59 protein-coding genes (1 of these 59 cut by a window edge) are annotated in these 54358 nt (G+C 63.7%); 32 read left to right on the plus strand and 27 right to left on the minus strand.

Annotation, left to right across the window (positions count from 1 at the left end):
• The 6 genes from AB0N65_RS10215 to AB0N65_RS10240 all read left to right on the plus strand — a co-directional run.
• A partial coding sequence (locus AB0N65_RS10215) for an ATP-binding cassette domain-containing protein (RefSeq protein WP_364160737.1) occupies positions 1-303 on the plus strand: 303 nt, incomplete at its 5' end.
• 364 nt (positions 304-667) lie between these two features.
• Positions 668-2836: a glycogen debranching N-terminal domain-containing protein gene (locus tag AB0N65_RS10220; protein ID WP_364160739.1), complete on the plus strand. Its 2169-nt coding sequence runs from the start codon at positions 668-670 to the stop codon at positions 2834-2836.
• 46 nt (positions 2837-2882) lie between these two features.
• Positions 2883-3557 carry a GntR family transcriptional regulator gene (locus AB0N65_RS10225; protein ID WP_364160741.1) on the plus strand — a complete coding sequence of 225 codons (675 nt, stop codon included), beginning with the start codon at positions 2883-2885 and terminating at the stop codon, positions 3555-3557.
• 96 nt (positions 3558-3653) lie between these two features.
• Positions 3654-4712, plus strand: coding sequence for a phosphotransferase (locus tag AB0N65_RS10230; RefSeq protein WP_364160743.1), 1059 nt, complete (start codon positions 3654-3656; stop codon positions 4710-4712).
• A gap of 26 nt (positions 4713-4738) precedes the next feature.
• Complete coding sequence (locus AB0N65_RS10235) at positions 4739-6100, plus strand: aspartate aminotransferase family protein (protein ID WP_364160745.1); 1362 nt, start codon at positions 4739-4741, stop codon at positions 6098-6100.
• Between the two features lie 214 nt (positions 6101-6314).
• Entirely contained in the window at positions 6315-7655 is a 1341-nt protein-coding gene (locus AB0N65_RS10240; protein ID WP_364161037.1) for an MFS transporter, read from the plus strand.
• Positions 7656-7668: 13 nt separating this feature from the next.
• Here the strand turns inward: AB0N65_RS10240 and AB0N65_RS10245 are convergent, their stop codons facing one another.
• Positions 7669-8124, minus strand: coding sequence for an SRPBCC family protein (locus AB0N65_RS10245; RefSeq protein WP_364160747.1), 456 nt, complete (start codon positions 8122-8124; stop codon positions 7669-7671).
• A 201-nt stretch (positions 8125-8325) separates the two neighbouring features.
• Here AB0N65_RS10245 and AB0N65_RS10250 point away from each other — a divergent pair, with 201 nt between their 5' ends.
• Entirely contained in the window at positions 8326-9255 is a 930-nt protein-coding gene (locus tag AB0N65_RS10250) for an ABC transporter substrate-binding protein (protein ID WP_364160749.1), read from the plus strand.
• Between the two features lie 218 nt (positions 9256-9473).
• Positions 9474-10919 carry an amino acid permease gene (locus AB0N65_RS10255; protein WP_364160751.1) on the plus strand — a complete coding sequence of 482 codons (1446 nt, stop codon included), beginning with the start codon at positions 9474-9476 and terminating at the stop codon, positions 10917-10919.
• 59 nt (positions 10920-10978) lie between these two features.
• Here AB0N65_RS10255 and AB0N65_RS10260 read toward each other — a convergent pair whose 3' ends face one another.
• Positions 10979-11842 carry an SDR family oxidoreductase gene (locus tag AB0N65_RS10260; RefSeq protein WP_364160753.1) on the minus strand — a complete coding sequence of 288 codons (864 nt, stop codon included), beginning with the start codon at positions 11840-11842 and terminating at the stop codon, positions 10979-10981.
• Between the two features lie 105 nt (positions 11843-11947).
• Here AB0N65_RS10260 and AB0N65_RS10265 point away from each other — a divergent pair, with 105 nt between their 5' ends.
• Positions 11948-12334 carry a helix-turn-helix domain-containing protein gene (locus AB0N65_RS10265; RefSeq protein WP_364160755.1) on the plus strand — a complete coding sequence of 129 codons (387 nt, stop codon included), beginning with the start codon at positions 11948-11950 and terminating at the stop codon, positions 12332-12334.
• 58 nt (positions 12335-12392) lie between these two features.
• Here AB0N65_RS10265 and AB0N65_RS10270 read toward each other — a convergent pair whose 3' ends face one another.
• Positions 12393-13142, minus strand: a complete 750-nt coding sequence (locus AB0N65_RS10270) for a 3-hydroxybutyrate dehydrogenase (RefSeq protein ID WP_364160757.1) — start codon at positions 13140-13142, stop codon at positions 12393-12395.
• A 3-nt stretch (positions 13143-13145) separates the two neighbouring features.
• Positions 13146-14537, minus strand: coding sequence for an MFS transporter (locus tag AB0N65_RS10275; protein WP_364160759.1), 1392 nt, complete (start codon positions 14535-14537; stop codon positions 13146-13148).
• Between the two features lie 158 nt (positions 14538-14695).
• Here AB0N65_RS10275 and AB0N65_RS10280 point away from each other — a divergent pair, with 158 nt between their 5' ends.
• Positions 14696-15586 (plus strand): LysR family transcriptional regulator, encoded by an 891-nt coding sequence (locus AB0N65_RS10280; RefSeq protein WP_364160761.1) that lies wholly within the window; start codon positions 14696-14698, stop codon positions 15584-15586.
• Between the two features lie 73 nt (positions 15587-15659).
• Here AB0N65_RS10280 and AB0N65_RS10285 read toward each other — a convergent pair whose 3' ends face one another.
• A complete protein-coding gene (locus AB0N65_RS10285; protein WP_364160763.1) occupies positions 15660-16544 on the minus strand; it encodes a fused MFS/spermidine synthase in 885 nt (294 codons plus the stop codon).
• 125 nt (positions 16545-16669) lie between these two features.
• Here AB0N65_RS10285 and AB0N65_RS10290 point away from each other — a divergent pair, with 125 nt between their 5' ends.
• Entirely contained in the window at positions 16670-16855 is a 186-nt protein-coding gene (locus tag AB0N65_RS10290; RefSeq protein WP_364160765.1) for a hypothetical protein, read from the plus strand.
• Here the strand turns inward: AB0N65_RS10290 and AB0N65_RS10295 are convergent.
• From AB0N65_RS10295 to AB0N65_RS10305, 3 genes are read right to left on the minus strand one after another with little or no spacing between them, the layout of a single operon-like run.
• Positions 16852-17355, minus strand: a complete 504-nt coding sequence (locus AB0N65_RS10295; RefSeq protein WP_364160767.1) for a GNAT family N-acetyltransferase — start codon at positions 17353-17355, stop codon at positions 16852-16854. The two genes, AB0N65_RS10290 and AB0N65_RS10295, sit on opposite strands and share 4 nt — an antisense overlap.
• Complete coding sequence (locus AB0N65_RS10300) at positions 17355-18026, minus strand: O-methyltransferase (RefSeq protein ID WP_364160769.1); 672 nt, start codon at positions 18024-18026, stop codon at positions 17355-17357. The genes AB0N65_RS10295 and AB0N65_RS10300 overlap by 1 nt, the downstream gene beginning before the upstream one ends.
• 59 nt (positions 18027-18085) lie before the next feature.
• On the minus strand, positions 18086-18418 hold the full coding sequence (locus AB0N65_RS10305) for a thiamine-binding protein (RefSeq protein ID WP_364160771.1): 333 nt from the start codon (positions 18416-18418) through the stop codon (positions 18086-18088).
• A 92-nt stretch (positions 18419-18510) separates the two neighbouring features.
• Between AB0N65_RS10305 and AB0N65_RS10310 the strand changes: the two genes are divergently transcribed.
• Entirely contained in the window at positions 18511-19140 is a 630-nt protein-coding gene (locus AB0N65_RS10310; protein ID WP_364160773.1) for a helix-turn-helix domain-containing protein, read from the plus strand.
• A 51-nt stretch (positions 19141-19191) separates the two neighbouring features.
• Here the strand turns inward: AB0N65_RS10310 and AB0N65_RS10315 are convergent, their stop codons facing one another.
• The 3 genes from AB0N65_RS10315 to AB0N65_RS10325 all read right to left on the minus strand — a co-directional run bounded on the left by AB0N65_RS10315 (position 19192) and on the right by AB0N65_RS10325 (position 21287).
• Positions 19192-19503, minus strand: coding sequence for an AzlD domain-containing protein (locus AB0N65_RS10315; RefSeq protein ID WP_364160775.1), 312 nt, complete (start codon positions 19501-19503; stop codon positions 19192-19194).
• Positions 19500-20297, minus strand: a complete 798-nt coding sequence (locus tag AB0N65_RS10320; RefSeq protein ID WP_364160777.1) for an AzlC family ABC transporter permease — start codon at positions 20295-20297, stop codon at positions 19500-19502. Before AB0N65_RS10320 ends, AB0N65_RS10315 begins: the two co-directional genes overlap by 4 nt.
• A gap of 99 nt (positions 20298-20396) precedes the next feature.
• Positions 20397-21287 carry a glycerophosphodiester phosphodiesterase family protein gene (locus AB0N65_RS10325; RefSeq protein WP_364160779.1) on the minus strand — a complete coding sequence of 297 codons (891 nt, stop codon included), beginning with the start codon at positions 21285-21287 and terminating at the stop codon, positions 20397-20399.
• 49 nt (positions 21288-21336) lie between these two features.
• Here AB0N65_RS10325 and AB0N65_RS10330 point away from each other — a divergent pair, with 49 nt between their 5' ends.
• On the plus strand, positions 21337-22692 hold the full coding sequence (locus AB0N65_RS10330) for a DUF445 family protein (RefSeq protein WP_364160781.1): 1356 nt from the start codon (positions 21337-21339) through the stop codon (positions 22690-22692).
• Between the two features lie 11 nt (positions 22693-22703).
• Here AB0N65_RS10330 and AB0N65_RS10335 read toward each other — a convergent pair whose 3' ends face one another.
• From AB0N65_RS10335 to AB0N65_RS10350, 4 genes are read right to left on the minus strand one after another with little or no spacing between them, the layout of a single operon-like run.
• On the minus strand, positions 22704-22826 hold the full coding sequence (locus tag AB0N65_RS10335; protein ID WP_364160783.1) for a hypothetical protein: 123 nt from the start codon (positions 22824-22826) through the stop codon (positions 22704-22706).
• A gap of 18 nt (positions 22827-22844) precedes the next feature.
• Positions 22845-23639 (minus strand): biotin-dependent carboxyltransferase family protein, encoded by a 795-nt coding sequence (locus tag AB0N65_RS10340; protein WP_364160785.1) that lies wholly within the window; start codon positions 23637-23639, stop codon positions 22845-22847.
• Between the two features lie 20 nt (positions 23640-23659).
• Positions 23660-24409 carry a 5-oxoprolinase subunit PxpA gene (locus tag AB0N65_RS10345; RefSeq protein ID WP_364160787.1) on the minus strand — a complete coding sequence of 250 codons (750 nt, stop codon included), beginning with the start codon at positions 24407-24409 and terminating at the stop codon, positions 23660-23662.
• Positions 24393-25202, minus strand: coding sequence for a hypothetical protein (locus AB0N65_RS10350; RefSeq protein ID WP_364160789.1), 810 nt, complete (start codon positions 25200-25202; stop codon positions 24393-24395). Before AB0N65_RS10350 ends, AB0N65_RS10345 begins: the two co-directional genes overlap by 17 nt.
• Positions 25203-25321: 119 nt before the next feature.
• On the opposite strand from AB0N65_RS10350, the gene AB0N65_RS10355 reads away from it, so the two are divergent.
• Positions 25322-25489, plus strand: coding sequence for a hypothetical protein (locus AB0N65_RS10355; protein ID WP_364160791.1), 168 nt, complete (start codon positions 25322-25324; stop codon positions 25487-25489).
• Positions 25490-25608: 119 nt separating this feature from the next.
• A complete protein-coding gene (locus AB0N65_RS10360) occupies positions 25609-26913 on the plus strand; it encodes an MFS transporter (protein ID WP_364160793.1) in 1305 nt (434 codons plus the stop codon).
• Here the strand turns inward: AB0N65_RS10360 and AB0N65_RS10365 are convergent.
• The gene (locus AB0N65_RS10365; RefSeq protein WP_364160795.1) at positions 26910-27899 is read right to left on the minus strand and encodes a LacI family DNA-binding transcriptional regulator; all 990 of its coding nucleotides are present in this window, start codon (positions 27897-27899) and stop codon (positions 26910-26912) included. The two genes, AB0N65_RS10360 and AB0N65_RS10365, sit on opposite strands and share 4 nt — an antisense overlap.
• A 409-nt stretch (positions 27900-28308) precedes the next feature.
• On the opposite strand from AB0N65_RS10365, the gene AB0N65_RS10370 reads away from it, so the two are divergent.
• The 3 genes from AB0N65_RS10370 to AB0N65_RS10380 all read left to right on the plus strand — a co-directional run bounded on the left by AB0N65_RS10370 (position 28309) and on the right by AB0N65_RS10380 (position 30679).
• Positions 28309-28626, plus strand: a complete 318-nt coding sequence (locus tag AB0N65_RS10370; RefSeq protein WP_364160797.1) for a hypothetical protein — start codon at positions 28309-28311, stop codon at positions 28624-28626.
• Between the two features lie 116 nt (positions 28627-28742).
• On the plus strand, positions 28743-29888 hold the full coding sequence (locus AB0N65_RS10375; protein ID WP_364160799.1) for a Gfo/Idh/MocA family oxidoreductase: 1146 nt from the start codon (positions 28743-28745) through the stop codon (positions 29886-29888).
• On the plus strand, positions 29885-30679 hold the full coding sequence (locus AB0N65_RS10380) for a TIM barrel protein (protein ID WP_364160800.1): 795 nt from the start codon (positions 29885-29887) through the stop codon (positions 30677-30679). Before AB0N65_RS10375 ends, AB0N65_RS10380 begins: the two co-directional genes overlap by 4 nt.
• 58 nt (positions 30680-30737) lie before the next feature.
• Here the strand turns inward: AB0N65_RS10380 and AB0N65_RS10385 are convergent, their stop codons facing one another.
• Together AB0N65_RS10385 and AB0N65_RS10390 are read right to left on the minus strand one after the other, a co-directional pair.
• Positions 30738-31733, minus strand: coding sequence for a Gfo/Idh/MocA family oxidoreductase (locus AB0N65_RS10385; RefSeq protein ID WP_364160802.1), 996 nt, complete (start codon positions 31731-31733; stop codon positions 30738-30740).
• 1 nt (position 31734) lies between these two features.
• On the minus strand, positions 31735-32919 hold the full coding sequence (locus AB0N65_RS10390; protein WP_364160803.1) for a Gfo/Idh/MocA family oxidoreductase: 1185 nt from the start codon (positions 32917-32919) through the stop codon (positions 31735-31737).
• Between the two features lie 115 nt (positions 32920-33034).
• Between AB0N65_RS10390 and AB0N65_RS10395 the strand changes: the two genes are divergently transcribed.
• On the plus strand, positions 33035-34033 hold the full coding sequence (locus AB0N65_RS10395; RefSeq protein WP_364160805.1) for a LacI family DNA-binding transcriptional regulator: 999 nt from the start codon (positions 33035-33037) through the stop codon (positions 34031-34033).
• 1 nt (position 34034) lies between these two features.
• On the opposite strand, the gene AB0N65_RS10400 is transcribed toward AB0N65_RS10395, so the two are convergent.
• The gene (locus AB0N65_RS10400) at positions 34035-34883 is read right to left on the minus strand and encodes an EamA family transporter (protein WP_364160807.1); all 849 of its coding nucleotides are present in this window, start codon (positions 34881-34883) and stop codon (positions 34035-34037) included.
• An 86-nt stretch (positions 34884-34969) separates the two neighbouring features.
• Between AB0N65_RS10400 and AB0N65_RS10405 the strand changes: the two genes are divergently transcribed.
• The 3 genes from AB0N65_RS10405 (at position 34970) to AB0N65_RS10415 (ending at position 37205) form a co-directional block, all read left to right on the plus strand.
• Positions 34970-35827, plus strand: a complete 858-nt coding sequence (locus AB0N65_RS10405) for a LysR family transcriptional regulator (protein ID WP_364160809.1) — start codon at positions 34970-34972, stop codon at positions 35825-35827.
• Between the two features lie 71 nt (positions 35828-35898).
• Positions 35899-36618 carry a FadR/GntR family transcriptional regulator gene (locus tag AB0N65_RS10410; RefSeq protein ID WP_364160811.1) on the plus strand — a complete coding sequence of 240 codons (720 nt, stop codon included), beginning with the start codon at positions 35899-35901 and terminating at the stop codon, positions 36616-36618.
• 134 nt (positions 36619-36752) lie between these two features.
• Positions 36753-37205, plus strand: a complete 453-nt coding sequence (locus tag AB0N65_RS10415; protein ID WP_364160813.1) for a helix-turn-helix transcriptional regulator — start codon at positions 36753-36755, stop codon at positions 37203-37205.
• A 136-nt stretch (positions 37206-37341) separates the two neighbouring features.
• Here AB0N65_RS10415 and AB0N65_RS10420 read toward each other — a convergent pair whose 3' ends face one another.
• The gene (locus tag AB0N65_RS10420; RefSeq protein WP_364160815.1) at positions 37342-38097 is read right to left on the minus strand and encodes a ZIP family zinc transporter; all 756 of its coding nucleotides are present in this window, start codon (positions 38095-38097) and stop codon (positions 37342-37344) included.
• 25 nt (positions 38098-38122) lie between these two features.
• A complete protein-coding gene (locus tag AB0N65_RS10425) occupies positions 38123-39226 on the minus strand; it encodes an EAL domain-containing protein (protein ID WP_364160817.1) in 1104 nt (367 codons plus the stop codon).
• Positions 39227-39395: 169 nt separating this feature from the next.
• Here AB0N65_RS10425 and AB0N65_RS10430 point away from each other — a divergent pair, with 169 nt between their 5' ends.
• Positions 39396-40214, plus strand: coding sequence for a CPBP family intramembrane glutamic endopeptidase (locus AB0N65_RS10430; protein ID WP_364160819.1), 819 nt, complete (start codon positions 39396-39398; stop codon positions 40212-40214).
• A gap of 98 nt (positions 40215-40312) precedes the next feature.
• Here the strand turns inward: AB0N65_RS10430 and AB0N65_RS10435 are convergent, their stop codons facing one another.
• Positions 40313-40879 (minus strand): MarR family transcriptional regulator, encoded by a 567-nt coding sequence (locus AB0N65_RS10435; RefSeq protein ID WP_364160821.1) that lies wholly within the window; start codon positions 40877-40879, stop codon positions 40313-40315.
• Positions 40880-40989: 110 nt separating this feature from the next.
• Here AB0N65_RS10435 and idi point away from each other — a divergent pair, with 110 nt between their 5' ends.
• Genes idi through AB0N65_RS10465 form a run of 6 tightly spaced genes read left to right on the plus strand, consistent with a single transcriptional unit; the run spans position 40990 to position 46867 of the window.
• Entirely contained in the window at positions 40990-41538 is a 549-nt protein-coding gene (gene idi, locus AB0N65_RS10440; RefSeq protein ID WP_364160823.1) for an isopentenyl-diphosphate Delta-isomerase, read from the plus strand.
• Positions 41535-42662 (plus strand): polyprenyl synthetase family protein, encoded by a 1128-nt coding sequence (locus AB0N65_RS10445; RefSeq protein WP_364160825.1) that lies wholly within the window; start codon positions 41535-41537, stop codon positions 42660-42662. Before idi ends, AB0N65_RS10445 begins: the two co-directional genes overlap by 4 nt.
• Positions 42659-43561 (plus strand): squalene/phytoene synthase family protein, encoded by a 903-nt coding sequence (locus tag AB0N65_RS10450; protein ID WP_364160827.1) that lies wholly within the window; start codon positions 42659-42661, stop codon positions 43559-43561. Before AB0N65_RS10445 ends, AB0N65_RS10450 begins: the two co-directional genes overlap by 4 nt.
• On the plus strand, positions 43561-45219 hold the full coding sequence (crtI, locus tag AB0N65_RS10455; RefSeq protein WP_364160829.1) for a phytoene desaturase family protein: 1659 nt from the start codon (positions 43561-43563) through the stop codon (positions 45217-45219). The genes AB0N65_RS10450 and crtI overlap by 1 nt, the downstream gene beginning before the upstream one ends.
• On the plus strand, positions 45219-45611 hold the full coding sequence (locus tag AB0N65_RS10460; RefSeq protein ID WP_364160831.1) for a lycopene cyclase domain-containing protein: 393 nt from the start codon (positions 45219-45221) through the stop codon (positions 45609-45611). The genes crtI and AB0N65_RS10460 overlap by 1 nt, the downstream gene beginning before the upstream one ends.
• The gene (locus AB0N65_RS10465) at positions 45608-46867 is read left to right on the plus strand and encodes a prenyltransferase (protein ID WP_364160833.1); all 1260 of its coding nucleotides are present in this window, start codon (positions 45608-45610) and stop codon (positions 46865-46867) included. Before AB0N65_RS10460 ends, AB0N65_RS10465 begins: the two co-directional genes overlap by 4 nt.
• Here the strand turns inward: AB0N65_RS10465 and AB0N65_RS10470 are convergent.
• Positions 46862-47404, minus strand: coding sequence for a MarR family transcriptional regulator (locus AB0N65_RS10470; RefSeq protein ID WP_364160835.1), 543 nt, complete (start codon positions 47402-47404; stop codon positions 46862-46864). The two genes, AB0N65_RS10465 and AB0N65_RS10470, sit on opposite strands and share 6 nt — an antisense overlap.
• Before the next feature lie 111 nt (positions 47405-47515).
• Between AB0N65_RS10470 and AB0N65_RS10475 the strand changes: the two genes are divergently transcribed.
• The gene (locus AB0N65_RS10475; RefSeq protein ID WP_364160837.1) at positions 47516-48322 is read left to right on the plus strand and encodes a TspO/MBR family protein; all 807 of its coding nucleotides are present in this window, start codon (positions 47516-47518) and stop codon (positions 48320-48322) included.
• Here the strand turns inward: AB0N65_RS10475 and AB0N65_RS10480 are convergent, their stop codons facing one another.
• On the minus strand, positions 48323-49573 hold the full coding sequence (locus tag AB0N65_RS10480; protein WP_364160839.1) for an NAD(P)/FAD-dependent oxidoreductase: 1251 nt from the start codon (positions 49571-49573) through the stop codon (positions 48323-48325). It abuts the gene before it with no gap.
• A 156-nt stretch (positions 49574-49729) separates the two neighbouring features.
• Here AB0N65_RS10480 and AB0N65_RS10485 point away from each other — a divergent pair, with 156 nt between their 5' ends.
• Entirely contained in the window at positions 49730-50155 is a 426-nt protein-coding gene (locus tag AB0N65_RS10485; RefSeq protein ID WP_364160841.1) for a hypothetical protein, read from the plus strand.
• On the plus strand, positions 50155-50346 hold the full coding sequence (locus tag AB0N65_RS10490) for a hypothetical protein (protein WP_364160843.1): 192 nt from the start codon (positions 50155-50157) through the stop codon (positions 50344-50346). The genes AB0N65_RS10485 and AB0N65_RS10490 overlap by 1 nt, the downstream gene beginning before the upstream one ends.
• 27 nt (positions 50347-50373) lie before the next feature.
• Here AB0N65_RS10490 and AB0N65_RS10495 read toward each other — a convergent pair whose 3' ends face one another.
• The 3 genes in view from AB0N65_RS10495 to AB0N65_RS10505 are tightly spaced (at most 31 nt apart) and all read right to left on the minus strand, a layout consistent with a single transcriptional unit that may run on beyond the window.
• A complete protein-coding gene (locus AB0N65_RS10495) occupies positions 50374-52731 on the minus strand; it encodes a glycosyl hydrolase family 65 protein (RefSeq protein ID WP_364160845.1) in 2358 nt (785 codons plus the stop codon).
• A 31-nt stretch (positions 52732-52762) separates the two neighbouring features.
• Positions 52763-53494 carry a beta-phosphoglucomutase family hydrolase gene (locus AB0N65_RS10500; RefSeq protein WP_364160847.1) on the minus strand — a complete coding sequence of 244 codons (732 nt, stop codon included), beginning with the start codon at positions 53492-53494 and terminating at the stop codon, positions 52763-52765.
• Positions 53495-53502: 8 nt separating this feature from the next.
• Positions 53503-54358, minus strand: the 3' portion of a protein-coding gene (locus tag AB0N65_RS10505) for a LacI family DNA-binding transcriptional regulator (RefSeq protein ID WP_364160849.1). It continues 164 nt past the right edge of the window; 856 of the gene's 1020 nt are visible here — the last part of the coding sequence; its start codon lies beyond the right edge, outside the window — the gene reads right to left on this strand; the stop codon is at positions 53503-53505.

Below are 54358 nucleotides of genomic sequence, written 5' to 3' on the forward strand. Positions count from 1 at the left end.
CAACAACAACGCGTCGCGATCGCCCGCTCCCTGGCCATGGACCCCGACATCATCCTCTTCGACGAACCCACCTCAGCCCTGGACCCCGAAAAAGTCGGCGAAGTCCTGGCCGTCATGCAAGACCTCGCCAAAAAAGGCATGACCATGGTCGTCGTCACCCACGAAATGGGCTTCGCCCGCGAAGTCGCCAACACCCTGCTCTTCATGGACGAAGGAGTAGTCGTCGAACGCGGCGACGCACGACAAATCCTCACCAACCCCCAAGAACCCCGCACCCAAGCCTTCCTGAAGCAGGTCCTCTAAACCATGGACGCGACCTGCACGAAATGCAGGAAGTGTCCATGAAGAGATGATGCTTAGCCTGATAACGCTCATCGCCGCCGGACTCCTCACCAGTGCACTCAGCTTCGTGCAGGCGCCGCGGCGGTCGGTGCGAAGGGGCCATCGGAGAAGCTCCCATGGCTCCTCGCTACTCCAACTCTCTGCCGGGTTGCTTGCCTTGGCCTCCGTTCTGGTTGTCGTCAACCTGCAGCTCGGGATACGCCACTGACGCGGGAGGCGCGCTGGCCTGTGGAATCCCGAAGCAAGCAAGAGTAGCGTCGAGGGAACATGACCGCAGCGCGCAAGTGATCCGCGGGGTGGTTTGGTTTTCTTCGAGGAGGCCGGCATGGCTGGGTGGAACGCAGACACGGCGGCCGGGCCGCTTGGACCTGGAACCGTCACCTTGGTGGAGGGCTCGTCGTTCTGCATCTCCCTGCCGAATGGAGACATGCATGCGGAATTGCCGCATGGAACCTTCTATCAAGACACCCGTATCCTGTCGCGCTGGAGCCTCACGGTGGACGACCAGCCGCTTGAGCCACTCGCCGCGGAAATCAAAGAACCGTACCGTGCACTGTTTGCGGGGCGGGTCATCAGATCGGACGGCTACGCCGACAGCCCGCTGATCGTGGAACGGCTACGAGAAGTCGGTGCCGGCATCCAGGAACAAATCACCGTTCGAAACTTTTCTTTGGAACCGGCCGAATGCGTGATCTCAATACGGCCCGAAGCGGATTTTGCCGATCTCTTCGAGGTCAAGGAGGCTCGCATCCAGCGTCGCTGGGAGCAAACGCGCAGCGTCGACGGCGATTCGCTGGCGATCAACGGGACATGGCAGGACATCAGGAAGGGCATCGTGGTGCAGGCTCCGGGCGCCGACGTCACGCAGGACGCTTTGTCGTACCGCGTGTCCGTGGGAGCACGCAGCCAGTGGAGTACGATTCTCACGGTCGTCCCCAGCAGTGACGCCGCAAGTCCCCCGCCGCCGTCGTTCATGCACCCGACCGAAAAGGGGAGCCTTTCACCGCGCGACCGCCGGCACCTCGAGTGGGTGGCAAAGATCCCCAGGATTCATATGGGAAACCACTCCATCGAACGGACACTCCGGCGAAGCTATGACGACCTTGGCGCCCTTCGAATCGAGGATCCCAACCACCCCGAGCGTGTGGTCGTAGCCGCCGGGGCACCCTGGTTCATGACGCTGTTCGGCCGCGACTCATTGTGGGCCTCAGAAATGGCCGTGGTGGTGGACCCCTCCCTTGCCCTTGGCACTCTTCAGACCCTCGCAGACCGTCAAGGCAGCGTGGTGGACCCCATCAGTGAGGAGGAACCCGGCAAAATCCTCCATGAGGTCAGGCTCGATGTCTCCAGCGGCCTGTCACTTGGCGGTAAGCACATCTACTATGGCAGCGTCGATGCCACCCCGTTGTTCGTGACCATCCTTGGAACCGTTAGCCGGTGGGGCTTTGCAAAAGACACCATCGCTGCCCTGCTCCCCCACGCCGACCGCGCACTCGACTGGATCCGCAACTACGGCGACCGGGACGGCGACGGATTCGTGGAATACGAACGCCTCAATCCGAGAGGCCTCCTCAACCAAGGCTGGAAGGACTCCTGGGACGGCATCAATTTCGCTGACGGCACTATGGCAGAAGGCCCGATCGCCCTCTGTGAGGTCCAGGCTTATGTCTACGACGCCTTCATGGCGCGTTCCTGGATAGCCTACGACGCCGGTGACACGGCTTTGGGTGCAAGGCTCGCCGATGAAGCGGCTCAACTTAAGAAGCGTTTTAACGAACAGTTCTGGATCCCGGAACGCGGTTACTTCGCCATCGCACTGGACGGAAAGAAGCGGCAGGTCGACGCGAAGGCATCGAACATGGGCCATTGCCTGTGGACGGGTCTCGTGGACGAGGACAAAGCTGCCGATGTAGCCGAACATCTCATGTCTCCGGAAATGTTCAGCGGTTGGGGCATCCGCACCCTCGCCACCGACATGGGCGCCTACAACCCTGCCAGTTACCACAATGGATCGGTCTGGCCGCATGACAATGCCGTAATTGTGGCCGGCCTGCTCCGCTACGGATTCGTGGAGCAAGCACAACGGATCTCCACTGCTTTGCTTGAGGCTGCCGACTTCTCGGGGGGCCGCCTTCCGGAGTTGTTTTGCGGCTTCAGCCGTGAACAGTTCGCCGAGCCTGTGGCTTACCCAACGGCATGCTCTCCCCAGGCATGGGCAGCAACCACACCCTTGCAGCTCATAACAAGCCTGATGCGGTATGACACCCACGTTTCACGTGGGGGATTCTGGATGGATCCCGTTCTACCGGAATCCTACGGCGACCTGCACATCAGCAACGCCCCCATGGCTGGCGGTCGGATCACCATCGATATCGCCGACTCCGTTCCAATCGTCCAGGGTCTTCCTGAAGGCATGGTGTTTCACAAAGGGCAGAGGCCGTATCTGGCTGAACTCGTGAAGCAGGCTGGTGAGCATGGAAAAGGCGCCGGCTAATTATGGTCAACTGCCCTACAGTCGACGATCTGTGTAGGATTGGGGCATGGTCCAGCAGATTGAGATAGTTCATTCGTCCACCGTCCAGCAGGTGGCGGACGGTCTCACTGCCATGATCCTCAACGGGAGACTGAAGCCGGGCGAAAGACTCCGGGAAAGCGTCCTGGCGGATAACCTTCAACTTTCCCGCAATACGGTCCGCGAAGCTGTCCGTATTGTCCAGGCGGGGGGGCTCATCCGCCACCGCGCGAATCACGGCGCCATGGTGTGGGACCCCACCGACGCCGAAATCATGGACGTCTACAACGCCCGCTATTACTTGGAAACCACTGCCGCCCGCAGCATTACCGAAAGCACGTCCCTTACCGAGGTCCATGAAGCCATGGAGGAATTCCGGGCAGTCCTGAGAAGCGGGGATCCCTTCAAGATCGTAGAGAAGGACCTTGCGATCCACACGGCCATTGTTGGCCTGCTCGGCAGCCAGAAGTTAATAACCTTCTACCAACAGCTGGTTACGGAGCTCCGTTACTTCATGTACGTGCTCTCCACTGCGAAACACGAGTATGAAGATCCGGACGCCCTGGAGGCGGAACACGAGAACATCATCGCGGCCCTGGAGTCCCGGGATCCGGTTCTGGCCGAAAAGGTAGTGTCGGAAACCATCATTGAATACCGCGATGTCATCCGGCAGATCATCGCCAAGAGGCACTCGACGAGCTGACGTCTCCGCTGGCGCCCTGGTTCATTGCCAGACTCTAGCGAAGCTGTCATACTGTTTACTGTTGAACAGTAGAACAAACTGAGTGGAGCCTGTGACATGGACGTCAGAACTGACTCTGAATTTATCGACGCCGTTGCCAATGAAAGCGGGCTTCTCGCCGAACAGATTCAGCTCCCCGACCCGGCGGTGCTGCAGCTTCTCGAATCGTTCTACGGCCTGAGGGGAACCCTTTCCCGGATTCCCACGGAGAAGGACGAAACGTTCCGCCTGCACAGCGGAGACGAGATCTACCTCGTCAAAATCTCCTCCCCCGACGAAGACCCGGCCATCGTGCACCTCCAAACCGCATGCATGGAGCACGTCGAACGCGCTGCGCCCGAGCTACCCGTGCAACGACTCGTCAAGAGCCTCGAAGGACGCCCCGAAGTTCACCTCCCGACATTCACGGGGCCTTATGACCGGGTCCTTCGGGTAATGCGTTTCATGCCTGGAAACCTTCTCGCCAACCACGCGGCATCACCTGGCCAACTTCAACTCTGTGGATCGGCGCTCGCGCACCTGGGTTACGCCCTGCAGGACTTCGATCATCCACGCGCTGACCGGATGCTTCTCTGGGACCTGAAGCATTTTCACCGGATGCGCCCTCTTCTGGAGCATGTCGAGGAGAAACAAAAGCGCGATCTGGCCGAAAGCATTTTCGACCAGTTCGACACCACGGTGGTTCCGCTTCTGGACACCCTGACATCCCAGGTCGTGCACGGAGACTTCAGCCCGTTCAACGTACTCGTCAATCCCCAGGATCCAGGCTTCGTGACCGGGGTTATCGATTTCGGTGACGTCGTCCGCACTCCGGTGATCTTCGACATCAGTGTTGCCATGGCCAACCATTTGGGCACAGATCCCAACCACCCATGGGAGCACGCACTCGGCATCATGGACGGCTACCGGACCGCCCGACCCCTGCCTGTCCACGAGCTTGAGGCCCTGGCTGTGACAGCGCCGGCCCGGCTTCTCCTGCGGGCCTTGATTTCGCAATGGCGCGCAATCCTACGCCCCGAGACACGCGATTACCTCCTCTCCCATTCCAAGACGGACTGGGACCGGCTCGCCGCCACAGCAGCATCGCCTGCGCCACGTATCCCCTTTACACTCTGAACCCGCTACCTAGCCCAGGAGTCACCATGGCCATCTCTTCGGAGACCATCCGCAAGCCGTCCAAACCCATGGTCAACGGCTTTGATCCCGATCGCGTCGGGGAACTGCCGGATGAAGTCCAGAAAAGCATTCGACGGCGGGAAAAGAGTCTCGGACCCGGTTACCGCCTTTTTTACAATGAGCCGGTGGAAGTGGTTCGCGGCAAAGGCGTCACACTGTTTGACCGCGACGGAAACGAGTATTTGGACGTTTACAACAATGTCCCCTGCGTGGGCCATGCCCACCCCCGCGTCGTTGCCGCGGTCCACGAGCAGATGCAGACCCTGAACACCAATACGCGCTACATCCAGGAGTCGATCCTCGATTACTCCGAGCAACTCCTTTCCACCTTCCCCTCGCCGCTCGGCCATGTCATGTACACCTGCACGGGTTCCGAGGCGAATGACCTTGCCATGCGCGTGGCCAAGTATGCGACAGGCCACCAAGGCATCATCGTCACGTCCGGGGCTTACCACGGCCTGACCGCAGAAGTAGCATCCTTCTCCCCCTCGTTGGGCGTTGGCGTGCCCTTGGGCGCCAATGTCAGGGTCATCGACGCCCCCGATGCTCTCCGCTACTCCTCAGACAACGAAACCCTGGAGGAGCACCTGCGGACACAAGTTCGCAGCGCCATCGCAGACCTGCACCGTCACGGAATTGGCCTGGCCGCCTTTATTGCGGACAGCATTTTCTCGTCGGATGGCATCTTCGCCGGCCCCACGGGCTTCCTGCGCCCCATTGTGGAAGAAGTCCATGCAGCAGGCGGGCTTTACATCGCCGACGAAGTCCAGCCGGGCTTCGGCCGGACAGGTGAAGAATGGTGGGGCTTCCAACGCCACGGAATCGTTCCCGATATCGTCACCATGGGCAAGCCCATGGGTAACGGAATCCCCATCGCCGCAGCTGTCTTCAAGCCGGAGTTGCTCCAGGAGTTCGGCAAGAACATCCGCTACTTCAACACGTTCGGCGGAAACTCCGTTGCCATCGCGGCAGCACAGGCAGTCCTGGATGTGCTCCGCGAAGAGTCTTTGATGGAAAACTCGCTCAAAGTAGGCGGGAAGATCCTTACCGAGTTGAAGCAGGTCACCCAGGGCTTGGAGCAAGTTGCGGAAGTCCGGGGAAGCGGACTGTTCGTGGGCGTTGACCTTGTCACCGACCGTGCGACGCTGACACCCGATGGAGACACGGCATCTGCCATCGTGAACAGGCTTCGGCAGGAGCGCATCCTCATTTCAGCATCGGGCGCCCAAGGCAATGTCCTGAAACTGCGTCCCCCGATGCCATTCTCCATGTCTGATGCAGACCGCCTGATCGACGCCTTGGAGCGGGCCTTCAAGGTCCTGCGCTGAGTTCATCCGTCCCAGCTGACGGCTGGCAAAAGCCGCAAAGGGAGTGCCTTCTTCCCAGAGAAGGCACTCCCTTTCCGCATACCTCCATAGACGTCTCACATGATGGTCACCCACTCTTTAATGCGAATGATTCTTGATAAAATTGACCTCATTCAGCAACCCGAGAGGACCAGCCCGTGCACCACTTCGTGAGCCTTAGGTGAGAGTGACAACAATGCGGCGGCCTACGGCAAAGCGCGCCCGGGGTCGCGAGGGGAACGCTGAACCGGCGGCGCAGTTGCTGCTGTCCAGCCAACTCATCTTCAACATCGGCTTTTACGCGGTAGTGCCCTTTCTCGCGGTTGCCATGCGGGATGACTTCGGCATGGGCGCCATGGCAATCGGAATCGTCCTGGGCGCACGTACTTTCGCCCAACAGGGCCTGTTCCTCTTCGGCGGTGCGCTTTCCGACAAATGGGGCGCCCGGCAGTCGATGATCATGGGATGCCTGGTACGTATCGCCGGGTTTCTCACTCTGGCCTGGGCAACGGATTTTCCGATGTTTCTCATCGGGGCCGTAGTCACGGGGATTGGCGGAGCACTCTTTTCCCCAGCGCTCCAAAGCCTCGTGGGCGCGGCCGCTGCCCGGGATTCCACCACGAACAACACTGCGGACGGCCCCGGCGACCAGGACACGGGCAAAAAGAACAAAGGATCCTCGCTCTTTGCCCTGGTGGTGGTCTGCGGTGAGGTCGGCGCCGTTGTCGGCCCCCTGCTGGGTTCCCTTCTGCTCCATACCGGATTCGACACCTCCCTCCTGACAGGAGCCGCAGTCTTTGCGCTGATGGCCGGAGTCTTCTGGCTCTTCCTGCCCAAGACCCCCGCCCAGGCGTCCGCAACCGCCGCCAAACCGCCCAACTCTGTTCCGCCGTCGGGCCTTTGGTCCTGCCTGCGGGAGAAAAGATTCATCGGGTTCGCCGCCTTCTACAGCGTGAATCTCCTGGCCGCCAACCAGCTGTACTTTGGCCTTCCGGTGGAACTGGAACGCAGCGGTGCCGGCACCAGCAATCTGGCTGTCGTCTTTGCGTACGCTTCCCTCCTCACCATCACCCTCCAGTGGCCGATTGCACGGCTCATGCGCAAGGCAGGACCGGAAACAGCGCTACCCCTTGGGTTTTCCCTTCAAGCCTTGGGCTTCGCATCCCTCACGGCACTGGCTGTCTTCCCGCCGCCGGGTCTCCTTCCGGTCCTTCCCGCGATGCTGCTGGTGACAGGGCTTGCGCTCGGAAACATGTGCGTGATGCCCATGGCCATGGGATTGGTGCTGGAGTTCTCTGCCGGGCGTCCCACCGGCGCCTACTACGGGATGCTGGCCAGCGCCGGAGGGCTTGCCGTCGTCACAGGCAACGCGGCTTTGGCGCCCCTGTACGAATACGCCACCACACCGTCCATCACGGCAGCTGCTCCTTGGCTCCTAATGACCCTGCTGGGGGTGGTGTCCGCAGTGTTTATTGGCAAATTTATCCCTGGATCTTCCGCCAGGGCTGCAGCCCGGCGAAAGCTCCACACGGTATAGGGACGGCGTCGGGCTAGCGCATCGAAGGCCGGCCCCCTGGCCCCGACGCTTCGCGCTCGACCAACTGCCGGAAAGCCTCCAGTTCACCCCGGAAGCTCCCGCGGTAAGACCCCGTGGCGAAGATCCTCGCGAAAATTGCCGCCACGAACCCGCGGGTTACGAACGTCTGGCGGATGCGGGTGCCCTCTCCTTCGGCTGTGAACGTCACGTCGGATTCGCCCTTCAGGATCGCGTTGCCGAACCGTGTTCGAAGGTGCCAGGGCCGCTCGACCGCGAGGATCTCCGTGGGGCTGGCCATCCGCCCAAACCACACCGTGTAGCGGCTACCGGGCTTGTCGATCGGACCGGAACGGTCGGTCACACGGGTGACTCCACCGATCCACTCATGGAAGCGGTCAAGGTCGGTCCAGGTTGCGAAGACCCGCTCCGGCGGGGCCGCGACAAACGTCGAAACGCGGTGCGTTGCCATAGGTCCAGCATGGACTCATCGCTGCGTGAAAGCGAGGCCGCAAAAAAATCTTCTGCTCAATTGTTGACAGTTGAGCAGTTGAGGAGTTTTATATGAGTAGAGGTCATGAGATCCAGATCACAGCGCTCCTGACCGCGGAAATCTCCCCATACTCGCATCCATTCGGCACTACCCATGCCGGACCATTTGAAGGGAAGCACCATGAAGACCCTAGGTAAAATCCAGACCGCGGCCGCAGGGCTTGCCGTTCTGCTGGCCCTTAGCGCCTGTGGCGGTACGGCGACCGGCAGCCAGGGAACGGCCACGGAAGCATCAAAGACCAACAACACCACGGACATCTCCGAGGGCATCCAGCCTGATGCTGCTGCAGTGGCGCTGCTGCCGGAGTCCTTCAAGGCCAAGGGCGAGCTCACGGTCGCGATGGACCTGCACTACCCACCCACCACCTTCCTCGCCGAGGACAACACCACCCCGATCGGCCTGAACCCGGACGTCGCCCGCCTCATCGCCAAGAAACTGGACCTGAAGCTGAAGTTCGTGGACACGAAGTTCGACACGATCATCCCCGGCCTGGACGGCGGCCGCTATGACTTCACCGCCACCACGATGTCCAAGACCGAGGAACGCCTCAAGGTGCTGGACATGATCGACTACTTCAAGGCCGGCTCCTCCGTTGTTGCCGCTGCGGGCAACCCGCAGAAACTCACCGTTGAGACCCTGTGCGGGAAGAACATCGCCGTCACCCAGGGCTCCACCGGACAGCTCAAGCGCCTCCCGGCCCTGAACGAGCAGACCTGCACCTCCAAGGGACAGCCGGCCATCAACGCCGTGACGCTTCCCAACATCCAGGAAGCCCTCACCCAGCTGCACTCCAAGCGGATCGACGGCATCCTCTACGACACCACCTCGCTTGGCTGGGCAGCCAAGCAGCAGCCCAACTCCTTCACGATGCTCGGCCGCGTCAACGTCGGCTCCAGCGACCTGACCGCCGTCGGCCTGAAGAAGGGCTCCCCCCTGACCCCGGCCATGCAGAAGGCCATCCAGTCAGTCCTCGAAACCCCGGAATACAAGAAGTCCCTGGAGACCTGGGGTCTCGAATCCGGAGCCATCACCGACGCCAAACTCAACTGACACACGAGGAGTCATCGAGAGGAGGCCAGGTCCATTTGGATCTGGCCTCCTTTGTCATCTCGCCGGCCGACAGGATCTACATAAGACGCATCGGCACCTCGGGGAGCACCCGATTGTCTGCGATCGAAGACAGCAACCATCCGTGAGACCGATCACAAGGTCGCCAAAAGTGATCTGCTGGATAGCGATCCCCTCCCAAAGACGAGAAGGTTTTACCCATGCAACAAACCACGCTGGCTCCAAAGGACTCTGTCCTCCAAGCCGCCGGTACGGCGCTCAACCGCGGCCTCAACGTCCGTCATATCCGATTCATGGCGCTCGGATCCGCCATCGGCACGGGGCTCTTCTACGGCTCAGCCTCCGCAATTCAAAAAGCCGGCCCAGCCGTCCTGCTCGCCTACATCATCGGCGGCGCGGCCGTGTTCATGGTGATGCGCGCGCTCGGTGAGATGGCCGTTCGGCACCCCGTCTCCGGCTCGTTCGGCCAGTACGCAAGCCGTTATCTGGGTCCGTTCGCCGGCTTCGTGACCGGTTGGACCTACGTCTTCGAGATGGCCATCGTGGCTATCGCCGACGTCACTGCCTTCAGCATCTACATGGGCTTCTGGTTCCCGCAGGTGGACAGATGGATTTGGGTCCTCGCGATCATCCTGTTCCTCGGAGCCATGAACCTGTTAAGCGTGAAAGTCTTCGGCGAACTCGAGTTCTGGTTCTCCCTCATCAAAGTGGTGGCGATTATCGCCATGATCGTCGGAGGCGCGGCGATCGTCGTTTTCGGCTTCCAAACCGGGAACGACGGCGGCGGCGTGGCACCCGGACTGGGGAACCTCGTCGACCACGGCGGTTTGTTCCCGAACGGTTTCGAAGGGCTCTTGGCCGCGTTCGCCGTCGTGATGTTTGCGTTCGGCGGGATCGAGACGATCGGCATCACAGCGGGCGAAGCCGCCGACCCCAGGAAGGTCATTCCGCAGGCCGTCAACACCGTGCCGGTCCGCGTCCTGCTGTTCTATGTACTGACTTTGGGCGTGCTGATGAGCATCTTCCCTTGGAACGAGATCGGCAGCAACGGGAGTCCCTTTGTGCAGATCTTCGATGGCCTGGGCATCCCCGCCGCTCCGCACATTCTCAACGCCGTGGTGATCACGGCAGCCCTGAGCGCAATCAACAGCGACATCTTCGGTGCCGGCCGCATCCTGTTCGGCCTGGCCCAGCAGGGTCACGCACCCAAGAGCTTCGGCAAGATCTCCCGCCACGGCGTGCCGTGGATGACCGTGGTGATGATGGGCTGCATCCTCCTGGTAGGTGTGGTGCTGAATGCCGTCATTCCCGAGGATGTCTTTGTCCTGATTGCGTCGATCGCAACCTTCGCCACAGTGTGGGTGTGGGTCATGATTCTTGCCTCGCACGTGGCCATGAAACGCGAGATCAAACTGAAGGGCCTCCCGGCGTCGGAGTTCGGTTCCCCGTTGTGGCCTGCAGCGTCGATCCTCACCATGGGATTCATGGCAATGGTGATCGTGATCCTCGGCGTCTTCGAGGACACCCGCGTGGCGCTCTACGTGGGCGCAACCTGGCTTGGGCTCTTGTTCGTGGCCTACAAGCTCTGGGTCCGCGGCGGGGGTCTCCGTCGGGCTGAACTGGTTGACGAGACTGCGCCCAGATGACAGTTAATGCCAATGTTCGACGCGAACATTGGCATTAACTGTCATCTCGCGAGGGTTTCCTAGACTGATGCCGCAGCTGTTCGCACTGCTTCTGCCAGGGAGGTCGCCGGGCGCCCGATCAGTTTGCGCAGGTCCCCGCCGGTTACCAGGAGGTCACCGCGGGCGACGCCGAGGTCGGTATCAGCGAGGATCTCGGCGAAGGGTTGAGGCACACCCGCTCCTACCAACACTCCCGCGTAATCGCCGGCAGGAAGGTTGTTGTAGGTGATGGTCCGGCCGGTTGCCGCACTGATTTCAGCTGCGAGTTCGGCCATCGTGAAGGGGTCATCCCCACCCAGCTCATAGACCTTTCCCGCTTGGTCCTCGGCCACCAGCACGGCTGCTGCGGCGTGGGCATAGTCGGCGCGGGCGGCTCCACTGACTCTGCCATCTCCTGCGCTACCGGCAAGCGCCCCCTGAGCCAGGGTGCCGGGCAGCTGCTCGGTGTAGTTCTCCAGGTACCAGCCGTTGCGCAGGAGCACGAAGGGGACACCGGACTCCTTGAGGATGGCCTCGGTGGCCTGGTGCTCGGCCGCCAGTTTCATCCCTGTGGTTCCGGCGTTGGCGACGCTTGTGTAGGCGAGCAGTTCGACACCTTCGGCCTTGGCTGCCTGGATCACGGTGCGGTGCTGCTCGACACGCTGCCCGATAGCGTTGCCCGAGATCAGCAGGACCTTGGTCGCTCCTCTCAATGCCTCGGCTACAGAGGCAGCGTCCTCGTAGTCCATGGTCCTGACGTGAACACCGCTGGCGGCGAACCCGGCCAGCTTCTCGACGGACCGGCCTGTGGCAATGATGTCCCGGGCAGGAACCTCCCTCTCCAAGAGGGCCTCCACGACGTGACGGCCCAACTGTCCGGTGGCTCCGGTGATGACGATGCTCATGGGTGTTTCCTTTCACGGTTTTATTGCTGCGGTCACCGTGGACAACGAGCCGCTATTGCAAAAACTTCCCAAAAGAGAGTACGCACTTTGAGGTAAGGTACTGACATGAAAGTAAGTACCCTACCCGCTCCGCTTCCCATCAGCGTGGCCGACGGAGTCTTTCCCGCGGGCTGCCCGAGCCGCATTGTCCTGGACCACATCACCAGCAAGTGGGGAGTCCTGATCCTGTTGTCGCTCTCCGAAGGCCAGCAGCGATGGAGCGAACTCCGCCGCCGGGCCGACGGAATCAGCGAGAAAATGCTGGCACAAACGCTCAAGACCCTCGAGAAGGACGGCTTGATCCGCCGCGACGCCCAGCCTGTCATCCCACCCCGCGTGGACTACAGTCTGACCGAACGCGGAGTTGAGCTCACAGAGTTGCTTATCCCCCTGGTCACGTGGGCCTACGAAAACGCGGAGCAGGTCCTGAGCGGGCAACGAGATGACAGTTAATGCCAATGTTCGCGTCGAACATTGGCATTAACTGTCATCTCGGGGGGAGCGGGGCTGGTTACCTCGCTGACCAACCGCCATCCATGGTGTAGCTCGCACCGGTAACCATGCCGGCGTCGTCGGAAGCCATCCACGCCGCCAACGACGCAACTTCCTCCACCTCAACAAGGCGCTTCACCGCGGACTCGGTCAGCATCACCTTGGCCAATACCTCTGATTCGGGAATGCCGTGGAGGCGGGCTTGGTCGGCGATCTGGCGCTCCACCAACGGTGTGCGGACGTAGCCGGGGTTGATGCAGTTGGAGGTGACCCCGTGCTCGCCGCCTTCCAAAGCAGTGACCTTGCTCAGCCCTTCAAGCCCATGCTTGGCGGATACGTATGCACTCTTGTAGGCGGACGCCCGGAGGCCGTGGACGGAGGAAATGTTGATGATCCGCCCAAACCCGTTGGCGTACATGTGCGGAAGTGCGGCCCGGATGAGAAGGAACGGGGCCTCCAACATCAAGGAAAGGATCCGCCTGAATTCCAAAGGATCGAACTCCTCGATCGGCGCAACCTTTTGGATTCCGGCGTTGTTGACCAGGATGTCGCAGTCCAGGTTCAGTGCGGCCAAGGAGTCCGTGTCCATCAGGTCCACCGTCCACGCAGTGCCGCCCAGCTCATCGGCAAGGGCCGCAGCTCCGGAGGCATCGACGTCGGCCACTACCACTTTGGCGCCCCGCGCAGCGAGCGCTCGGGCACAGGCGGCCCCGATTCCGCTGGCCCCACCGGTTACGAGGGCTATTCGGCCGTTCAAGGAGTTGTCCATGGATCAGCCTTTCGTGGTTGCAGAGGAAACTGCGAGTCCGTGCTTTTCGGCGTCGGCCTTATCGACGTCCTCCAGTGCGATGCCCTTGGTCTCACGCAACGACAGCACCGCAGCAGCCGTGACAGCGCAGGCGACCACCAGGTAGATGGCGGTGGGAACCCAGGAGCCGGTGTCCTTGAGCCACTGGGTGGCCAGCAGCGGCGCGAGTGAACCGGCAAAGATCGAGGTGACCTGGGAACCGAGTGAAACGCCGGAGTACCGCATACGGGTTGGGAAGAGTTCGGACATGATGGCCGGCTGCCCTGCGTACATGAACGCGTGGAGACAGAGCCCGATGGTCACGGCGAGCACGATAATGACGGCGTTCTTGGTATCGAACATGGGGAAAGCGAAGAACGGCCAGACTGCTCCGGTGATTGCACCCACGAGGTACACGGGCTTGCGACCCCACGAATCCACGAGCCGCCCGACCTGCGGGATGACCAGGAAGTGGATGACGTGGGCGATCAGGAGTGCCAGGAGGAGCGAGGAGGTGTCGTACTTGTGGACGCTCTTGAGGTAGACGATCGCGAAGCTCACCACGAGGTAGTACATGATGTTTTCCGCGAAGCGGAGGCCCATGGCCTGCAGGATGCCTTTGGGGTACTTGCGGATGACTTCACCCACGCCGTAGCTGATGGCCTTGGATTCCTCCACCTGCGCCTTGGCTTCAAGGAAGATCGGTGCCTCGGTGACGTGGGTGCGGATGTAGTAGCCGACGAACACGATCACCGCGGACAACCAGAAAGCTACGCGCCAGCCCCAGCCAAGGAAGGCTTCACTGCTGAGGACGCTGGACATGACGAACAGGACAGTGGTTGCCAGGAGGTTGCCCACGGGCACCGCTGCCTGCGGCCATGATGACCAGAAGCCTCGGGACTTATTGGGGCTGTGCTCAGCCACCAGCAGCACGGCGCCGCCCCACTCGCCACCAAGCGCGAAGCCTTGGATGAACCGGAGCGCCACCAGCATGGCCGGTGCCCAGTACCCGATCTCCACGAAGCCCGGGAGGCAGCCCATGAGGAACGTGGAAACACCCACGATCACGATCGTCAGCTGCAGCGTAGGCTTGCGGCCAAGCTTGTCGCCGATCTGGCCGAACACGATGCCACCGAGCGGGCGGGCGACAAAGCCCACGGCGTAGGTGATGAACGCCTGGATGATGCCGTCCAGTTCGTTGCCGGTGCTGGGGAAGAAGTACTTGCCGAAAACCAGCGTGGCGGCGGTGGCGTACAGGAAGAACTCGTACCACTCCACCACGGTTCCCACCATGGATGCGGCGACGATCTTCTTCAGGCCGGAACCCTTGCCGGAGTCTTTCCCGGCCTTTGATGCGGAGCGCTGCTCTACGCTCATATCCATCTCCTCAGTGTCCTCTTTGACAGTGCCCTTTGGTGTGTGGCCCTCTTGATGCGTGTTGTGATCCACAACACGAAATGCTCCACTGAGTATTGCTGCAGATTTATCGCGCCTCAATGACCAATCAAGCACCCAGCATGTGCAGAATTGCAGATATGAATCCGAACCCGGACGACCTCCTCATCCTCCTTGCCGTCTCGCGCTCAGGAAAATTCACGACGGCGGCCCAGGCCTTGGGGTTGAACCACACCACTGTTTCGCGCAGGATAGCGGCGCTGGAAAAGGCGCTGGGCGGCCGGGTGCTCGCGCGGGCGGCAGGCGGCTGGGAGGTGACCGAGTTGGGCGCCGAGGCCGTGCTCGTCGCCGAGCGGGTCGAAGCTGCGGTGGGCACGCTGGGACCCAGCGACCGTGCGCCCGATCCGATTGCCGGCGTCGTACGCATGACCGCCACCGATGGCTTCAGCGCGTATATCGCGGCACCTGCCGTGGCGCGATTGAGAAAGAAGCATCCCGGGTTGAGCGTGGAGATCGTGACTGTCACGCGGCGGGCGCTGCAGCAGCGCTCCGGCCTGGATATCGAAGTGGTGGTGGGGACGCCGCAGGTGCACCGTGCGGAAGCCATCAGGCTGGGTGAATACCGGCTGGGCATGTACGCGTCGCGCACTTATTTGGCCGACAACGGAAGACCGACGAGCATCGAGGAACTCACCCGGCACCAACTGGTGTACTTTGTGGACTCGATGCTCCAAGTGGACGATCTCGATGCGCCGCGCAGGCTGGTGCCCACGATGCGCGACGGCCTGAGCTCAACCAACGTCTTTGTGCACGTGGAGGCTACCCGGGCGGGGGCAGGCGTGGGATTCCTGCCATGCTTCATGGCCGATCGGCACAAGGACCTGGTGCGACTCCTTCCCTCCGACTTTGCCGAGCTGCTCCCCTACTGGATGGTCCTGCGCCCCGACTCGATGCGCCGACCCGCAGTGGCGGCCGTCGTCCACGCACTGCGGGAGGAAACGGAAAGCCGTCGGGAGGAGCTACTGGGCTGAGTTGCGGGCGCCGAGATGGCACTTAATGACAATCATCGGCGCGGGTACTGTCATTAAATGCCAACTCGGTGGACTAAGCAGAGTCATGACGCACAGGCGTACCTGCAGCGAAGGCCCGCACCTGGGCGTCGTCCCAAATGTGCGCGGGAACGGCGCCGCCCAGGAGCCTGCGGGCCAGGGTGGGGTCATCGCCGAAGGGTACGTGGCTTCCTGCCATGATCATGTTGCCGTAGCGGCGGCCTTTCAGCATGGGCGGGTCGGCGATGATCATGGTGTGCTCGAACGTGTCAGCAATGGTGGCGGCGTCGGCCCGCGCGTTCTTGAGGTCCGGCGCATCTCCGGAGTTGACCACGTAAAGGCCATCCGGGGCGAGGACCGAGTCAGCGTGTGCCGCGAACTCCCGCGTGGTCAACGCGCGTGGGGTGAACGCCCCGGCAAACACATCCCTGATGATGAGGTCGCGGGTGCCGGGCGTGAGGGATTCCGTGACCTGGCGGGCCTCGCCGACGCGGATCCGCATCAACGGCGCTTTGGGCAGCTCGAACCAGCCGCGAACGTACTCTGCGAGCTTCCCGTCCAACTCCACCACCACCTGGCGGGCATCCGGATACGCGGCGTGGAAATACCGCGCCATGGAGCACGCTCCCCCGCCAAGATGCAGCGCCCGAAGCTTGGGCTTGGCTTCCCGCGGCCATCGCGATTCCACGAGTGCCGCGATCCAGCGCATGTATTCGAAGTCCAGGAACAGGGGATCCTCGAGGTCGATGTGGGAGCTCAGCACGCCGTTGATCTTCAGGAGCCAGCCGTTGGTGTTGTCGGGATCAGGAACCAGTTCGCAGTCCCCGGTATCGATGTAGTAGATGCCCGCTACCGGACCGTCAGGCCGGGCGCCGCCGGGCACTTCGATGACTCCCGCCGTCGATCTTTGTGACCTGCTTGCTTTGGTGCGCTTCGCCACTAAATCCGCCCTGCCTGAGTCATGCTCCAAGCCTAGTGGAGGCTTGCAGTGCGCAATTCCGGCCGCAGCCACCTTGAATAATAAGGCTACTTACGAATTTGGTAATTGCACCATAAACTCTCCTCATGGAACCTGGAGCGTCGGTGTGGATGGTGGTGTTATCTGTCGCGGCTGCGTGGTTGACCGTGGTCTGCCTCATCCTTGCCCGGGTACCCCGGCTCCCCAACATTTTGGACGACGTGGATGAAGAGCCCGAGGTCCCTGTTCCAACCCGCCGCCGGTTCCTGCGGCGTCGCAGGACCCGCAGTTAAAGCCCGACGGCGGTACGCACCATCCGGTGTTCCGGCAGCGAGTGCCATGAAGGGTCGCAGAGCTGCCGTTTACCGTCGGGAATGAAGCCGTTGCGCCGGTAGAACGCCTGGGCGCGCGGGTTGTCGTCAAGGACCCACAAATAGGCAGGCCCGTCACTGAGGAGTGCATCCACGAGCGCCTGGCCTACGCCCCGGCCGTGGACGCGCTGGAGGGTGTAAAGCATGAAGAGCTCCACATCGCAGGGACTGTCCTCATCCCGCCCGGGCCCGGACGCGGCGATACCCACCACCCCACCGTCGGGATCCTGGGCCAGCATCCGGGAATGGCCGGTGGCGATGGAGGAGCGATACCGCTCGATCCTGTCAGGCAAGGCAGCCTCCTGCCCGGAGAAGAACTCCGGCGGAAGCAGATGCCCGTAGCTCTCGCGCCACGACTGCAGGTGCATGATGGCCATGGCTTCGGCATCCTCCACCAACGCAGGACGAATCATGAAATCCATCAGCGGACCCGTGCCATCGCGAAGCCATCCCAGCCCTTCGCCCCCACGGTCTGGATGGCCGTGGCGTCCAGGCGTTGATCCTCCCCAAGCATCTCCAAGGCCTTGACGATGCCGGGCGCGTTCACATCGTCCCGCGCAGGTTCAAGGATGGAGCCGTCCCAGATCACGTTGTCGATGACGATGACCGTGCCCGGGCGGCCGAGCCTGATGGCCCAATCAAGATAGTTGGCGTCGTTTTCCTTGTCCGCATCGATGAAGACGAAGTCGAAAGGCTCCTCGCCCACCAGCATCGGAAGCGTGTCCAGGGCAGCCCCCACCCGGATGTCGACTTTGTGCCCCACACCCGCAGCGTCCACGTTCGCCCTGGCCACATCAGCGTGTTTCCGGAGGTATTCGCACGTGACCAGCCGGCCGTCGTCGGGAAGTCCTTGCGCCATCCAGATGCTGCTGAAGCCAGCCAGCGTGCCGATCTCCAGGACACGCCGTGCCCCCGACAACTGCACGAGCATCTTCAGCAACTTGCCGGCGTTCGGCGCCACCTCGATGGGCGGCATGCCCGCCTCCGTTGCCGACGTGATGGCACGCTGGAGTACGGGATCAGGACGCACGACGACGTCAGTCAGGTAACGCTCGACGTCAACCCAGCCGGGTTCGGCCACGTGTTCAATCATGGGCCCCAGTCTTGCACCCCCTCCGCCGTGTTGAAAGGGATATGCGGGGAGGAAGGAGCCTACTCGGGCTTGGCGATCGCGCTTTCCAGTCGCTCCACCTTGCCCGTGAGTTCTCCGGTGTAACCGGGACGGATATCCGCCTTGATCACCAGGCTCACCCTGCTGCCGTACCGGCCGACGGCTTCGGTGGCGCGCTTGACGACGTCAAAGACCTCGTCCCATTCGCCTTCGATTGTGGTGAACATGGAGTCTGTTTGATTGGGCAGGCCGGACTCGCGGACGATCTTGACGGCCGCAGCAACGGCGTCGTGCACCGAAGCGTCGGGGGTGGGTCCGCCGTCGATGGCGGATGCGGGCTGGCCGGAAGGGGCAACTGAGAATGCAAGCAACATGAAATCCAGTGTTTCACGTGCCGGTTTGTCATATAACGGTCTACTGCTGCGTAACAACAGGCAAGCACGGCTCCGTTGCTACGCTGACAACCATGGAACAGCCCCATGAACGCAAACCCCTTAGGGCAGACGCAGCCCGAAACATGGACAAAATCATCACAGCGGCCAGGCAGTGCTTCCGGGAACACGGTCCCGAAGTTCCGCTGCAGACCATTGCCACCACGGCAGGCGTGGGCCCGGCAACGCTGTTCCGAAACTTCTCGGACAAAGAACAATTGGTGCTCGCTGCCTTGTCACGGCAGCTCCGCCAACATGTAGACCCCGTTGCCACCGCCGCGCTTGAAGGCATGGACGCGGCAGAAGGCCTCATCAACGTCATTGATGCCGTGATGCAAGTGGCGAGCGAAGACGCGAACCTGCTTGACGCCGTCGCCGGCCGACGCGGACTGCTCATGGGCATTACCGGCGGCCTGATCGGTTCGATGGCCACGCTCCTCGAACGCGGGCAAGGCCAAGGTTCGCTGCGGCGCGACATCACCATCGAGGACATGGTCCGGCTGTTGGCCATGCTGATTGGCGCCGTGGACACCATGGAGCCCGGGTCCAAGGCATGGAAGCGTCCGGTGGCCCTGATTGAAGACGCGATCCGCACCGAGCGCCCGTCGCGGCCGCTGCCGGAACAAACGGACATCCCGGGAGTTACCCTCACGGACGTGGTCTAGGAACTTCCCCCGCTGTGCGTTTTATGCTGTGCGTTTGACCAGCCGGAGATCCTAGCCCCAGCCGAGCAACCGCAGCAGTGCCGCGGCTGCAGCACCGGAGATCACCACCACCAGGAACGGGGCGCGCAGCCACAGGGCGACGGCGGCCGCTACCAAGGCGCCGATGCGGGCATCGAGGACCAGGCCCTGGCCTGAGGCCAGGGCATTCACCACGGTCAACGAGGCCAGCAGGCCAATGGTCATGGTCCCGGCGATGTGCATGATCCGTGGGCTCTCCAGGAGTTTGGCCGGAACAAAGTACCCCACGAGTTTGGTGAGGTACGCGAGCGCACAGGCGATCAGAATCCAGAGCCAGAGATTCATCGGCCCTCCCCGTGCTGTTGATCTTCTGTAGAGTGCTTTTGCTTCACCACGTTGTGCCGGTGTTTCCCGGCGTAAGGGTCCAGGTCCGGTTCAAGGCCCTCGTCCATACGGGCATGGCTGAACCAGCCGATCACTCCGGCGACGAGCGCGGCCACGAGAATCGGCACACCGGAAGGGACGAACGGCACCGCAAGGACAGTGGCCAGGGCACAGGCCGCGGCGATGGCCCACGGCTCGCGTCCCTTCAATCTCGGCCACAGCAAGGCGAGGAAGGCGGCCACCGCAGCACCGTCCAGGCCCCACTGCTTCGGGTCACCCATGGCATCGCCGGCCAAGGCGCCGACCGCGGTGAAGATGTTCCAGAGAATGAAGATTCCGATGCCGGCCGTCCAGAAGCCGCGGCGTTGCTCGTCGGGGTGCGATTGGCCTGATGCCGTGGCCGTCGATTCGTCGATTGTGATGTGGGCCGCAGCGTATCGGGCCCAGCCGGCCGGTCGCAGCATCGCGTTGATCTGCATCCCGTAGATGCCATTGCGCAAACCAAGCAAAGCACTGGCCGTCATGGCCGCACCCCCGGAGCCGCCCCCAGCCACGACCCCAATGAACGCGAACTGTGAGCCGCCGCTGAACAGGAGCAGGCTCAGTGCCATGGTCTGCCAGAAATCGAACCCTGACGCCACGGACAGGGCTCCGAAGGAAACGCCGTACAAGCCTGTGGCGATGCTAAGGGAGACGGCTACTTTGAACGCCGGCGAGTCCCTCAGTTTCAGGGGCGCAGCGCCGGACGTACTCATATTCGCAGCTCCACAGACATGGGACCACTCAATCACAACGGCAGTACGGCCCCCAAAGTCCCCCGGCAACGGCTGCAGGCTACCTGCTTGGCAGGGCTCCTACCTGCTGGGAACCTGCAGCTGGGCCAGGACCTGCGCCGGTTTGTTGGTGGTGATCTCGTGGATCCCGAGCCCTTGGCAGAGTGCCACGTCTTTCTCGGAGTCGACCGTCCACACCCTGAAGATCCTGCCGGCCTCCAGCCATCGCTGGATGTTCCGTGCGTGCTCCCTCACGTAATCGATTCCCGGCCCGGCGATTCCAACCTCGCCGGCATCCAGGACACGTTCTGCCTCCGCTTGGGTTGCCTTCATGACATTGGCCACCGCGCCCGCTGTGATGGGTCCAAGTCCGAGGCCCTGCCGGAGTTCCTGGACGGAAAAATTGTCCACGAGCTGGCAGACATGTTGAGCGGGAACCGTCAACAGGAGGTGCTGGATCGAGTCGGGATCGAAACTCATGAAGGAAACCTGGATGTTCCCGAGCCTGGAATCCTCCGGCGCCCATCCCTCGCTGGAGAGGAGCTCCAGCACCCTGTCCTCGAGTTTCAGTTGATAGGGGCTGGGATGCTTCAGTTCGATGGCCAGGCCAATCTCGCGTCCGGCTGCACGCAGAATGTCCAGCAGCTCGGACAACGTCAGGAACTGGTCGGCGACTCCGCCGTAGGCATCCGGGATCCGGGCGCCTTTCCACGAGGAGAAGTCCAGGTCGCGCAGCTCATCCAACGTCTTCTCGGAGACGGGCCCCGTGCCCGTGGACGTCCGGTCAAGGTTGGCATCGTGCAGCAACACCACGTGCTGGTCGCGGGTCAGGTGGACATCACATTCAACTCCGTCAGCGCCGTCGGCGATTGCCTTCAGGTAGGCGGCCCTGGTGTGTTCCGCATAGGCAGCACTGGCTCCCCGGTGCGCATAGACCTTGGGCCGGCCGGGAGCGAAGTCGTCGCTAGTCATGCAGACACGTTAACCCACGCGGCTGAGCACACAGGGATACGCTGGGCTAATGCAGGTGAACTCTGAACAAATCCCGGCCGAAGACGTCACCAACCACGCCAAACGAGCCCCAACATCAGGTTCCGCGGCCACGCGAGCCGGGTCCGCCGTCGTCGGCCGGTCTGCGGGAGACGAGGAAAAGGCAGCGGCGCTGCGCCGAATGAAACGGCTGGCACTGTCCCTGCTGATCGCGATGGCGGTGATATTCATGGTCGCCTTCGCGTTCCAGAAGGAATACCCGTGGCTGGAGTATGTCCGGGCGGCGGCCGAGGGCGGCATGGTGGGCGCGCTGGCGGACTGGTTCGCCGTGACCGCATTGTTCAAATACCCCATGGGCATCAAGATCCCCCACACCGCCATCATTCCGCGCCGCAAGGACCAGATCGGTGAATCGCTGAGCGACTTCGTGGAGAGCAACTTCCTCTCCCAAGAGGTTGTGCAGGACAAGTTGGCGAGCATCGATATTGCTCGCAAGGTGGGCCATTGGCTGTCCGGTCCCGGCGGCGCCGAGCGTGTAGCCAAAGAAGGCGGCGCCCTGATTCGCGGCGCGTTCACGGTGCTCAACGACGACGACGTGCAAGCGGTGATCGAAGGCATGGTCCGGAAGCACCTGCTCACGCCACCCTGGGGACCGCCTGTTGGACGGATGGCCGAGCGGATCTTCGCCGACGGACACCACCACAAGCTGGTGGACCTCCTGGTGGACCGGGCCGCCGACTGGGTAGACGCCAACCACACCACCGTGAACAGGCTCGTTTCAGACCGTTCGCCCGTGTGGGTGCCAACCTTTGTAGACGGATTGGTGGGCGACAAGGTCTACGTCGAGCTCCTGAAGTTCGTGCGCGCGGTGCAGAATGACCAGAACCACCAAGTCCGGAAGTCCATCGATGCCTACCTGACGGACCTTGCCCAGGACCTGCAGCACGACCCCGCCATGATCGAGCGCGCCGAAGCCATCAAAGCCCAGATCCTCGGCGACCCCGAGGTCCGCGAACTGGCGTCCCGCACTTGGGGAACGGTCAAGAATGCGCTGCTCACCGCCGTCGAGGACCCCGACAGCGAACTGAGCCTCCGCTTCAAGAGCGTCGTCCGCGACTTCGGTTCGAGACTGGTCAACGACGACGAACTGGCGGGGAAGGTCAACGCGTGGATCGGCGACGCCGCGGGGTACCTCGTCAACACGTACCGTTCGGACATTGCCGGCGTCATTTCGGATACGGTAGCCCGTTGGGACGCCGAGGAGACCTCGCAGAAGATCGAGCTCCAGGTCGGCAAGGACCTCCAATACATCCGGATCAACGGCACCGTAGTCGGCGCGTTGGCGGGCCTCGCGATCTTCACGGTGGCACATCTGCTGTTTGGCTAGTGGCTGCGAGCCTACTGTCGTGCGCGGCGGCCGGCCCGCGCGGCAAAGTCATCCAAAGCCATGATGACGTAGTCCGCGATCCAGACACTGGCGCCGCGCACCTTACCGGCGGGCTTTAGCCCTGAGAAGATCACGCGGCAGCCATTCGCACTTCAACCCAGCAGGTGCACCATCTGTCCGGGCCGCGCCTGGCCGAGCGAGTCGAGGTCTTCCTCGCGCACCACGGCAATGACCGGGGACTCGCTGGTGGCGGGATGGCCGGCGAGCGCGACGATGGGAAGGCCCGACGACGGCAGCAGGACGGAGCCTGAAATCAGCGGTTGGGTGCGGGGTGCTGCAGCTGTGGCGGGCTCGCGCGCCCCACGCGTCTCAAGCGGCCGCCCCAGCAGGCGGGCACCAACCCGGTCCGAGTCCGGTGACAGCGTCCATGGTTCCTTGGTCAAGCGAAGCCAGGTACCGGCGTCGTAATTTTGGGCGTCCGGGCCCGGCGAGACCCTGGCGACCACTGGCCGGTCCGGGTCCAGGGCACGACGCGGTGGCTTGTTCACGGCGGGGAAGCCGTTCCCACCGGGGCGGCCGAACGCCAACGGCCTACCGGCGCGCAAGGGCTCCGCCTGAACCTCGAGTCCGCCTTGGACGGCCACGTAATACCGGATGCCAAACAGCGCCGGGCCGCACTCCAGCACGGCGCCCGGTGCCACTCGGACGGCCTTGTTGAGGGGAAGTTCGGAGCCATTGAGTTTGACCATGCCCTCCGCCCCGGTGACGGCGACCGCCGATCCCGAGACGAACCTCAACCGCAAGCCGCCAAGCAACACCTCGAGCCCCGGGGCAGACTCCGGGTTGCCGAGGAGGGCGTTGGCCAGGTGCATGGACGCCCGGTCCAACGCTTGTTCGGGCGGGAGCACCACAGTCAGGGAACCGGGGTCCACCACAATTGCACTCATCAGGCCTCCTTCAGCAGGACCTACGCGAACGCGTCAATCTCCACTCCGGCTTCCTCGAGGCCTGCCCGCACGGCGGCGGCCATTTCCACGGCGCCCGGAGTATCGCCGTGGATGCACAAAGAGTCCGCACGCACCGGAATCACTGTCCCGTCCACGGCCACCACTTCTCCGCGGGTCGCGAGGCGTACCGCCTGTGCCACCACGGCCGCAGGATCGTGCAGTACCGCGCCGTCCTGCGAGCGCGGGACGAGGGTGCCGTCCGGCAGGTAGGCCCTGTCCACGAAGGCCTCGCTGAACACCGGGTGTCCGGATTCGTCGGCAAGGGTCAACCACGCAGAGCCTGGCAAGCCCAGGACCGGCAGCCCGGGATCATAGGCGTGGACGGCAGCAACAACGGCTTCGGCTTGCTCCCTGTCATGGACGATCCGGTTGTACAGGGCGCCGTGCGGTTTCACGTAGTCCACGGAAGCCCCGACCGCGTGGGCCACGCCGTCCAGGGCACCCAACTGGTACAGGACGTCGCCGAAGAGTTCGTCGAAGCTCATGTCCAGCGAGCGCCGCCCAAAGCCGGCAAGGTCCCGGTATCCCACGTGAGCTCCGACGCGGACGTCCAGTTCAAAGGCCGCCCGGCAACTGTCGAGCATGGTCAGGGGGTCGCCGGCGTGGAAGCCACAGGCCACGTTGGCGCTGCTCACGATGCGGAACATTGCGGCGTCATCGCCCATCGTCCAGGAGCCGAACGACTCCCCCAGGTCAGCGTTGAGGTCCATCGGCACCTCCCTCCAGTGCCACGTCTTTCTGCAGGGACTTCGGCAGGAGCTCTCCCGGAATGACATCCGGCAGCGGCCCGAAGGCTTCCTTGGCAGTGGCAATGACGGCCCGGCCCATCATCAGGTTGCCCGCGCCGCCCACTACGGCGCCCACGCCGAAGGGAAGTGCCCGGCCCAGGAACGCAGAACCCTGCCGTTTGACCAGGTTCTTGAGGAACGCCCGCTGGATGGCGTCGCGGATGACGCCAAAGCCGCTGCCGGGAATCTTCTTGGTGAGCGTCGTGCCCCAGGCATTGGTTACACCCTTGCTCCGCCCCAGCGACTGGCCGCTGAGCGCTCCCAGCAAGGAGGTGCCTTCCTCGCCGAGCATGATGGCCATGACCATGGTCCGCGCGCGTTCGGGGTCCGTGAGCCGGATGCCGTGCAGCTCGGCGAGCGACGACGCGTAGAGGGCCGTCGTTTCCAGGAAACCGACAGTTGCCAGGGCGGACAGCCCCAGCGACGCTGCCGTCCCGATACCGGGCACGACGGCGGTAGCACCTACCGCGGCTCCCCCACCGGCGACGGCGGTCAGGTAGTCGCGCTCCAGCTTCGCCGCAAGCTGCGCGGGGGTCGCGTTCGGGTGCCGGCGCTGCATTCTCTTGAGGTTGGCCAGGACGAGGGGCCGTTGCACGTCAACGGCCTTCAGCAGGGCGTTGTGCACCCCGGGCTTGGTGTTGCCTTGGGCATCGAACACTGCGTTGTGGGCTGTCTCTTGGGCGATTCTCACCGCCGGGTTGGGTCGCTTGGGCATCTTCACCTCTCCATGGCAGGTATTCGTTTCGCGGAGAACTACTGCGCTCAGCCTATGCCACCGGCGTAGACTTAGGTCCACTCACGGAAGCAGTCCAGCGAGGACAGGAAGTATCCGTAATGAAGGCAACGAACAAGAACGAGCACGTGATCCGCCACCACACGGACGCCCCCGCCGAAGGCGAAACGGAAGGCTGGGTTTCGCACGATACCGGCATCCATAGCCAGGATCCCGCCGAAGGTCCGGACATCGACGACGGCGACGCCCCGCCGTCGGGCGCTTCATAACTCAGGTTCCTTCCTTACTCGGCGCTGGTTGCAGGGAAGGTGACCAGCCGCCTTTCGCGGCCTGCCCTCCACAGCGGACTGGGCTCCACAGCGGACTGTCCCGGGTTTAGGCTGGAGGGATGGCCGCTCTGAGGGCGCTGCGTCCTTTTGCACACCGGGAATTCCGTGTGCTCATTGCTGCGTTGTCCATTTCGATCTTCGGCTCCGGCATGTGGGCTGTGGCCATGGTCTACGAGGTCATCCACCTCGGCGGCGGCCCGTTGGAGCTGTCGCTCGTGGCGACCGCCGCGAGCATCGGCCTGGTGGGGTTCGTGCTGATCGGCGGTATCGCGGCCGACCGTCTGCGTCAGCGGCTCCTGATCATCGCAGTGGAGGGCGCCAACCTGGCTGTCATTGCTTCCGTCTCCCTGTTGGCCATGCTCAACCTCCTGGAATTGTGGCATCTGGCCATCGGCGCCTTCGTGTTGGGTGTGGGGCAGGCGTTTTTCTTCCCCGCGTACTCCGCGATCCTCCCGCGGATCCTGCCTGCGGACGAACTGCTCGCGGCGAACGGCATGGAGGGCACCGTCCGGCCGATCCTGCAACAGGCAGCCGGCCCGGCCGTTGCGGGCATCGTGGTGGCATCGCTGTCTCCCGCTCATGCCGTGGCCGGGGTTGCCGTGTGCCACTTCCTGGCGTTCGCGATCCTGAACTTCCTGAGCCGGCAAGCACTGGACGCTCCTGGACTCAGCGCTGATCTGGCGGGTGAGCCCCGTGCCAAGTCGTCACTTTTCCGGGACCTCAAGGAGGGCTTCAGCTACACCCTCCGGACTCCGTGGCTGCTCTGGACGTTGCTCTGGGCGTGCCTGTCCGTGTTGTTCCTCATCGGTCCCATCGAAGTTCTGCTGCCGTTCGTCGTCCGGGACCAACTCGGCGGCGATTCCCGGGTGTTCGGTTTCCTGCTGGCGATCATGGGTGTTGGCAGTGCCATAGCGTCATTGGCCACGGCTTCGTTCCGGCTGCCGCGGCGCTACCTGACGGTGATGATACTGACCTGGGGCGTGGGCAGCCTGCCCGTCGCCGCCATTGGTTTCATGGACAACGTATGGGTGCTCGCGGCAGCCATGGTGATCTTCGGCGTCACTGAGGGAATCGGAGTGGTCATCTGGGGCACGCTCCTGCAGCGACGCGTGCCTCGCCATCTGCTGGGACGGATCTCCAGCCTGGATTTCTTTGTGTCCTTGGCCCTGATGCCCGTCTCCATGGCCCTTGCCGGCCCCCTGGCAGAGGTGGTTCCGATCTGGCTCATCTTCTTTGTTGGCGGTTTGGTGTGCCCGATCATGGCCTTTGTGGCCCTCTTTGCCGCCCGCATGACGACGGACGAGATCGCAAACCCGCTGAATTCGGACGATGTTGATGTCGAATCCTCGGAAGCACGCTCCTAGGCGCCTCGGCGCACGCCTGTTGTGCGGCGAACCACCAGGTGGGGTGTCCGCACGAGGTGGGCTGCCGCCGTCGAACCTTCCAAACGGTCGATGGCGCGGTCCACCGCGGCGCGGGCCAGCAGCGGGGCATCCTGGCTGATGGAGGACAACTGGACGTAGCTGAGGCGGGCAAACTGGCTGTCGTCGTAACCGAGGATGGACACGTCCTCCGGGACGCGCAGGCCGGCCGCGCGGAAACTCTCCCAGACGCCGAGGGCGCAGCGATCGTTGAAGGCAATGACCGCTGTGGGGAGTTCGTCCAGCAAGGATTGCCCGGCGCGCAAGCCGTCCTCTTCCGTGGGCCCGCCAGGCACCACACGCGCTTCCAGTCCGCGCTTGGCCATCTCCGCTTCGAAGGCCTCCCGGCGTTGCGGCCCCGAGACGGCGTCTCCGCCGTCGACGTGGACAATCTGCTCGTGACCCAGTGCGCTCAGATGCTCGACGGCTATGCGGATGCCCGCATGGTCGTCGCTGCTGACGGAATCCAGCGACTCACCGACATCGTCCCGAAGCAGGCTGACAACGGGCAGCCGTGCAGCATACCCGCTCAGTTCCTGCTCCCCGAGCGTCGGGGAGATCATGATCAGGGCCTCGCAGCCGAGGTCCAGGAGGGACTCAATTGCCCGCGGCTCAGGCCTGCCGTTGGCTATGGCGCTTAGGGCGATGTCATAACCCCGTTCCGTGGCGCCCGCATAGGCGGCGTCGACGATTTCGGCGTGGAAGGCGTGCGCTGTGGAGTAGCTGACGCCCAGGAGCCTGGTCCTGCTGCTGCGCAGGAGCCGCGCCCTGCTGTCCGGCCGGTAGCCCAAGGCCTTGGCTGCCTCTTGGACCTTGGAACGCGTGGCGTCCGAGGCGCCGGGGGCATTCCTCATCACGATCGAGACCAAGGCACGGGAGACTCCGGCCGCTTCAGCGACGTCCATCAACGTGGGACGCTTGTCTCCCATAGCCCTCCTTTGCCCGCAGCCAGTCTATAGAACGATCTAACGCGGCTCTCAGAAGATCTACCGCTGGAGGCCAAAACACCCCGAAACCAGACGTGCGGCCGGCCGCGACTCAGACGACCGACCGCACTAGCCCGGTTACCGCAGCGATGGCGCCCCGGGCGGGCCCCAGAACCCGCCACATCCACCGCTGCTAACTCCGCATTGTCCGTGGATCGCGCCGAAAAGGGCGACGGCACTTCACACAGGACAACGACTTGGGCACTGGTTATGTGACACCCCCTTGGAAATCATGACGCGTGGTTTCCAAAAATCTTTTCGGAAGTTCGCTTGGCGCTTCGCCAACACATTCCGCCTGCGCCGCGCACTCATAAGTATTGGAACCCAGTAGCCACGCGCCCAGGAGCACGATGTGACATCCATCAGCGTATTGGCGGCGCTGCCCGCCGCACCCGCCCTCACCGAAGCCGCGGACATCCACGTGTTGTTCATGGCAGGGATCGTTTTTCTGGCCGGGATCGCAGGGGTGGGCAGCGTCCTGCTGCTTCTCCTCGCGGCCCCGCTCCTGGGACTTGTACTCAGGAGGCAACCACCAGGAAACGCATCCGTTGACCCGGGCCCTGCGCAGCCGACCACCGGCGCCCGCCCGGCGGCAGCCGCTCCACAAAAGCACGACGACGGCGCGGAGCCGCGCGCGCAACCACGCGCGCTGGGTGATGAGGCCGCTTAGCCGACGGCCGCCGTCGTGCTTCCGCATGACGCAACTAGAACGATCTAGACGAACAAGCCCAAGGCATGTAACCATGGGCTGACTAGAACGATCTAGAAAACTCATGAGGAGCCCACGTGACGTACCTACAGCACCCGGTCAAGGAAGACCGGCCCGTCCGCATCGCCGTCATCGGCGCAGGCTGGATTGGCAATTTCCACGCGGAATCAATCGCTCAACGCATCCCCAACGCACGCCTGGAAGCCATTGCCGACCCCGTTCTCCCAGCCTTGGAATCCCTCGCAGGCCGTCTGGGCGTCAGCAAGATCAGCACGGAAGCGGCCGATGTCCTTGCAGATCCCGAGGTGGACGCGATCCTCATCGCAGCTCCCTTGCGGTTCCATTCAGAGCTGATCGCGGCGGCCGCCCGGGCGGGCAAGGATGTGTTCTGCGAGAAGCCAGGCGGGCGGACCATCGAGGAGTTGGATGCCGCAATTGCTGCTGCCGACGAAGCCGGCATCATGCTCCGCTTTGGCTTCAACCGCCGCTACTCCACCGATTTCACCGCCGCACGAAAGCTCATTGACGACGGCGCCGTCGGAGTACCCCAACTGCTCCGTTCCCTCACACGCGACCCCGGAACCGAGGCAGGCATTGGCAACCCGGAGCGCATCGCCCCGGGCACCATCTTCCTGGAAACCCTCATACACGACTTCGACACCCTCAACTGGCTCAATCCGGGCGCGGTTCCCGTCAAGGTCCACGCTGTCGCGGACGCCCTCGTGGCACCGGAAGCCAAGGCGGGCGGGCTCCTGGACACCGCCGTCGTGACCGTCACTTACAGCAATGGGGCCATCGCGGTTGCAGAGGCCAACTTCAACGCGCTCTACGGATATGACGTCCGCGGGGAGGTTTTCGGATCGGCAGGCATGGTTACGGCCGGCGGGCCGCAGGCCACCAGCGCCACGAGCTACACGGCGGCCGGTATCACTGCGGCCACCAGCCGGCTCAACATCGACCTCTTCCACGACGCTTACACGGCAGAACTTGCGCACTTCACCGACGATGTCGCCTCGCGCCGTGGCCTCCTCGCGGACAGCACGACGGCGGAAAACACACCTCGGGCGGTGGCAGCGCCAGGTGGTGTTGATGCGCGGAATGCGTTGGCCGTGGCGTTGGCTGCCTTCAAGTCGGCAGAAAGCGGGCGGCCGGTGGAGGTGTCGGACATCGCGGAGCTGCGGGCAGCGGAGCAGGCCCGGGAGCTGCAGGGAGCCGGAGCATGACCTTTCGGTTGGCAGCCTGCGCCGAGATGATTTACGGCGAGCTTCCCTTGGGTGAGCGTGTGCGCCGGATTCACGACCAAGGTTTCGAGGTGGAGTTGTGGGATACCCGGGGCAGGGACATCGCGGCCCTTGCGGCCACGGGTGCGAAGTTTTCATCGATGAGCGGCTACTTTGGCGGGAGCGTCATCGACCCCGCGAACGCCCACGAAGTGCTGTCCTCCGCGGAAAAGCTGATTCCCACTGCCTTGGAGTTGGGCGTTGAGCGGATGGTGGTGCACCCGGCCGAGCTGGGTGAAGGAGGCCGTGCGGTCCGGCCAACACACCGCTCCACAGGCGAAATGTGGCTGACCGGCCTGCGGACACTGGAGAAACTGGGCGAACTCGGCGAAAGGCACGGAATCGTGTTTGCCTTGGAGAACCTCAATACCATCCTCGATCACCCGGGCATCCCGCTGGCCAGGGCCAAGGACACCCACGCGTTGGTGAAGGCCGTGGACCATCCCAACGTGAAAATGATGTTGGACCTGTACCACGCGCAGATCGGCGAAGGGAACCTGATAGAGCTGGTGCGCGGCGCCCAGGCGGAGATCGGGGAGATCCAAGTGGCTGACGTTCCGGGACGCTTCGAACCCGGAACCGGGGAGATCAACTATCCGGCAATCGCCGCGACACTCCGCGCGGCCGGATACACGGGCGTGATCGGAATGGAAGCCGGCGCGATCGGCGGCCAGGGAATCGCAGCGGGTGACGCCGCCCTGGCCGCCTTCCGCGCCGCGTTCTCTCCCAACTGAGTCGCAGCTGAGCGCGTTTTGACGGCTCAGAACGCGCTCTAATGCGACTCAGTTGGGTTCAGTACTTGACGGGTTCCATGCGGCCGGAGCGGAGTGAGAGCACGGCGGCTTCGGCGATGGCTTGGGCTTTGAGTCCGTCTTCCAGCGAAGGGGCAGGAGCGCCTCCTCCCTCCAGGGCCGACACAAATGCGCCAAGGGCCGCCGCATACGTGGGCTTCACACGTTCGAACCAGCCGGGGTGCAGGCCGTCGTCCACGACGGACTTGCCTGCATAGCGCGATACTGCGCCGTTCCTGTGCCGACGGGCCTCCACCATTCCTTCGGACCCCATGATCTCGATCCGTTCGTCGTATCCGTACCCGGTGCGGCGCACGGAATCGATCTGCACCAAGGCCCCACCGGGGAGCCGCAACGTCACTGCGGAAGTGTCAACGTCGTCGTACTCCACGATGCCGGGCTCCGCCAGGGCCGAGCCGGTAGCGAAAACCTCCACCGGGTCCAGCCCGGAAAGCCAGCGCGCGAGGTCGAAGAAGTGGACCGTCTGGTCGCGAAGCTGGCCGCCGGACGTGGCGACGTAGGACAACGGGGGCATGGACGGGCCTCGCGAGGTGAGCTGGATGAGCTCCACCTTGCCGATCTCCCCCGAGTCCACCACGCGCTTGAGTTCGGCATAATCGCGGTCGAAGCGCCGGTTGAAGTCCACCATGACCTGAACGCCGCTGTCCTCGGCGAAGGCGGCAGTTTCGCGGGCCCGGTCCAGGTCCAAGTCGATCGGCTTCTCACACAACACGGCAATTCCGACGGCGGCCGCGCGGCGCAGGTGGTCGGCGTGGGTATCGGTGGAGGAGGCGATGAAGACGGCGTCAATCACCGAAGGGTCGAACACCTCCTCGAGTGACGTGGCTGCAGTGGCACCGTGCGCGGCGGCGAGGGTTTGAGCACGCTGCTGGTCGACGTCATAGACGAGGCGGAAGTCGACGCCGGGGTGTGCGGCGAGATTGGCGGCGTGGACGGAACCGATGAAGCCGGCTCCCAGAAGGGCGAAGCGGGGCATGTCAGACTGCTGCTTTCTCGTAGGCGGATGCGGGGACCTTCCACGCGGAATCGTCGTGATGCGAGGCGGCCACGGCTTCGACAAACCGGACTCCGATCAAGCCGTCCACGCCGGTGGGGAAGGACAGCTCACGCTCAGGAAGCGGGGTGCCGTCGCGGCGCGCCCGAAGGACGTCGGCGAGGTCGGAGTAGAAATTGGCGAAGGCCTCAAGGAAGCCCTCCGGGTGGCCGAGGCCGACGCGCGTGAGCCGGGACGCGTCGTCGTGCAGGGTGCTGAGACCATGAGTGAGGATGGTGGAGACGCCTGCGAGGTCCTGCACCTTGAGGTGGTGCGGGTCTTCGTGCTGCCACTCGAGGCTCCCCTTCTCGCCGTAGATCCGGATGCGCAGGCCGTGGTTGTGGCCAGTGGCCGCCATGCTGGCCCAGAGGCGGGCGGGGACGTTGCCGGTCAGCTCGAGTTCCACGGTGGCGTTGTCGAAGACGCGGCGGCCTGGAACGAACGTCTGCAACCGCCCGGACAAGCGCTCGGCTTCGAGTCCCGTGATGTAGCGGAGCAGGTGGAAAGCGTGCGTGCCAAGGTCGCCGACGACGCTCGGGAAGCCTGCGATCTCAGGATTCGTGCGCCACGCGGCCTGCTTGTGGCCCAGTTCTTCGAGGGGCGTCGCCGCCCAGCCCGAGGCATGCTCGACGTCGACAAACCGGATGGCGCCCAGCTCACCGTTGCGGACCATCCGAGCCGCCTGGCGAACCATCGCGTAGGCGGAGTAGCAGTGCGGGACGGCAAGGACGGCGCCGCTGGCGTCGGCTATGCGGACCAATTCCGCCGCCGTCGCCGAGTCCTGGGTCAGCGGCTTCTCGCACACCACGGAGATGCCCTTTTCAAGGAAGGCGCGCGCGATTCCGAAGTGGCTGTCGTTCGGTGTCGCGACCACCACGACGTCCACCCCGTCCGCCCGCGCGGCCTCGGCATCGGCCATCTCGCTGACGGTGCTGTACGTGCGGTCTTGCGGGACGCCGAGTTCGACGGCGGTCGCCCGGGAGTTGCCTGGGTCCCGGCCGAAGATCCCGGCTTGGAGATCGTAATGGCCATCCAGGCGCATGGCGTAGCGATGGGTCTTGCCGATGTCCGCACCGGGACCGCCTCCCACCATTCCAGCGACAAGTTGCCGCGAATCGGGTGCACTCATGAAAGATCCTCATTGACTCTTTGGAATTTATTTGGACCGGTCCATAATGAATGCGACGGGGGATGAACGTCAAGCCCCTAAGCTTGAACCCGGACCACGACGAAAGGAGCGCACTATGCCGGCCAAGCCCACCATCCGTGATGTTGCGAGCGCCGCAGGCGTGTCCAAATCCTTGGTCTCCTTAGTGCTGCAGGGCTCTTCCAACGTGAGTGAGGGCCGCCGTCGTGCGGTCCTGGAAGCCATGGACCACCTGGGGTACCGCCCCAACCGGCTGGCCCAACGCCTCTCCGGACCCCGCAGCGGGACCATCGGCGTGATGCTCAACGACATTCGCAACCCATGGTTCGTGGAGCTGCTCGAAGGCCTCACAGCATCGCTGCATTCAGCGGGCGTCTCCCCCGTTCTGGCCGACTCCTACACAGACACCCGGGTGGGCCGGAGTTCCGTGGAGACACTCCTTGAGCAGCGCATTGACGGGCTGGTGGTGGTCGGTACCACCACCGAGGAAGCGGCGATCGAGAACGCCGCACATAGCATCCCGGTGGTCCTGGCCGGAACCCGCGAACCGCACCTTCCCGGCGTCGACGTTGTGGTCAATGATGACGACGCCGGTGCGCGGCAGGCGACCGAACACCTGCTCTCGCTGGGGCACCGGAAGATTGCGCACCTGCAGGGGCCGGGCGAGGTGGGCACGCTGCGTCGGGCCTCTTTCGAGCGGACCATGCGCGACGCCGGACTGGAACCTGCCGTGGTGGCCGGGGGCCTCAGCGAGGAGAGCGCCTACAGCGCAGCGGGCCGGCTGTTAGCCGGCAGCGAACGGCCCACCGCGATTTTTGCCTACAACGACATCGCCTGCATCGGAGCGCTGTCCGCGGCGGACGACCTGGGCCTGTCCGTTCCGGAAGACCTGTCCCTGGTGGGCTACGACAACACCTACCTGGCGAAGATCCGGCACCTCTCGCTGACGTCCGTGGATAACGGCAACTTGGCCGTGGGCGTTGAAGCGGGCAAGTTTATCCTCGAGCGCCTGACCACGCCCGAGCTCCCCGCCCGGCTTCATCAAGTGCCCTCGCGATTGCAGGTGCGGGGCTCGTCGGGGGACGCGCCCGCATGAGCTAGCGCCGCCCGAGCAGCAGCACGGCCGCGTTGGCGGCGACGATCAATGCGATGCCCGCCCACTGGACGGGGGCGAGGTCCTGGTGCAGCACCAGCGCGCCGATGATCGCCGCAAAGACCGGATTGATGCTCATCAGCACGCCGAACAGATTGGCGGGCACGCGGCGCAGGGCGATAAGGTCCGCGACGTACGGCAGCACGGAGGCGAGAATTCCGGCGGCAACCGCACACAGGAGCGCGGGGCCGGTGACCGGCCTGCTCAGGAAAATTGCGACGGCGACAGGCAGGAAGAGGGTCGCTGACACTCCCGTCGCGACTGCTGTGCCTTGGATGCCTTGGATCCGCTGGCCCACTGTCCGGTTCAGGAGGATGTAGGCGGCCCAACTGCAGGCGGCCAGCAGGCCAAGGCCGATGCCGACGAAGTCCGTGGAGGCTTCGGGGCGGGTGATGGCTATAACGCCGGCGGTGGCAGCCAGCGCACACAGCAAGCTGCTCTTCCGCCGCGAACCCGCCAGCGCCACGGCCAGCGGACCAAGGAACTCCAGGGTCACCGCCAGACCCAGGCCGATGCGTTGGATTGAGGCGTAAAGCCCGAGGTTCATTGTCCCGAACGAGAGGGCCAGCAGGAGCACAGGCCACCACTGCTGCCAGCTCAGTTCGCGCAAACGGGGTCGGACGATCGGCAGGAGGACTGCCGCGGCGACCAGCTGGCGTACTGCCACCACACCCACAGGACCCATGACGGGAAACGCCAGCGAGCCACTCGCCGCTCCCAACTGGTTGGAGAGGGCGCTGGCCACCAGGGTGGCGGCTCCCCCGGCCTTGCCTGCTGAGTTGCTCTGGTTCATGAGGAAATTCTGCGCCTGCGACTTTCATCCGCTAAATGCATGGATTGGCCTATTTATGCGCTTGATGCATCAATAGGATGGGCAGCATGGATGTGGAATTGCGCCAGCTGCGCTGCCTGCTCGCCGTGGTGGACGAGGGCACGTTTACCGATGCCGCAATCGAACTGCGGATGTCCCAGGCCGCCGTTTCGCGCAATATCGCAGCACTCGAACAGGCGCTCGGGGTCCGGCTTTTGGAGAGGACCACGCGCAGGCTTGGACTCACTGCTGCCGGCGAGCGCGCCCTCGGCAAAGCCCGCCGGATCATAGCGCTCCTGGCCGATCTTGAGCGGGATGCCCGGGCGGGCACAGGCGAGCTCCGGATCGGTTACGCGTGGTCCGCCCTGGGCGAGCACACCACGGAGTTTCAGCACCTCTGGAAAACGCGCTTCCCCCACACGGAACTGCAGCTCATCCGTTCCAACACTCCCAGCGGCGGCCTGCTCGACGGGACCACAGACTTCGCGATCCTTCGACGCCTCCCGCAAGCTGCCGCCGTCGAGCATGAACGCATTGGTGAGGAGAAGCGGTACTGCGCCATGTCAGTGGACGATCCCTTGGCTAAGCGCAGGTCGGTGACGCTGACGCAGATCGCGACGCTGCCCGTGGCGATGGACCTCCGCACCGGCAGCACCACGCTGGATCTGTGGGCGGAGCAGGGGCAGCCTCCGGAAGTAATTCCCATCCGTGACATCGACGATTGGCTCACCGTGATCGGCAGCGGCGCGGCGCGCGGCATCACGGCGGCGTCCACCGCGCATCAATATCGACGGCGGGGCGTCGCCTACCGCCCTGTGCGTGACGCTCCGACCGTCCCCGTCTTTGTGGCATGGCTGAGGAAGGATCCGCCGCAGGAACTTGAGGTGGTGGTTGAACTGTTGGCGGCGCTGTACCGCCGGGCCTGACACTCATCCGGCGCTGGAACGCGCGGGGCGTAATACTTGCCTCCTTATGTGACTCGTGCCATATTCGTTACGTGACGAACCTGTTGGACAGCTGGACTGCCGGACAAGGAAAAATTGTTCGGGTGGGCGCTGCGGAAGCCGTCCTGGCCACCCTGCGTGCGGCTATTGAGGACGGCAGTCTTCCCATCGGTTCGCGCCTGGACTCTGAGGCGACGCTGGCCCAACAGTTCGGTGTCAGCAGGACGATGGTCCGCGAGGCCCTCAAATCTTCCAACGCCCTTGGCCTGACCGTAACCCGGACCGGCAAGGGAACGTTTGTGATCGCCAATAAAGTGGGACAGGACCTGAAGCTGGGCAAGTACTCGGCGCGGGAACTCCTGGAGGCCAGGCCCCACATTGAGGTGCCCGCAGCCAGCCTGGCGGCTGAACACCGCAGCCCGCAGGAGGTGGAATCACTCCGCGAAATCCTCCGGGCCATGGACGAAGAAGAAGACCTTGAGCAGTGGGTCATCCTGAATTCGGAATTTCACGCGATCATTGCCCGGAGCAGCGGCAACGGCGTGTTCGCGTCAATGCTTTCGGATATTGACGAAGCCATGGCCAACCAGTCCAACACCCTGAACCATGTGGTGGACCGGAGGAAGCAATCCGGCATCGAACACGCAGCCATTTTCGACGCCATCGAGAAAGGCTCGGCCGAGGACGCCGGGCTGGCCATGATGCGGCACCTTCATGGCGTGGAAGAGACTCTTGGAACGGTGCTTCCGGAGTCCGCCGAGCGCAGCACCTGACACATCACCGCACAAGTCCCGAATACCGTTCGGACGGGTTCAACGACGAATCCGATCCGTCCTCCATTGCCGCCCCGGAAGGGCGCCCAACCATAGGAAATGATGACGAACAAGCCCGTCGCTTGGACACAGCCATGACCACAACCGCCATCAACAGCAAGCCGGCGCAAGGCCGGATCGAACGGACCCGGACGGAAATCCTCAACTACCTGGCCGCCCACGGGGCCAGCAAGGTTTCCGACATCACAGGCGCCGTCACCGCCTGCAAGGACACCGTCAAAGTGCGCCTCGCGGAGCTCGAGGAAGAAGGCGCGGTGCGTGCCAACGTCCCCGCCGGCGAACGCGACAGAACCACTCCGTACTACTCACTCACCGTCTCTGGAATCCCGCCCGAAACACCCAAGACCGTCATCACCGTGCACATCAAGTACGCCACCGACGGGCGCCTGACCCTGGCGATCGACGACTTCCCCGGGCTCACCACTACCGCCCGGAGCTTCATCGACATTCCCGCCGCCGCACGGCAGGCCGCGTCGCTTCAAACGGGCCAGCCCGAGGACAGCTACACGGTCCATATCCGGTTCTGAGGTGACGACGGCGGCACGCACCCCGGGCGCGTGCCGCCGGTTGGCGCTGGCCGTCCGGTCAGTCCGGCGTGCCGCCGGTTGGCGCTGGCCGTCCGGTCAGCCGCCGACGTGCCGCCGATAGGCGCTGGCCGTCCGGTCAGCCGCCGACGTGATGGATCGTGAATGCCGTAAGGAAGCCGACGGCCGCCGTCAGCCCCGTCAGGTTGTGGTGCTCTTCGAAGGCTTCGGGAATCATCGTGTCGGCGAGCATGGCAAGGATGCCTCCGGCGGCGATTGCCGTGATGAAGGCAATCAAGGCCACGGGAGCCTTCTCCAGCGCCGTGTACCCCAAAAGCGACGCCAGCCCGCTGAACACCGCGATCCCCGCCCAAGTGCCAAAGACATAAGCCGGGCTACGGCCTGCTTTTTTCATGCCGGCAGTACTGGAGAGTCCCTCAGGAACGTTGGAGATGAATACTGCAGCGAGCATCGCCGGGCTGACCGTTCCGGAAGCGAGCAGCCCCACGCCGAGGACAACCGATTCGGGCACACCGTCAATCAAGGCACCCACGGCGATGGCCGTGCCGCTTCCCGGGGATTCCTGCTCCGATGGCTGCCGCGCGTCGGAGCGCTTTCGGTGCTTTGCCCCGGCCCGCGCCAGGAGCGCGTTCGAACCGACGAAGATCAGCGCCCCCAGGAGGAAGCCACCGATGGTGGGCAGCAGACCGCCGCCTTCCACGGCCTCATTCACGAGTTCAAACGCGAGCGCGGAGATGAGGACTCCCGCGCCGAAGGCCATGACGGTGGACACGACCTTGGGCGGAACTTTCCACAACCAGGCGATACCTGACCCAAGGACCAGCGCCCCGCCGGCCACTGTCCCCCACATCAACGCCTGCAACCACATGGGCACGAGTCTAGTTGCCGCCTACAAGTGCTTAACCCGCGGGCTGCGCTTCCTCCTGCGCCCGGATGCTCCACGCCGACCAATCCAGCGGATGGACTGATGGCCGCCCCAGAAGATAGCCCTGAGCGGCCGTAACCTTCAACGCGGTGACTTCCTCGAGTTCCTCGATGGTTTCAATGCCTTCCGCCACAACTGCCGCGCCAATCTCGCGGGCAAGCTCCACAACGGCCCTGGCACGGATCCGTTGCCCTTCGCTGGCCGCGATGCCTTCGATCAGGTGGCGGTCCAGCTTGATGATGTCAGGGCGTAAATCGTTGATCCGGTCCATGGAAACGAAGCCTGCCCCGGACGCGCTGACCGCCAGTCGCAAACCGAGCGGACGCAGGGGTTCCAGCCCTTCGCCCGGTTGGGCATCCGCGCCTTCCAGGCTGCCGGTCAGCTCTACGATGATCCGGTTCGGCGCCAGGGCGGCAGCGGCGAGCAGGTTTCGCACGCGGGAGTCCCGGGACGTAGCCGGCGTCAGGTTCAACGCAATATACATGTGGTCCGGAACGTCTTTGGCCGCTGCCAGGGCGCACAACAGGGCCGCGATTTCCAGCTCGGTCCCCAGGCCGGCAGCTTCTGCCTCACGGAACCAAATATCTGCGCTGGCACCATCCGCACCCACGAACCTGGTGAGAGCCTCCACACCCACCACTTCACCTTCCGGCAGGGCGTGCACGGGCTGGAACGCCGTGAGCAACAACTTGTCCGCCAGGATCGTTTCGATGTCTTCCCGAACTTCATGACTCACGGGCACGGTCACGACCCGCGCCGCAGTGGAGCTTTCAAGGTGAACATTTGCGGACGGCTGCCGGGCCGGGAGCTCAGGCCTTGACGCTGCTGCCTTCCTGGTTTCGAGCAGGTGTTCCAGCAGAACTGCCTCGGGATCGTCAGGACGGGCTTCCACCAATTGGCGGAGCTTGGTCCGGGCGTCCTCACTCCTGGGATCAGTGTCGGCAAGAATGGAGTCGATGATGTCCACTACTTGCTCGCGCATCGTCGGATCGCCTGCCAACGGTGGCGCCGCAACGCCATCCCCAGGCAAGTGCTCAGCACCGCCGCCCGGCGGAATAGAGCCCTCTTCTTGAGCCATCGAGTATTCCTTTATGTGTGTCCCCCACTGGCTAGGCCAGCCATGACCCGGCCCAAACCGTGTGGGCCTTGTCACGAATCTAACAGAGAAATCCGCACGAATCCGCCACAAAGCCGGAGACAACCGTGAAACCGTGACGGGCAGCCGCATGCACTGAGATGCTTGGAAGGTGACTTCAATCTCGACGGAAACCCCGCGGACAGCGCTCAGTTGGAAGCTCCTGCCGGCCGCGCTGCTTTCTGCGTCCGGAGCGCCGCTCTTTGCCCTCGGGAACGAAGTGCTTGGTTATGCCCTGTTGCTCGCCAGCATCGCGACGGCCGCTTTCATCGACTTCACATTGATGCGCCACCTCGCCCTGGTGGCCGCGGGACTGGTGATCATCAGCCTCGTGCCCCTGAATGCCGACCTGAGCATCGAACACATGGCGCTCATGGGCGCCGCCCTCACGCTGGCCGTACTCGTCCCCTGGCTCGTCTCGAGATTCGCCTACCGCGAAAAGATCATCAGGTTTCCCGTTAACACCGGCCGAAAGTGGCCGCTGGCGGCAAAGCTGTACTTGATCGGCGTCGTGGCGCTTGGCTACTTCATCCTGCCTGCATATCTGATCAGTACGGGTGTCTACAGGAACTGGCCGGACGCCTCGGACCCCACGATCTTCTGGCGGCTCTTCCTGGGCGTCAACGCCGTTGGCATCTGGGACGAGTTGTTCTTCATCTGCACCACGTTCACGCTCCTGCGGCAACACTTCCCGGACTGGCTGGCCAACCTCCTGCAGGCGATTGTTTTCTCATCATTCTTGTGGGAGATCGGGTACCAGGCCTGGGGCCCGCTCCTGACTTTCCCTTTCGCGTTGCTGCAGGGTTACACGTTCAAGCTCACCAAGTCCTTCACATACGTGGTGTCAGTTCACTTGCTCTTTGACTTCGTGCTTTTCCTGGCCCTGGTGCACGCGCATAACCGGGACTGGCTGCCGATCTTCCTGTACTGAGCCGATGTTCCAGTACTGAGGAGCGGCTGCAGGAGAGCTCAGCCGCCACTGTCCCGATGCTTGCCGGGTTTCAGTGAACCGCCGGTTAACCCTGTGAACTACTTCACCCAGGCGTCCGGACCGAGCGCGATTTCGGCCGCCATATCGTCAAGGAAGCGCATCACCACGTCACGCTCCGCCGGCGTCAAGCGTGCGGCCGCAAGGAAACGCCGGGCCTGCTGCCTGCCAACCGATTTCATGGCTGCCTCGTGGGTTTCAGGGGTGATTGCGATTGCCAGGGCCCGCCGATCTGAAGGGTGGGCTTCGCGCGTGACGTGGCCTGCCCGTTCCAACCGGTCGAGCAGCTTGGTGGTGGACGCCGTCGAGATCCTTAGATGGGCAGCAATGGCGCCCGGTGTTGCAATCACCCCGCGATTGGCGCTGACGATCAAGTAGTGGAGCGCCCTCATGTCCGACTGGTTCAGCTTCATGTATTTCAACGAAGCATCGGAAAGCCGCCGTTCAGCTTCCCGAAGGCGCCCGAGCGCGTCCATCAAGGCATTGATTTGCCTCAGGTCAGCCTCTGACAGGCCGGACCGTTCCAACAACCGGCGGCTGGGGTCGTTGGCGTCCAAGTGATAAATCGCGGAAGAAACCGATGCGTCAATTTCTTCAGGCGTGGACATGTGAGTATGTTACACCTACCTTCCTACATGGTAATCTTCTTTCTAGCTTGTCTAGCAATTTTCAGACGGGCCACCCACCCAGTCCTACGGCGTTGAGGGAAGGCGTAACAGTGAACGCGACAGAAATGGTCGTCCTTCTCGACGACGCCGGCACGCCCATCGGCGAAGCACCCAAAGAAGGAGTGCATACCGAGCAGACACCGCTGCACCTGGCGTTCTCCTGCTACCTCCTCAACGGCGCCGGCGAGATACTGCTGACCCGCCGCTCGCCCGAGAAGAAGACCTGGCCCGGAGTGTGGACCAATAGCTTTTGCGGCCACCCGGCCCCTGGTGAGGCGATGGAAGACGCGGTGTTGCGGCGTGCGCACTACGAACTCGGCGTAGATGCCAAAAGGGTGGAAATAGCCCTGCCGGGCTTCCGCTACAGGGCTGTGGATCCCTCGGGCATCGTGGAAAACGAAATCTGCCCCGTCTACGTCGCCCGCATGTCGGGTTCGGTCAACCCCAACCCGCTTGAAGTCGCCGACTACGTGTGGGTCACTCCGGCGCTGCTGGAAGTCTCGCTTGAACGCACACCTGATGTCTTCAGCCCTTGGCTGGCCATGCAATTTCCCCAGCTTCTGGAGGTCCAGGGACTTGCGCTCGGAGCCGGAGCATGACTGTAACGTCAAGCACCGTCCGGAGCCGCAGCGACCTTTGCACCGCGATCGAGCATGAACTCAACGGACTGATCTCGGCACGGACACGGGCGGCAGCCCCTTACGGCCCGGAGTTCACCAGGCTCTGGACTCTTGCCGGCGAGAACGTTCTCGGCGGGAAGTTCGTACGCCCGCTCCTGCTGATGGAGACGTACGACGCCCTTCGCCGCCCTGGAACGCCTCGGGCTGAGGATCAACGCCGGACAGCGATCAGCATCGCCGCTGCCATCGAACTCCTGCATTACGCGTTCCTCCTCCACGACGACGTTATCGACGGCGATCTGGTCCGCCGCGGCAAGCCCAACCTCATCGGGTCCCTCCTGGCGGCGGCAGGCGGAATACCCGGGGGCGGAATACCCGGGTCCGAGCAAAAGCATCCGCATTCGCGCCTGCACTGGGCACAAACCGGCGGAATCCTGATGGGCGACATGCTGCTGGCCGGAACACACCAAGCGTTCGCACGGGCCGACCTTCCCCACCCGCTCCGTGTACGCCTCCTCGATCTCCTGGAACACACCATCAACGAGACGGTCGCCGGGGAACAGCTGGACGTCGGGCTGGGGGACGGCATCATCGCCCCCGAACTGGAAACGATACTGGTGATGTGCGGCTACAAGACCGCCACCTACACGTTCGAACTCCCTCTCCGCGCTGCCGCCGCCCTCTCCGGTGCTGAACCGTCCGAGGAATTTTCCCTCGCATCAGCCGGCCGCCATCTGGGGCTCGCTTTCCAACTGCAGGACGATCTCCTCTCCACGTTCGGAGACCCGCGGCGGCACGGCAAGGACCCCTTCTCGGACCTGCGGGAGGGGAAGCAGACGGCCATCATTGCCTACGCACGGATGACGGGCGCATGGCCTGGCATCGAGCCCTGGTTCGGACGTCCCGAGCTCATTATCAAGGATGCGGAAGAAGTTCGCAGGCAGCTGTCGGAGTGTGGCGCCGAGTCCTTCGTCCAAGGCCTCATCGACGAGCAACTGAGGGAGTTCCATGGCCTCCTCAACAGCGCGACATCGGAGATCCCGGAAAACGCCCGCAACGTCCTGATCGACCTCGCCGCTCAGCTGGAAGGACGGCAATCATGACCCTCGCCATGGACACGTCGTTCACGCACTTCACCCGTACCGCCGAACGGGCAGCCAACCAGGTCATCTCGGCCTATTCCACCTCGTTCGGTCTCGCGACGCGGTTGCTCGGCCCCAGGCACCGGCAGCATGTGCGGAACATCTACGCCTTGGTGCGCGTGGCCGACGAACTCGTTGACGGCGTGACCGCGGAAGCAGGCCTCAGCCACCAGCAGCAAAGCGAGGCCCTGGACCATTTCATCGACGAGACGCATCGCGCGCTCAAGCTCGGCTACAGCAGCGACCTCATCATCCACGCGTTCGCGCAAACCGCCCGCGCGTCCGGCATTGACGAGTCTCTGACGGACCCGTTCTTTGCCTCGATGCGGACGGACCTCGGCGAGCGCTCCGGACCCGCAGGGGTGCCGCTCCGCTTCGACGCGGCGGCACACCAGGGCTACGTTTACGGTTCGGCAGAGGTTGTGGGGTTGATGTGCCTTCGCGTGTTCATGCAGGGCCGGAACATCGACGACGGCGACGCCGCGGCCTTGCAGTACGGCGCCAGCAGGTTGGGGGCTGCTTTCCAGAACATCAACTTCCTCCGCGACCTTTCGGACGACACCGCCAGGTTGGGCCGCAACTACCTCGGCACGTCGGATCACCTCGAGGATCACGACCGCTTGGAGTGGGTCAAGACCATCCGGGCCCAGTTGGCCGATGCCAACGCGGTCATCCCCCTCCTGCCGCATGATGCCCGTGCGGCAGTGAGGAGTGCGCTCGCATTGTTTGCAGCGCTGACGCACCGTATCGAACAAACTACCGTGGACGAGCTGTATCAATGCCGCGTCCGCGTTCCGGATGTCTTCAAGGCCGGCTTGGCCGCCCGCGCTGTGGCTTCAACCTGGCTGGAGCCACGCTGATGACCCGGACTGTCGTCATCGGCGGTGGCATCGCTGGGCTTGCCACCGCCGCACTCCTGGCCCACGAAGGCCATGAGGTCCAGCTCCTTGAAAAGCTCCACCGCGCGGGAGGCCGGGCCGGCACCTTGGAGCGGGACGGCTTCCGCTTCGACACCGGTCCCTCCTGGTATTTGATGCCGGGCGTCTTTGACCACTTTTTCGAAATGCTGGGAACCAGCACCGCCGAACAGCTTGATCTGCGAACCCTCAGTCCCGCCTACCGCGTCTTCAGCGAGCCGGAGCACGACGGCGGACGGCAGGAACCGCTGACAGTTCCGTTGGGCAGCAAAAGCGTCATGGAACTGTTCGAAAGGGTTGAGCCCGGGAGCGCACCCCTCCTTGCCGAGTACCTTGATTCGGCGAGACGCACGTCGGAAATGGCAGAGCGTTTCTTCCTGTACAACCCGTTCACCAGGCTGCAGTCACTCCTTCATCCGGATGTCCTGCGTGGCCTGCCCTTGCTGGCCCGTTTGTTGGCCACGCCGTTGGAAAAGTTCGCGGCACAGCGTTTCCAGCACCCCGTCCTTCGGCAGATCCTGGGTTACCCGGCGGTCTTCCTTGGCACCAACCCGGCTGACGCGCCGGCAATGTACCACCTCATGAGCGCACTGGACCTGGGCGATGGCGTGCAGTATCCCATGGGCGGATTCAATCAACTCGTTGAACGGCTTCAGGCGTTGGCGATCAAGGAGGGCGTCCGGATTCAGACCGGCGCAGAGGCGCTCCGGATCACCACGCGCGAAGTACCCCGTCCGGGAGGCAAGGGACACCTGGGTGGTTTGGGCCGCCGTCGTGTCCTCCCGGGGAGGGACCGGGAGGTGACCGGCGTACGGTGGCGGGACAGTCACGGTGCTGAGCACTTCAGCGTTGCCGACATCGTGGTCTCAGGAGCTGACCTGCACCACACGGAGACCTCCCTGCTGGGCGATGAGGACCGGAGCTATCCCGGCACGTGGTGGCAGCGCCGCACCAGCGGCCCCGGGGCGGTCCTCGTCATGCTCGGAGTGCGCGGTGGGCTGCCGGAACTCCCCCATCACTCGCTGTTCTTCACCCGGGACTGGCACGCGAATTTCGCCTCCATCTTCGGCGACCGGCCCGGAATCCCCGATCCCGCCTCGATCTACGTGTGCAAGCCAAGCGCCACGGACCCGGATGTTGCTCCGCAGGAGCATGAGAACCTCTTCGTGCTGGTTCCCATTCCCGCGGATCCTTCCATCGGTTCCGGTGGCCCCGACGGAACGGGTGACTCCTTGGTGGAACGGACAGCCGATGCAGCCATTCAACAGCTTGCCGAATGGGCGGACATTCCGGATCTCCGGGAGCGTATTGTGGTCCGGCACACCATCGGACCCGGCGACTTCTCACGCGATTACAACTCCTGGCGCGGCGGTATGCTCGGGCCGGCACATACCCTTGGCCAGAGTGCCATGTTCCGGGCCCAGAACGCCTCCAAACGGGTGAAGGGACTCTTTTATGCAGGTGCCACCACGGCGCCCGGCGTCGGCGTCCCCATGTGCCTGATCAGCGCAGAGCTGGTGCTGAAGCGGATCCGCGGAGACCACAGCCCCGGACCAGCCGTCGTGAAGCCGGCCCGCGTCATGACCCGGAACGCCGGCTGATGGGATTCGTGTACCTGGCGTCCCTGCTGGCGGGCATCGCGTGCATGCTGTTGCTCGATCAGCGTTTCCGCCTGTTCTTCTGGCGCGACGCCGGAGCGGCGACGATCGTGACGGTGGTCGGGGTTGTGTTCCTGCTGGCTTGGGACCTGGCCGGAATCGGCCTGGGAATCTTCCTGCGCGGCGAGGGTGCGATCGCTACAGGGATCTTGATCGCGCCGGAATTGCCGATCGAAGAGCCCGTGTTCCTGTTGTTCCTGGTGTTGTGCACCATGGTCCTTTACACGGGTGCACGCCGGATCCTGGGTGGGAGCCCCGCCAACCCGGCGAAGTCCCGGCGCGGGAGGGCCCAACACCGTGAACGAACACACAGCCGGGAAAGGGAGAACGCGTGACGTACTTTTGGCTCTCGCTCGCGTTCATCGCCGTCGCGGCCGCGACGGGCGTGGTGTTCGCCCGGAAGGGCTCCCGCGAAGGCGGGGCGGGCCGGCACTGGAAGGCGGTAGGAATCGCCTTCGGAGCGCTGGCTATCCTCACAGCCGTGTTCGACAACATCATGATCGGCATGGAGCTGTTCCACTACGACGACTCCCACATCCTCGGCCTGAAGATCGGCCTGGCGCCGGCGGAAGACTTCGCGTACCCGCTGGCGGGCGTCCTCGTGCTGCCCGGACTCTGGGTATGGCTGACGCGGAAGCGCTCCACGGTTTCGGGTCCCGGCAGCCGATCCCAACTGAGTCGCAGCAGAGCGCGTTTTCAGCCCGCTAAACGCGCTCTGCTGCGACCCAGTTGGGTTAATCAGGCCCTGCTCGCGTCGCGCCCGGTGAGCTGGATCAACACGGCCTACCCCTTCGCCGCCGCCATGCTCCTGACAACGCGGGAGATCGATTGGGTGTTGATCGTGGGCACGCTCTACTTCCTGATCCCCTACAACCTGGCAATGTATGGGATCAACGACGTCTTCGACTACGCCTCTGACCTGCAAAACCCCCGCAAGGGAGGCATCGAGGGCGCCCTCCTGAAACCCGAACTGCACCGGCCCATGCTCTGGCTTGCAGCGATCACCAACGTGCCCTTCCTCCTGGTCCTGGGCCTCGCCGGTGGACCGGCAGCATGGGCGGCCCTTACTGTCAGTGCCTTCGCCGTGGTGGCGTACTCCGTGGCCGGATTGCGCTTCAAGGAACGCCCCGTACTGGACTCGATGACGTCCAGCACGCACTTCGTCAGTCCCGCCGTGGTCGGGTTGGCCTTGGCTGGCGCCGACGTGACGCCGGGCCTCATCATCCTGCTGGGGGCATTCTTCATGTGGGGCATGGCCGCCCACGCCTTCGGCGCGGTCCAGGACCTCGAGCCGGACCGGCAGGCCGCCATCGCTTCCATAGCGACAGTCTTCGGTGCCCGCCGGACGGTGCGGACCGCCGTCGTACTCTGGTTGCTCGCGGGACTGGCGATGCTGCTGACGCCGTGGCCCGGGCCGCTTGCGGCCATCATCGCCCTGCCGTACATCCTCAATTGCGCCCCGTGGTGGAACGTTACGGATTCGACGGCGGCACTTACCAACAAGGCATGGCGCCGTTTCATCTGGCTCAACTACGGTTCAGGATTCCTGGTGACGCTGATCCTCATCCTGCACTGGAACGTCACATCATGACGGGTGGGTTTCCCCTGCGGATCCTCCAGTGGAGCCGGGTTCTTCGTCGACGGTGTCCAAGGCTTCGCGCATGTGCTCCAGGAATTCCACCACGATCCTTGATTCTTCGGGGCTCAACGCGCTGGCGACGTCCAGCATCCGGCGGTGCATTCCTCCCAGGGTGTGACGGACTTCCTCGTCCGACGCCGGTGTGGGCCGCAGAATCAGCGCCCGCCGGTCCGTGGGGTGGGGTTCGCGGCGAATGTGTCCCGAGTCCACGAGGCGGTCGATCAACGTGGTCATGGAAGCAGACGTTATCCCCAGACGCTCGCCGAGGTCTTTCGGCTTCATCACCCTGCCGTCGGCTTCCGCTTCAAAAAGGTACCTCAGCGCCAGCAGGTCCTTTTCACCCATCAACATGGATGAACGGGTTCGGCGGCGCATCGCCTGTTCGGAGGTCCGGTAGTCGCGAAGGGCGTTCAGGACGCCAACAGCGATCTCCTTGCGGCCGGGGTCCTTCCCGTACCAGTAGCCTTTCGCATGCCCTTGCGCGTTCATCCATGTTCCTTCGAAAAGCGTGAAGCTCGTTTCACTAGCATTTGATAGTAAGCCAAGAAGTTCTTCAACCGCATAGACCGCAGGCACTCCACCAGGAAAGAGGCTGGGCACATGGCACCTTCCGGAAGATCGGACATCGCACGGCAAGTCACGGTAACTGTGAGCCTGGCGGTGTGCATCATAGGTTCGATGATCGGCGTCGGAGTCTTCGGCGGGACACCCATCGCCCAGGCCGCAGGCGGCGCCCTGGCTGCTGACGCAACGCTTCTTGCCCCCGCGACGCCCGCTTTCTCCATCTGGTCCGTGGTCTACGCAGGGCTGGCCGCCTACACTGCCTGGCAGTGGCTGCCATCGCAAAGGACCAACCCCCGGCAACGTTCGCTTGGGTGGGCAGTAGGCGTTTCCATGATCCTGAACGCGGTATGGATCCTCTCCGTGCAGGCCGGCCGGCTTGCGGCCAGCGTCGTGGTGATCCTTGCACTGCTCGGCGTTTTGGTGGCAGCTTTCCTGCGCTACAGCCACAGTCGCGCCACCTCGTGGATAGAGGCAGTTGTCGTCGACGGAACCCTTGGCCTCTACCTCGGCTGGACCAGCGTGGCCGTGTGCGCCAACATCGCGGCCGCCTTGAAGGCCGCGGGGTTCTCGGGCCTTGGCCTGCGCCCGGAAGTGTGGTCCGTCGCCGTCTTGGCGATAGTCGCCGTGGTGGGGATCGCTTTGGCGATCAAGGGCCAAGGCCGCTTGGCCCTGGCGGCCGCCATCACCTGGGGACTTGCATGGATCAGCGTCGGTCGCAGCACTGACGCGCCTGAGTCATTCCCGACGGCGGTCGCCGCAGCCGTTGCGGGTGGCGTGGTTCTCGCGTCCGCGATCCTGGCCCGTGCCCGCCGCGTACTGGCCGCTACTCCCGCACGCAGTTAGCTATTCCTTGTCAGTTGGCCCGCTCACCACCACTTGGGCCGGGCTGTGCAGGACGTAGCCGTTGAGCCACGAAAACAGTGCCCTGACCTTTTGCTGCGTGCCCGAGAGCAATGCCAAGTGCACCAGGAGCCAGGAAAGGAAGGCCAACGGACCCTGCAACTGCACTCGTTTGCGGCCAATCTCCGCCACCGCTGCACCGCGTCCCACCATTGCCATGTAGCCCTTGTCCAGGTACTCGAAAGGCTTCCGGGTGCCGCCCGTGAGGTCGGCGTGGATGTTCCGGGCAGCCCACTTTCCTGCCTGCTGCGCCACCGAGCCGAGCTGCGGAAGTTTAGCCCCGGTGGAATCCGTGATGTTGGCGGCATCGCCAATGACATAAACGCCGGTGGTGTCCGGCGCAGTCAAGTCCGGCAAGACGTCAATGCGCCCGCCCTTGCCTTGCAGCAGTCCCGAGTTGGCGATGAGCCCGCCCGCCTTCAAGCCGCCGGCCCACACAACAATTTGGGCGGGGATGCGGCTTCCGTCGGCCAGCGTCACGCCATCTGCCCGGACCTCGGTGACGCCTTGTCCCATATGCAACTGCACTCCCACCTTGGCCAGGTGCTGGGCGGCATACTTCTGGGACTTGGTGGAGAACATGCTGAGCACTGTGGGAACCAGGTCCACCAAGTGGACGCGGCAGCGGGACGCCAGGTCCGGCGAGAAGTACTTGCCGACCACGTACTTGACGTTCTCAGCCATGGCACCGGCCGTCTCCACACCGGTGGGACCGCCGCCCACAACCACCACATCTACTGCGTCATCGGGATTCCTGTCTGCATGGTCCAAGAGGCGTGTCAGGCCGGAACCGAGCTTGGTGGCGTCCGTCACCGAGTACAACGGATAGGCGTGTTCCTCCGCGCCCGGCGTGTTGAAGAAATTCGGGACCGCCCCGACGGCGAGGACCAGGACATCCGCGCGCAGTGTACGGTCATCGGCCGTGGTGACAGTCCGTTCCGCCGCGTTGACCGATGCCACTTCCGCCGTCAAAACCCGGACTGTCTTATGCCGCCGGAATACCGAGCGGAGCGGACGGGCGATGGCGGATACACCGATCTGCGATGTTGCCACCTGGTAGAGGAGCGGCTGGAACTGGTGGTAGTTGTTCGAGTCGATGAGCAGGACCCGCACGCCCTTGCGGCCCAGTTCCTTGGCAGCAGCAACGCCGGCGAACCCGGCCCCAACGATGATGACCTGATAGGTGTCGTCCATGCGAGCAACTTACTGCACCCTGAGCCCGGGCAACAGGCCCACGTGCCCGGACCGGAATTAGCCAAACGTAATGATTGACATGACATAACTCACATTCTGTAAGCTAATTTCTAAGTCACGCAGCCGGCTTCCTTCGCTCTACTTCGGGAGGTCCGCATGGCCCCCAATTCCCTCAAAGTCAGTCATCATGCCGCCCATGGAGCAGTGCCGTTCACCGCTTCCGTTGCTCGACGGGGAGCAACAAGGCCGCATGATCTTCCCAACAAGCCCGATGCGCTCCTAGGGGCGATCGCAGTCCGACAACTGTTCCGCCGTTGGCCTTTGGTGCCCACCCGCGAACTGGAGCGGATCCGCCACGTCCTGATCCACTGCGACGAGCTCGGATCCGCTGACACGCATCACTTGTCCGAGCCTGCAAAGGCCCTGCTGGAACTCATCACGAACGAACTCGAACGGCGGCGCCGCCCGGAGGCCGTGCCGACGACGCCTGCGACCAAGGAGTCGGTGCCTAAAGGCTCCGCAGCCAAAGGTTCCCGGGCGGTAGCCTCCTCCGCCGGTGAGCCCCGGAAAGGAGTCCTCTAATGGCAGGACACTTTGAACTCATCGATGCGGCAGACGGCGACTGCCGGGTGCGCCTGGTGGACGCGGAGGGCACCGAATTAGCGCTCTCCATGTGTTTCCACGACAAGGACACCGCGGCAAAAGCCATCTATTCGCTCCGGGAAATCGCAGCAAGTGGCCTGATCGAGGACCACACCCGCCGCGTCAACTGACCGGCGGGACCCGCGCTGAGCGGGAGGCTACGCGTGCACGATCGGAAGTCCCGCCGTCGGGAAAACGCTCGGGAAGATCGACGGCGGCGGGACGGGCACGCTGTCCAGCGGCACCGTGACCGTGCCGGCACCGACGGTGACGTCGTGGTCGCGCACGTTCACGAGCAGCGGTTCGATGCTGTAGTCCGGTCCCGGTTCGAGGGCCAGTGCAATGGAGCCCTGTGCGAGTTCCACGGACAACAGCCGGCCCTGGACCTTGAGGCGGAAGGACAAGCCATCCCACTCGGCGGGCAGGCGCGGATCGAAACGCAGTACCTCGCCTTGGTCACGCATGCCTGCGAAACCACAAACCAGGGAGCTCCAGATGCCGCCGGTCGAGGCGATGTGTACGCCGTCGATCGTGTTGCCGTGCGAGTTATCCAAGTCGATGAACAGTGCCTCGGTGAAGTGCTTCAGTGCCACATCGCCGTACCCGACCTCGGCCGCCATGATTCCCTGCACGCATGCGGACAAGGTGGAGTCGCCCGTGGTGATGGGATCGTAGAAGTCGAAGGCGCGCTGCTTTTCCTCTGCCGTGAAGTCCTGCCACTGCAGGAACATCGCCAGCACGGTGTCGGCCTGCTTGAGGACCTGGTGCCGGTAGATCACCAACGGGTGGAAGTTCAGCAGCAGCGGGTACTTGGACTTCGGTGTGTTCCAATCCCACGGCTCCAGCGTCATGAAGTCGTTGTCCTGGCTGTACACCTGGAGGTGGGTATCGTAGGGCAGCGACATCCGCTCGGCTGCCTGCCGCCACACCATTCGTTCCGTATCGGTGATTCCGGCGTGTTCCAACGCAGCCGCTGCACGCAGGTTAAACCGGGCCATCACGTTGGTGTACAGATTGTCGTTGACCACGGCCGTGTACTCATCCGGGCCCGTGACGCCGTGGATGTGGAACATGCCGTCCTTGCCGAAGAACCCCAGCGAGGCCCACATCCGTGCCGTTTCGATAAGCAACTCGGCGCCCACCTCTGCGCGGAAGCCCGCGTCTCCGCTGGCCCACTCGTAACGGTTTGCCGCAAACGCGATGGCCGCGGCGATGTGGAACTGGGCTGTTCCGGCGGCGTAGTACGCGCTGGCCTCCAAACCGTTGATGGTCCGCCAGGGGAACAACGCGCCGTCGACGCTCAGCTCTTTCGCCCTGACGCGGGCATCCGGAAGCATCGCATGCCGGGACTCCAACACCTTCCGCGCTCCGGCGGGGTTGGTGTACGTGAGGTACGGCAACAGGTACACCTCCTGGTCCCAGAAGTAATGCCCTTCGTAACCGGAACCGCTCACACCCTTCGCGGGGATCCCCGCAACCCCGGCACGCGCAGTAGCCTGGGCCAACTGGAACAGACCCCACCGTACTGCCTGCTGCAGCTCCGGCTGGCCGCCTATCGCTACATCCGCAGTGGTCCAGTACTGCCTGTAATGGTCGTGGCTCTGTGTCAGGATCTCGGAGAAGGGCAGGAGGTTCGCTTCGGCTTCCACGGCCAGGCTCTCGCCCCGGTCCTCGGCCGTATCCGCGCCGGCCACGACGTAACTGGCCGTCTTCTCCAAACGGAACGTTTCGCCGTCGTTGATGGCCAGGACGTACCGGACGGTGGACTCGTCCTCAGCCACGACGGTCTCAAAAGGCTGGCCTTCCAGAGAGATCCAGTGATCCACGGCAACGGCGATGCGCTGCCGCGACTCGGACGTCTCCCAAGCCAACCGCAGGGAACCGTCTGCGCCGTGCAGGTGCAGCGGCAACAGGACACGGCCCGCGTGGCGGCCGGAGCGGCGGGGGTCGTGGACCGAGTGGTCCTCCACGGGTTGGTCCTGGCGGTTCACGACGGCGGACGTGATGTCCGCGGACACATCGCGGTCAGCGCTCAGGGTCAGTTCCAGGCCAAGGCAACCGCGGGAATCGAAGCCGACTGCGCGCCGCTCCACCGTGGTGACAACCGCACCCGAGCGGCATGCCCACGTGGTGCTCTCCTCATAGACGCCTGTGGAGAAGTCGATGCTGCGGTGGTAGTCCAGCACGGTGGACTCGGCCAGGCTCAAGGCTTCGCCGTCGATGGACACCATGAAGTTGTTGGCATCCGGCACGTACACGATCCGCTGGCCTGTGCGGGCAAAGCCATACGCATTCTCTGCGTGCTTGATGTCCCAGATCTCGTGGAAGCCGTTGATGAACGTGCCGGGAAGCTCGCCGTCCCCCCGCGTGGAATGCGCACCACGAATGCCAAGGTGGCCATTGCCAAGCGCGAACAAGGTCTCAAGGGTTCCCTCGTCCCCCGGGACGTGGATGTTTTCCACGAGCTTCCAAGGCTCGCAGGGAAAGCGCAGCCGATCGGAGCTGATGAGTGCCATGGGCTGTTGAAGTCCTTCGAAAAAAGTAGGGTCAGAGGAGATCGTTGAGGTCATCGACCACCAGCGTCGCGCCGGCGTCGAGCAGGGTTTGGCGGCCTGCACCGCGGTCCACGCCGATCACGGCTTGGAAGTTGCCGGCACTGCCGGCCTGCACACCGGAAACGGCATCTTCAACCACGATGCATTCCTCGCTTGGCACCCCAAGCAGCGAGGCCGCATACGTGAACGTTGCAGGGTCCGGCTTTCCGGGAAGTCCGACGGCGGCAGCCACCTGGCCGTCCACCACTACCTTGAAGTGGTGGTCCAGTCCGGCGGCTTTCAGGACCGCGGGAGCGTTACGGGACGACGACACCACAGCCACCTTGAGCCCCCGCTCGAGCGCTGCGTTGATGAATTTGACCGAGCCGGCGTACGGCTCCACGCCCCGGGTGTCCACGATCTCGTTGAAAATCGCGTTCTTGCGGTTACCCAAACCCTGCACCGTCTGGTTGTCCGGATGGTCGTGCACCGGGCCTTCGGGCAAGGTGATGCCACGGGAGGTCAGGAAGTCCCGCACTCCGTCGAAGCGCGGTTTGCCATCGATGTGGTCAAAGTAGTCGCTCTCCCGGTAGCCCTGCTCGTGGCCGGCCTCGGCAAGGTAGCCGTCGAACAGTTCCTGCCACGCCTGCTCATGCACTACGGCAGTGGGCGTCAGCACGCCGTCGAGGTCGAACAACAGTGCCGAAGCGCTGGTCCAGGCATTACGAAGATCAGTCATGTGCATACGTCCGTTCAGCGCTTATGGCGCGTGGTCTTGCGTTCGATGAGCTTGGTATCGAGCAGGTGGTTGGAGGGTTGGTTGGGGGTTTCGGTATTCATCAGTTGTTCGCACAGCAGGCTTGCTGCAAAAGCGCCTTGGTCGGCGACCGGTTGGGCAACAGTGCTCAGGCCAAGGAACCAGCTCATGGGGTGGTCGTCGATGCCGATCACCGACATGTTCTTGGGCACGGACATGCCGTGGTCCCGCAACGCCATCAGCGCACCGAACGCCGCCTCATCGCAATGGGCGAACACCGCAGTGGGCCGTGCGCCGCGGGTGATGAGGTCAGTCATTGCCCGCCGGCCGTCGTCGATGCTTGGCCCGGCACCCACCACAAGGTCCGGGTGGACGGTGAGGTGGTGTTCATCCAGCGCACGCCTGAAGCCGCGGAACCGGGCGGTCTCAGTCACAACGGGGAGTTCATTGCTCGAGAGAACGGCCAAGTCCCAATGGCCCAGCCCCAGCAGGTGTTGGGTGGCCTGCCAGGCTGCGTGCTCGTCATCGATGCCAACATTGTCCCACGGAACATTGCGCATGCCCACGCTGGCGATTGCCAAGCCGGAAGCTTCCAAGGCTGCCATTTCGTCGGGGCCGAGGTCAACATTGAGCAGCAAGAGGCCGTCCACGCGCTGCGAGAGCCTTGCAAGGTCGCCAAAGACCTGCTGCCTGACGCTCTTTTTGTTCCGGAGGCTGATCAGCACGGTGTCGTACCCGCTGTCGCCGAAAACTTCCTCTGCTGCTTCCACGGCCTGGGCGAAGAACCAGGCTGTGGCGGTGGGGGCGACGATGGCCACGGAACCGGTGGTGCCGCCGGCCAGCCTCGATGCT

It is taken from the genome of Paenarthrobacter sp. NPDC089322 (genome assembly GCF_040684895.1).
GTDB lineage: Bacteria > Actinomycetota > Actinomycetes > Actinomycetales > Micrococcaceae > Arthrobacter.

What these genes read in the sequence shown, in the direction of transcription:
- AB0N65_RS10220 (WP_364160739.1), top strand. Translation starts at nt 668, where the DNA reads ATGGCTGGGTGGAACGCAGACACGGCGGCCGGGCCGCTTGGACCTGGA.
- AB0N65_RS10225 (WP_364160741.1), top strand. Translation starts at nt 2,883, where the DNA reads ATGGTCCAGCAGATTGAGATAGTTCATTCGTCCACCGTCCAGCAGGTG.
- AB0N65_RS10230 (WP_364160743.1), top strand. Translation starts at nt 3,654, where the DNA reads ATGGACGTCAGAACTGACTCTGAATTTATCGACGCCGTTGCCAATGAA.
- AB0N65_RS10235 (WP_364160745.1), top strand. Translation starts at nt 4,739, where the DNA reads ATGGCCATCTCTTCGGAGACCATCCGCAAGCCGTCCAAACCCATGGTC.
- AB0N65_RS10240 (WP_364161037.1), top strand. Translation starts at nt 6,315, where the DNA reads ATGCGGCGGCCTACGGCAAAGCGCGCCCGGGGTCGCGAGGGGAACGCT.
- AB0N65_RS10245 (WP_364160747.1), bottom strand. Translation starts at nt 8,124, where the DNA reads ATGGCAACGCACCGCGTTTCGACGTTTGTCGCGGCCCCGCCGGAGCGG.
- AB0N65_RS10250 (WP_364160749.1), top strand. Translation starts at nt 8,326, where the DNA reads ATGAAGACCCTAGGTAAAATCCAGACCGCGGCCGCAGGGCTTGCCGTT.
- AB0N65_RS10255 (WP_364160751.1), top strand. Translation starts at nt 9,474, where the DNA reads ATGCAACAAACCACGCTGGCTCCAAAGGACTCTGTCCTCCAAGCCGCC.
- AB0N65_RS10260 (WP_364160753.1), bottom strand. Translation starts at nt 11,842, where the DNA reads ATGAGCATCGTCATCACCGGAGCCACCGGACAGTTGGGCCGTCACGTC.
- AB0N65_RS10265 (WP_364160755.1), top strand. Translation starts at nt 11,948, where the DNA reads ATGAAAGTAAGTACCCTACCCGCTCCGCTTCCCATCAGCGTGGCCGAC.
- AB0N65_RS10270 (WP_364160757.1), bottom strand. Translation starts at nt 13,142, where the DNA reads ATGGACAACTCCTTGAACGGCCGAATAGCCCTCGTAACCGGTGGGGCC.
- AB0N65_RS10275 (WP_364160759.1), bottom strand. Translation starts at nt 14,537, where the DNA reads ATGAGCGTAGAGCAGCGCTCCGCATCAAAGGCCGGGAAAGACTCCGGC.
- AB0N65_RS10280 (WP_364160761.1), top strand. Translation starts at nt 14,696, where the DNA reads ATGAATCCGAACCCGGACGACCTCCTCATCCTCCTTGCCGTCTCGCGC.
- AB0N65_RS10290 (WP_364160765.1), top strand. Translation starts at nt 16,670, where the DNA reads ATGGAACCTGGAGCGTCGGTGTGGATGGTGGTGTTATCTGTCGCGGCT.
- AB0N65_RS10295 (WP_364160767.1), bottom strand. Translation starts at nt 17,355, where the DNA reads ATGGATTTCATGATTCGTCCTGCGTTGGTGGAGGATGCCGAAGCCATG.
- AB0N65_RS10300 (WP_364160769.1), bottom strand. Translation starts at nt 18,026, where the DNA reads ATGATTGAACACGTGGCCGAACCCGGCTGGGTTGACGTCGAGCGTTAC.
- AB0N65_RS10305 (WP_364160771.1), bottom strand. Translation starts at nt 18,418, where the DNA reads ATGTTGCTTGCATTCTCAGTTGCCCCTTCCGGCCAGCCCGCATCCGCC.
- AB0N65_RS10310 (WP_364160773.1), top strand. Translation starts at nt 18,511, where the DNA reads ATGGAACAGCCCCATGAACGCAAACCCCTTAGGGCAGACGCAGCCCGA.
- AB0N65_RS10315 (WP_364160775.1), bottom strand. Translation starts at nt 19,503, where the DNA reads ATGAATCTCTGGCTCTGGATTCTGATCGCCTGTGCGCTCGCGTACCTC.
- AB0N65_RS10320 (WP_364160777.1), bottom strand. Translation starts at nt 20,297, where the DNA reads ATGAGTACGTCCGGCGCTGCGCCCCTGAAACTGAGGGACTCGCCGGCG.
- AB0N65_RS10325 (WP_364160779.1), bottom strand. Translation starts at nt 21,287, where the DNA reads ATGACTAGCGACGACTTCGCTCCCGGCCGGCCCAAGGTCTATGCGCAC.
- AB0N65_RS10330 (WP_364160781.1), top strand. Translation starts at nt 21,337, where the DNA reads ATGCAGGTGAACTCTGAACAAATCCCGGCCGAAGACGTCACCAACCAC.
- AB0N65_RS10340 (WP_364160785.1), bottom strand. Translation starts at nt 23,639, where the DNA reads ATGAGTGCAATTGTGGTGGACCCCGGTTCCCTGACTGTGGTGCTCCCG.
- AB0N65_RS10345 (WP_364160787.1), bottom strand. Translation starts at nt 24,409, where the DNA reads ATGGACCTCAACGCTGACCTGGGGGAGTCGTTCGGCTCCTGGACGATG.
- AB0N65_RS10350 (WP_364160789.1), bottom strand. Translation starts at nt 25,202, where the DNA reads ATGCCCAAGCGACCCAACCCGGCGGTGAGAATCGCCCAAGAGACAGCC.
- AB0N65_RS10355 (WP_364160791.1), top strand. Translation starts at nt 25,322, where the DNA reads ATGAAGGCAACGAACAAGAACGAGCACGTGATCCGCCACCACACGGAC.
- AB0N65_RS10360 (WP_364160793.1), top strand. Translation starts at nt 25,609, where the DNA reads ATGGCCGCTCTGAGGGCGCTGCGTCCTTTTGCACACCGGGAATTCCGT.
- AB0N65_RS10365 (WP_364160795.1), bottom strand. Translation starts at nt 27,899, where the DNA reads ATGGGAGACAAGCGTCCCACGTTGATGGACGTCGCTGAAGCGGCCGGA.
- AB0N65_RS10380 (WP_364160800.1), top strand. Translation starts at nt 29,885, where the DNA reads ATGACCTTTCGGTTGGCAGCCTGCGCCGAGATGATTTACGGCGAGCTT.
- AB0N65_RS10385 (WP_364160802.1), bottom strand. Translation starts at nt 31,733, where the DNA reads ATGCCCCGCTTCGCCCTTCTGGGAGCCGGCTTCATCGGTTCCGTCCAC.
- AB0N65_RS10390 (WP_364160803.1), bottom strand. Translation starts at nt 32,919, where the DNA reads ATGAGTGCACCCGATTCGCGGCAACTTGTCGCTGGAATGGTGGGAGGC.
- AB0N65_RS10395 (WP_364160805.1), top strand. Translation starts at nt 33,035, where the DNA reads ATGCCGGCCAAGCCCACCATCCGTGATGTTGCGAGCGCCGCAGGCGTG.
- AB0N65_RS10400 (WP_364160807.1), bottom strand. Translation starts at nt 34,883, where the DNA reads ATGAACCAGAGCAACTCAGCAGGCAAGGCCGGGGGAGCCGCCACCCTG.
- AB0N65_RS10405 (WP_364160809.1), top strand. Translation starts at nt 34,970, where the DNA reads ATGGATGTGGAATTGCGCCAGCTGCGCTGCCTGCTCGCCGTGGTGGAC.
- AB0N65_RS10415 (WP_364160813.1), top strand. Translation starts at nt 36,753, where the DNA reads ATGACCACAACCGCCATCAACAGCAAGCCGGCGCAAGGCCGGATCGAA.
- AB0N65_RS10425 (WP_364160817.1), bottom strand. Translation starts at nt 39,226, where the DNA reads ATGGCTCAAGAAGAGGGCTCTATTCCGCCGGGCGGCGGTGCTGAGCAC.
- AB0N65_RS10435 (WP_364160821.1), bottom strand. Translation starts at nt 40,879, where the DNA reads ATGTCCACGCCTGAAGAAATTGACGCATCGGTTTCTTCCGCGATTTAT.
- AB0N65_RS10445 (WP_364160825.1), top strand. Translation starts at nt 41,535, where the DNA reads ATGACTGTAACGTCAAGCACCGTCCGGAGCCGCAGCGACCTTTGCACC.
- AB0N65_RS10450 (WP_364160827.1), top strand. Translation starts at nt 42,659, where the DNA reads ATGACCCTCGCCATGGACACGTCGTTCACGCACTTCACCCGTACCGCC.
- crtI (WP_364160829.1), top strand. Translation starts at nt 43,561, where the DNA reads ATGACCCGGACTGTCGTCATCGGCGGTGGCATCGCTGGGCTTGCCACC.
- AB0N65_RS10460 (WP_364160831.1), top strand. Translation starts at nt 45,219, where the DNA reads ATGGGATTCGTGTACCTGGCGTCCCTGCTGGCGGGCATCGCGTGCATG.
- AB0N65_RS10470 (WP_364160835.1), bottom strand. Translation starts at nt 47,404, where the DNA reads ATGAACGCGCAAGGGCATGCGAAAGGCTACTGGTACGGGAAGGACCCC.
- AB0N65_RS10475 (WP_364160837.1), top strand. Translation starts at nt 47,516, where the DNA reads ATGGCACCTTCCGGAAGATCGGACATCGCACGGCAAGTCACGGTAACT.
- AB0N65_RS10480 (WP_364160839.1), bottom strand. Translation starts at nt 49,573, where the DNA reads ATGGACGACACCTATCAGGTCATCATCGTTGGGGCCGGGTTCGCCGGC.
- AB0N65_RS10485 (WP_364160841.1), top strand. Translation starts at nt 49,730, where the DNA reads ATGGCCCCCAATTCCCTCAAAGTCAGTCATCATGCCGCCCATGGAGCA.
- AB0N65_RS10490 (WP_364160843.1), top strand. Translation starts at nt 50,155, where the DNA reads ATGGCAGGACACTTTGAACTCATCGATGCGGCAGACGGCGACTGCCGG.
- AB0N65_RS10495 (WP_364160845.1), bottom strand. Translation starts at nt 52,731, where the DNA reads ATGGCACTCATCAGCTCCGATCGGCTGCGCTTTCCCTGCGAGCCTTGG.
- AB0N65_RS10500 (WP_364160847.1), bottom strand. Translation starts at nt 53,494, where the DNA reads ATGCACATGACTGATCTTCGTAATGCCTGGACCAGCGCTTCGGCACTG.